General features: G+C 44.2%; 50 protein-coding genes and 3 pseudogenes (2 of these 53 running past the window's edge). 14 read left to right on the forward strand and 39 right to left on the reverse strand.

The window, feature by feature from the left end; genetic code table 11:
- Together LP667_RS13070 and LP667_RS13075 are read right to left on the reverse strand one after the other, a co-directional pair.
- Positions 1 to 940: pseudogene (locus tag LP667_RS13070) on the reverse strand (ABC transporter ATP-binding protein) (it extends 780 nt beyond the left edge of the window).
- Positions 933 to 2657, reverse strand: a complete 1725-nt coding sequence (locus LP667_RS13075) for an ABC transporter ATP-binding protein (RefSeq protein ID WP_021730024.1) — start codon at positions 2655 to 2657, stop codon at positions 933 to 935. Before LP667_RS13075 ends, LP667_RS13070 begins: the two are co-directional and overlap by 8 nt.
- 440 nt (positions 2658 to 3097) lie before the next feature.
- On the opposite strand from LP667_RS13075, the gene LP667_RS17115 reads away from it, so the two are divergent.
- Both LP667_RS17115 and LP667_RS13085 read left to right on the forward strand, forming a co-directional pair.
- Entirely contained in the window at positions 3098 to 3694 is a 597-nt protein-coding gene (locus LP667_RS17115) for a hypothetical protein (RefSeq protein ID WP_021730023.1), read from the forward strand.
- 254 nt (positions 3695 to 3948) lie between these two features.
- Positions 3949 to 5148, forward strand: a complete 1200-nt coding sequence (locus tag LP667_RS13085) for an amidohydrolase (RefSeq protein ID WP_021730022.1) — start codon at positions 3949 to 3951, stop codon at positions 5146 to 5148.
- A gap of 265 nt (positions 5149 to 5413) precedes the next feature.
- Here LP667_RS13085 and LP667_RS13090 read toward each other — a convergent pair whose 3' ends face one another.
- The 5 genes from LP667_RS13090 to yjeM form a co-directional block, all read right to left on the reverse strand.
- On the reverse strand, positions 5414 to 6304 hold the full coding sequence (locus LP667_RS13090) for an SDR family oxidoreductase (RefSeq protein WP_021730021.1): 891 nt from the start codon (positions 6302 to 6304) through the stop codon (positions 5414 to 5416).
- A 128-nt stretch (positions 6305 to 6432) separates the two neighbouring features.
- A complete protein-coding gene (locus tag LP667_RS16795) occupies positions 6433 to 6570 on the reverse strand; it encodes a hypothetical protein (protein ID WP_021730020.1) in 138 nt (45 codons plus the stop codon).
- Complete coding sequence (locus LP667_RS13095) at positions 6560 to 6985, reverse strand: SRPBCC family protein (RefSeq protein WP_021730019.1); 426 nt, start codon at positions 6983 to 6985, stop codon at positions 6560 to 6562. The genes LP667_RS16795 and LP667_RS13095 overlap by 11 nt, the downstream gene beginning before the upstream one ends.
- 156 nt (positions 6986 to 7141) lie before the next feature.
- Complete coding sequence (locus LP667_RS13100) at positions 7142 to 7963, reverse strand: helix-turn-helix domain-containing protein (protein WP_056988342.1); 822 nt, start codon at positions 7961 to 7963, stop codon at positions 7142 to 7144.
- 118 nt (positions 7964 to 8081) lie between these two features.
- The gene (gene yjeM, locus LP667_RS13105) at positions 8082 to 9566 is read right to left on the reverse strand and encodes a glutamate/gamma-aminobutyrate family transporter YjeM (RefSeq protein ID WP_021730017.1); all 1485 of its coding nucleotides are present in this window, start codon (positions 9564 to 9566) and stop codon (positions 8082 to 8084) included.
- A gap of 294 nt (positions 9567 to 9860) precedes the next feature.
- Here yjeM and LP667_RS13110 point away from each other — a divergent pair, with 294 nt between their 5' ends.
- Together LP667_RS13110 and LP667_RS13115 are read left to right on the forward strand one after the other, a co-directional pair.
- The gene (locus tag LP667_RS13110; RefSeq protein ID WP_021730016.1) at positions 9861 to 10256 is read left to right on the forward strand and encodes an aggregation-promoting factor C-terminal-like domain-containing protein; all 396 of its coding nucleotides are present in this window, start codon (positions 9861 to 9863) and stop codon (positions 10254 to 10256) included.
- Between the two features lie 298 nt (positions 10257 to 10554).
- Complete coding sequence (locus tag LP667_RS13115) at positions 10555 to 11727, forward strand: iron-containing alcohol dehydrogenase (RefSeq protein ID WP_056988343.1); 1173 nt, start codon at positions 10555 to 10557, stop codon at positions 11725 to 11727.
- 579 nt (positions 11728 to 12306) lie between these two features.
- Here the strand turns inward: LP667_RS13115 and LP667_RS13120 are convergent.
- The 18 genes and pseudogenes from LP667_RS13120 to LP667_RS13200 all read right to left on the reverse strand — a co-directional run bounded on the left by LP667_RS13120 (position 12307) and on the right by LP667_RS13200 (position 34498).
- A complete protein-coding gene (locus tag LP667_RS13120) occupies positions 12307 to 13428 on the reverse strand; it encodes an NAD(P)-dependent alcohol dehydrogenase (RefSeq protein ID WP_021730014.1) in 1122 nt (373 codons plus the stop codon).
- Between the two features lie 359 nt (positions 13429 to 13787).
- Entirely contained in the window at positions 13788 to 15713 is a 1926-nt protein-coding gene (locus LP667_RS13125) for a copper-translocating P-type ATPase (RefSeq protein ID WP_021730013.1), read from the reverse strand.
- The gene (locus tag LP667_RS13130; protein WP_021730012.1) at positions 15710 to 15982 is read right to left on the reverse strand and encodes a cupredoxin domain-containing protein; all 273 of its coding nucleotides are present in this window, start codon (positions 15980 to 15982) and stop codon (positions 15710 to 15712) included. The genes LP667_RS13125 and LP667_RS13130 overlap by 4 nt, the downstream gene beginning before the upstream one ends.
- Before the next feature lie 14 nt (positions 15983 to 15996).
- Positions 15997 to 16371, reverse strand: a complete 375-nt coding sequence (locus tag LP667_RS13135; RefSeq protein WP_021730011.1) for a cupredoxin domain-containing protein — start codon at positions 16369 to 16371, stop codon at positions 15997 to 15999.
- Between the two features lie 393 nt (positions 16372 to 16764).
- Positions 16765 to 20901, reverse strand: a complete 4137-nt coding sequence (locus tag LP667_RS13140) for a mucin-binding protein (protein WP_021730010.1) — start codon at positions 20899 to 20901, stop codon at positions 16765 to 16767.
- 131 nt (positions 20902 to 21032) lie between these two features.
- Positions 21033 to 21794, reverse strand: coding sequence for a helix-turn-helix domain-containing protein (locus LP667_RS13145; protein ID WP_021730009.1), 762 nt, complete (start codon positions 21792 to 21794; stop codon positions 21033 to 21035).
- Positions 21795 to 22139: 345 nt separating this feature from the next.
- Positions 22140 to 22394, reverse strand: coding sequence for a TfoX/Sxy family DNA transformation protein (locus LP667_RS13150; protein ID WP_021730008.1), 255 nt, complete (start codon positions 22392 to 22394; stop codon positions 22140 to 22142).
- A 47-nt stretch (positions 22395 to 22441) separates the two neighbouring features.
- Entirely contained in the window at positions 22442 to 23770 is a 1329-nt protein-coding gene (locus LP667_RS13155) for a sensor histidine kinase (protein ID WP_056988344.1), read from the reverse strand.
- A 447-nt stretch (positions 23771 to 24217) separates the two neighbouring features.
- On the reverse strand, positions 24218 to 25705 hold the full coding sequence (locus tag LP667_RS13160; protein WP_021730006.1) for a hypothetical protein: 1488 nt from the start codon (positions 25703 to 25705) through the stop codon (positions 24218 to 24220).
- Positions 25698 to 26120, reverse strand: a complete 423-nt coding sequence (locus LP667_RS13165) for a hypothetical protein (protein WP_021730005.1) — start codon at positions 26118 to 26120, stop codon at positions 25698 to 25700. The genes LP667_RS13160 and LP667_RS13165 overlap by 8 nt, the downstream gene beginning before the upstream one ends.
- Positions 26121 to 26148: 28 nt before the next feature.
- Positions 26149 to 27213, reverse strand: a complete 1065-nt coding sequence (locus tag LP667_RS13170) for a WxLIP family cell surface protein (RefSeq protein WP_021730004.1) — start codon at positions 27211 to 27213, stop codon at positions 26149 to 26151.
- A gap of 56 nt (positions 27214 to 27269) precedes the next feature.
- Positions 27270 to 27974 carry a WxL domain-containing protein gene (locus LP667_RS13175; RefSeq protein WP_056988345.1) on the reverse strand — a complete coding sequence of 235 codons (705 nt, stop codon included), beginning with the start codon at positions 27972 to 27974 and terminating at the stop codon, positions 27270 to 27272.
- A 703-nt stretch (positions 27975 to 28677) separates the two neighbouring features.
- Positions 28678 to 29304, reverse strand: coding sequence for a GyrI-like domain-containing protein (locus LP667_RS13180; RefSeq protein WP_021730002.1), 627 nt, complete (start codon positions 29302 to 29304; stop codon positions 28678 to 28680).
- Between the two features lie 206 nt (positions 29305 to 29510).
- Positions 29511 to 30551, reverse strand: a complete 1041-nt coding sequence (locus tag LP667_RS13185) for a WxLIP family cell surface protein (RefSeq protein WP_021730001.1) — start codon at positions 30549 to 30551, stop codon at positions 29511 to 29513.
- Between the two features lie 73 nt (positions 30552 to 30624).
- Positions 30625 to 30933 (reverse strand): annotated as a pseudogene (locus tag LP667_RS17120) (WxL domain-containing protein); the annotation flags it as partial.
- Between the two features lie 12 nt (positions 30934 to 30945).
- Positions 30946 to 31233 (reverse strand): hypothetical protein, encoded by a 288-nt coding sequence (locus tag LP667_RS17125; RefSeq protein WP_225366482.1) that lies wholly within the window; start codon positions 31231 to 31233, stop codon positions 30946 to 30948.
- Entirely contained in the window at positions 31230 to 31601 is a 372-nt protein-coding gene (locus tag LP667_RS13195; RefSeq protein WP_021729999.1) for a hypothetical protein, read from the reverse strand. The genes LP667_RS17125 and LP667_RS13195 overlap by 4 nt, the downstream gene beginning before the upstream one ends.
- Before the next feature lie 178 nt (positions 31602 to 31779).
- Positions 31780 to 34498: pseudogene (locus LP667_RS13200) on the reverse strand (BspA family leucine-rich repeat surface protein).
- 216 nt (positions 34499 to 34714) lie between these two features.
- Between LP667_RS13200 and LP667_RS13205 the strand changes: the two are divergent.
- Entirely contained in the window at positions 34715 to 35104 is a 390-nt protein-coding gene (locus LP667_RS13205) for an iron-sulfur cluster biosynthesis family protein (protein WP_021729996.1), read from the forward strand.
- A gap of 322 nt (positions 35105 to 35426) precedes the next feature.
- On the opposite strand, the gene LP667_RS13210 is transcribed toward LP667_RS13205, so the two are convergent.
- Together LP667_RS13210 and LP667_RS13215 are read right to left on the reverse strand one after the other, a co-directional pair.
- The gene (locus LP667_RS13210) at positions 35427 to 36080 is read right to left on the reverse strand and encodes an HAD family hydrolase (RefSeq protein ID WP_021729995.1); all 654 of its coding nucleotides are present in this window, start codon (positions 36078 to 36080) and stop codon (positions 35427 to 35429) included.
- Between the two features lie 397 nt (positions 36081 to 36477).
- Entirely contained in the window at positions 36478 to 36840 is a 363-nt protein-coding gene (locus LP667_RS13215) for a winged helix-turn-helix transcriptional regulator (RefSeq protein ID WP_021729994.1), read from the reverse strand.
- A 126-nt stretch (positions 36841 to 36966) separates the two neighbouring features.
- On the opposite strand from LP667_RS13215, the gene LP667_RS13220 reads away from it, so the two are divergent.
- Entirely contained in the window at positions 36967 to 38172 is a 1206-nt protein-coding gene (locus LP667_RS13220) for an MFS transporter (RefSeq protein ID WP_021729993.1), read from the forward strand.
- Positions 38173 to 38702: 530 nt separating this feature from the next.
- Positions 38703 to 39326: a L,D-transpeptidase gene (locus LP667_RS13225; protein WP_021729992.1), complete on the forward strand. Its 624-nt coding sequence runs from the start codon at positions 38703 to 38705 to the stop codon at positions 39324 to 39326.
- A gap of 251 nt (positions 39327 to 39577) precedes the next feature.
- On the opposite strand, the gene LP667_RS13230 is transcribed toward LP667_RS13225, so the two are convergent.
- The 4 genes from LP667_RS13230 to LP667_RS13240 form a co-directional block, all read right to left on the reverse strand.
- The gene (locus LP667_RS13230) at positions 39578 to 40315 is read right to left on the reverse strand and encodes a LytR/AlgR family response regulator transcription factor (protein ID WP_021729991.1); all 738 of its coding nucleotides are present in this window, start codon (positions 40313 to 40315) and stop codon (positions 39578 to 39580) included.
- A 4-nt stretch (positions 40316 to 40319) separates the two neighbouring features.
- Positions 40320 to 41570 (reverse strand): GHKL domain-containing protein, encoded by a 1251-nt coding sequence (locus tag LP667_RS13235; RefSeq protein ID WP_021729990.1) that lies wholly within the window; start codon positions 41568 to 41570, stop codon positions 40320 to 40322.
- Positions 41564 to 41689, reverse strand: a complete 126-nt coding sequence (locus LP667_RS17300) for a hypothetical protein (protein ID WP_021729989.1) — start codon at positions 41687 to 41689, stop codon at positions 41564 to 41566. The genes LP667_RS13235 and LP667_RS17300 overlap by 7 nt, the downstream gene beginning before the upstream one ends.
- Positions 41690 to 42011: 322 nt before the next feature.
- Positions 42012 to 42593 (reverse strand): TetR/AcrR family transcriptional regulator, encoded by a 582-nt coding sequence (locus LP667_RS13240; protein WP_021729988.1) that lies wholly within the window; start codon positions 42591 to 42593, stop codon positions 42012 to 42014.
- A 133-nt stretch (positions 42594 to 42726) separates the two neighbouring features.
- Here LP667_RS13240 and LP667_RS13245 point away from each other — a divergent pair, with 133 nt between their 5' ends.
- Positions 42727 to 43641, forward strand: a complete 915-nt coding sequence (locus tag LP667_RS13245; RefSeq protein ID WP_021729987.1) for an NAD(P)H-binding protein — start codon at positions 42727 to 42729, stop codon at positions 43639 to 43641.
- Between the two features lie 39 nt (positions 43642 to 43680).
- The gene (locus tag LP667_RS13250) at positions 43681 to 45093 is read left to right on the forward strand and encodes an NAD-dependent succinate-semialdehyde dehydrogenase (protein WP_021729986.1); all 1413 of its coding nucleotides are present in this window, start codon (positions 43681 to 43683) and stop codon (positions 45091 to 45093) included.
- Positions 45094 to 45194: 101 nt separating this feature from the next.
- Here the strand turns inward: LP667_RS13250 and LP667_RS13255 are convergent, their stop codons facing one another.
- Both LP667_RS13255 and LP667_RS13260 read right to left on the reverse strand, forming a co-directional pair.
- Positions 45195 to 47102: an SH3 domain-containing protein gene (locus tag LP667_RS13255; protein WP_056988353.1), complete on the reverse strand. Its 1908-nt coding sequence runs from the start codon at positions 47100 to 47102 to the stop codon at positions 45195 to 45197.
- Positions 47103 to 47338: 236 nt separating this feature from the next.
- A complete protein-coding gene (locus tag LP667_RS13260; protein WP_056988346.1) occupies positions 47339 to 47836 on the reverse strand; it encodes a KxYKxGKxW signal peptide domain-containing protein in 498 nt (165 codons plus the stop codon).
- A gap of 487 nt (positions 47837 to 48323) precedes the next feature.
- Here LP667_RS13260 and LP667_RS13265 point away from each other — a divergent pair, with 487 nt between their 5' ends.
- Positions 48324 to 48608: a DUF1905 domain-containing protein gene (locus tag LP667_RS13265; RefSeq protein WP_021729984.1), complete on the forward strand. Its 285-nt coding sequence runs from the start codon at positions 48324 to 48326 to the stop codon at positions 48606 to 48608.
- Positions 48609 to 48909: 301 nt separating this feature from the next.
- On the opposite strand, the gene LP667_RS13270 is transcribed toward LP667_RS13265, so the two are convergent.
- On the reverse strand, positions 48910 to 49275 hold the full coding sequence (locus tag LP667_RS13270) for a winged helix-turn-helix transcriptional regulator (protein ID WP_021729983.1): 366 nt from the start codon (positions 49273 to 49275) through the stop codon (positions 48910 to 48912).
- A 133-nt stretch (positions 49276 to 49408) separates the two neighbouring features.
- Between LP667_RS13270 and LP667_RS13275 the strand changes: the two genes are divergently transcribed.
- A complete protein-coding gene (locus LP667_RS13275; RefSeq protein WP_021729982.1) occupies positions 49409 to 50137 on the forward strand; it encodes an SDR family oxidoreductase in 729 nt (242 codons plus the stop codon).
- A 375-nt stretch (positions 50138 to 50512) separates the two neighbouring features.
- On the opposite strand, the gene LP667_RS13280 is transcribed toward LP667_RS13275, so the two are convergent.
- The gene (locus LP667_RS13280; protein WP_021729981.1) at positions 50513 to 51079 is read right to left on the reverse strand and encodes a TetR/AcrR family transcriptional regulator; all 567 of its coding nucleotides are present in this window, start codon (positions 51077 to 51079) and stop codon (positions 50513 to 50515) included.
- 126 nt (positions 51080 to 51205) lie between these two features.
- On the opposite strand from LP667_RS13280, the gene LP667_RS13285 reads away from it, so the two are divergent.
- The gene (locus tag LP667_RS13285) at positions 51206 to 52246 is read left to right on the forward strand and encodes an SDR family oxidoreductase (protein WP_021729980.1); all 1041 of its coding nucleotides are present in this window, start codon (positions 51206 to 51208) and stop codon (positions 52244 to 52246) included.
- Positions 52247 to 52420: 174 nt separating this feature from the next.
- On the opposite strand, the gene LP667_RS13290 is transcribed toward LP667_RS13285, so the two are convergent.
- Positions 52421 to 53374 carry an aldo/keto reductase gene (locus tag LP667_RS13290; RefSeq protein ID WP_021729979.1) on the reverse strand — a complete coding sequence of 318 codons (954 nt, stop codon included), beginning with the start codon at positions 53372 to 53374 and terminating at the stop codon, positions 52421 to 52423.
- A 382-nt stretch (positions 53375 to 53756) separates the two neighbouring features.
- Between LP667_RS13290 and LP667_RS17130 the strand changes: the two genes are divergently transcribed.
- Positions 53757 to 54077 (forward strand): hypothetical protein, encoded by a 321-nt coding sequence (locus LP667_RS17130; RefSeq protein WP_021729978.1) that lies wholly within the window; start codon positions 53757 to 53759, stop codon positions 54075 to 54077.
- A gap of 252 nt (positions 54078 to 54329) precedes the next feature.
- Here the strand turns inward: LP667_RS17130 and LP667_RS13300 are convergent, their stop codons facing one another.
- Complete coding sequence (locus LP667_RS13300; RefSeq protein WP_021729977.1) at positions 54330 to 54569, reverse strand: hypothetical protein; 240 nt, start codon at positions 54567 to 54569, stop codon at positions 54330 to 54332.
- Positions 54570 to 54900: 331 nt separating this feature from the next.
- A complete protein-coding gene (locus tag LP667_RS13305; protein WP_021729975.1) occupies positions 54901 to 56379 on the reverse strand; it encodes a DHA2 family efflux MFS transporter permease subunit in 1479 nt (492 codons plus the stop codon).
- Positions 56380 to 56497: 118 nt separating this feature from the next.
- Between LP667_RS13305 and LP667_RS13310 the strand changes: the two genes are divergently transcribed.
- The gene (locus LP667_RS13310) at positions 56498 to 57097 is read left to right on the forward strand and encodes a TetR/AcrR family transcriptional regulator (RefSeq protein ID WP_021729974.1); all 600 of its coding nucleotides are present in this window, start codon (positions 56498 to 56500) and stop codon (positions 57095 to 57097) included.
- 132 nt (positions 57098 to 57229) lie between these two features.
- Here the strand turns inward: LP667_RS13310 and LP667_RS13315 are convergent, their stop codons facing one another.
- A protein-coding gene (locus tag LP667_RS13315; RefSeq protein ID WP_033609158.1) for an ABC transporter substrate-binding protein crosses the window boundary here: on the reverse strand, positions 57230 to 57671 show its 3' portion. 470 nt of this gene lie beyond the right edge of the window; only the last 442 of its 912 coding nucleotides appear in the window; its start codon lies beyond the right edge, outside the window — the gene reads right to left on this strand; the stop codon is at positions 57230 to 57232.

Below are 57671 nucleotides of genomic sequence, written 5' to 3' on the forward strand. Positions count from 1 at the left end.
TCGTCAATGACATAATTGGTTGGTAGTACTGTTGGGCGTAGTTAACGAACACCACGACCAGCGCCAAGGCTGCCCCGGTCGACATACTCCCATTCAGCGCTAACCATGAGCCAAAGAAGATGACAATGGCCGTGTTAAGCAGCGACATTCCTTGCATCAGCGGATTCAAAATGCCAGACCAGATTTGACCCGTCAATGCTGACTGCCGGACCTTACCGTTATACTGGTGAAAGCCGTTCAAGGAGTCCTGCTGTAAACCGTTGGTAATCAAGACTTTCTGGCCGGTAATCTGCTCATTAATATAACCATTCAATTGACCAATATCATCTTGTTGCTGGTTCACCGCCACGCCGGCCTTATGCATGACAAACGCCGCGATAATTAATGCGACGGGCGTAGAGGCCATCGTCACCCACGCCATTGTGGTGTTTTGATTAAACATCACAATTAGCAAGCCAACAAACTGCGCCGCAGCCAATAAAATTTCGAGTAAGGCCTGGTTCATGGCATTAAAAATATTATCTAGGTCAGAGGTAAACCGAGCTAGAATATCCCCGTCACTGTGCGTATCAAAGTACTGAACCTTCATCCGTTGCATCTTCCGAAATAGGCCCACCCGCATCGTCCCGGTCGAAAAGGCCGTCACGCGTGCCAAAATCAAGCTGGCAATAAAGATCGTACTAGCATCACCGACATACAGCAAAACGTAGATAATCAGCGTCCGGTTGAACGGTTGCAAACTCGCTTGTGTCCGAGTCGCTTGATTGGTCCACTGCTGCAAGTACTGCGTCAGTTCTTCCACCGCTCGGCCCAAATAAGTCGGTGCGATGACAATACACCAAGTTGAAAAGGCGATCAGAATCACACTTAGCAAGAAGCCTAACCAGTAGCGCTTTAAATAGTGCCAGTAATATTTACCAGCATTGCGTAAATCACTCATGTAAGCCCTCCTCCCGTGCTTTTTGCGTTTGGTAAATAGCGCGATAAATCGCACTGTCTTGTAATAATTCTTGGTGGGTCCCACTCCCTGAGATCCGACCGCTATCTAAGACTAAGATTTGATCCGCACGAATAATGGAGGCGATCTTTTCAGCAATCACCACAGTCGTTGTTGATTTCAATTCGCGGTCCAGAGCTTCCTGAACGAGTTTTTCAGAACGGGCATCCAATGCTGAAGTGGCATCATCTAAGATTAAAATTTCTGGATTCGCAATCACACCGCGCGTAATCGCTAGCCGTTGCTTTTGACCACCCGAAAAGTTTTGTGAGCGTTCTTCCACGGGGGCATCGTACGTCTGCGGCAACCGTTCAATGAATTCCGCGGACTGCGCGATATTAGCCGCCCATTGCATGTGACTAGGCTGGGCGTCCGGCTTAACTTGCCGTAAGTTACCCGCAATCGTGCCAGAAAACAAGGTGGACCGTTGTAAGACATAGGCCACCGTGGATCGAAGTGCTTTTTCTGGTAAGGTCCGCACATCAATCCCACCGATGGAGACAGTCCCGCTATCCGGATCATACAAGCGCGCAATCAGCTGCGCCAAGGTCGTTTTACCAGATCCAGTAGCGCCAACGATACCCAGCATGGACCCCGCTTTTACCGTAAAGGTCACATCTTTTAGCGTTGGCTGCGCATCTCCCGGATAAGTGAAGGTCACATGGTCAAAATGAATGTCACCAGCTACGGGCGCTGCGTCGCCATCAACGTAAGTCATACTTGGCTCGGTAGCCATCACTTCGTCAATCCGACCAAGTGAGATGACGGCCCGCGACGCAAATGTCATGAGAAAGCCACCATTGATCACGGCAAATAAAATCTGCATTAAATAAGAAATAAAACTCGTAATAGCTGCTAAATAAGACGGGTGCGTGGTAATCGTTTGACCAACCAAGTATACCGCGACCCCGACTGCCACATTGGCCGTCAAAAAGAATGCCGGCATTAAAATGGCGAACCAGTACCCAATCTTAGCGGTCACGGCAGTCAGTTCGTCGGACGCAGCCGAAAACTTTTTGATCTCGTTTGGCTCTTGAACAAACGATTTAACAACCCGAATCCCCATTAAGTTTTCACGGGCAACCGTATTGACGTTTTCAATATCTTGTTGCGTTTGTGCAAAGTATTTAGTCATCCGCCGCACCGCAATCAGTGCGACCCCTAAGATTACTGCCATCATGACAACAATGACCCACCACTGCTCAGGCATCGTCTTCACAGCGAGAATCAGTGCCCCGATGAATAGTAATGGAATCCGAGTAATCTGCTGAAAGCCAGCCATTACAATCTGTTGGACTTGATTAATATCGTTCGTCATTCGTACCACTAAGTTGGACGGTGAAAATTTTTCCACGTCAGCGTAGGCTAATGACTGGACCTTAGCGTACAGGTCAGCTCGCAAGTCGGTCGCCACACCAAGGGCCACCCGGGCTGCGTATATCGTATTCACAATCCCACCGATAATTCCCAGTACAGCCAAACCAAGCAACATCAGCCCTTCACGGAATACCGTGGCCTGATCATTCTTGATAATGGCTTCCATAATGACTTGCAATAATCGCGGTTGCCATAACGTCGCAAACACTAAGACGATGACCGACAACATCGCAATCCAGACGTCTAGTCGATACCGCTTAAAATATGGCATCAAAATCTTCATCAATCGTTCCTCCTCATAATTGTGGTCTCCTGTTTAGGGTACCTGAAATTAGCAGTCAGGACAATCAATATATCATATCTTTTGCAAAAACAGATTACGATGATAATAATTCAGTATGTGTGGGAGCAATAATAAATGCGATGTGCAGATATAACAGGCCCTTTAAGGCCATTCAACACTCACATACAGTTACAACGACTGTTACCATAGAATAAGGACCACATTTACATCATGTGATATTTTTCCACATCACCAAATTAATTATTTGGATAACCAACTAATTATCGACAATCTTTTACTGGCAAACTGCTTCCCTGCTATAATCCAACTAAGCTATGGGGGGCTAACCGTATCCATGTCATTGTATTTAACCACCACATCGACAGCACTAATCCAATCAGCCAAGACACCGAACGCCTTGTTAGAAAGGAGTACTCGCCATGCGTGTTAACAAAGGTTTGCTTTCAGTTATTGCAGTTGCCACAGTCGCTAGCTTAGGAGGACTCACGACAACAGCCACGGCCGCGACTAAGAAGGTCACGACTACTTACAGTTCCCAATCCCATGCTTTGATCATTCGGGGCCAAACAAGTCGTCACGCCAAACTCGTCTTAAACTATCAGGGTAAACCGGTCGCAACTTCGACCGTTAAAGCCGGTAAATTCACGATTACTCAGCCGTTTCAAGGTTACGGAACCTTTAAGCTCGTCGACGGCTCACAAGTACTAGCAACCATTCCAGCCAAGCGCTACGCGGCGCCGCGAGTAATCGTCATCAGTGCTGAACAAACGGCTAAGGGCATCCATTATACGGTTGCCAATGCCAGTCACACGACACTCACGATTACGCAAAATGGTCGTTACCTCAAGACCATTAAAGCCACCCGCCCAAGAACTAACCTTTTCCTTTCGAACGCCCAACTAAAGCACGGCAGTCATGGGTTACGTATTACTCAACGCGTCCCGAATAAGAAAACTAGCCCGGCTGTTAAATTACCCGTATTAAAAGCAAACATTAAACAAGTCACTAATTTTTAATCCAGATTACGACTAAATTCAAAAGTGGACCGGTAGCGATACAATCAACTACCGGTCTATTTTGACATCCACATCATCGTCAGTCGGCACACTTACCATCTCGTGCTGGCACTATCATCTCGCACATGTTCACGCTTCCCACTATGCCACAGTATGCCTGATGACTGTCTGCCATAGCACGATCAACACCAATCTTCTCGTTTGATGCTACACTAATGATAGCACCTGACTAACGATCAGAAAGGAAGATTCTAATGACCCTTCAAGCACAACTCATGCAACAACTTACGGCGGCGGAACCGGAAATGATCAAGATTCGTCGCCACTTACACGCCCATCCCGAGATTTCATTTCATGAAGAACAAACCGCAGCCTACATCAAAGCGTTCTATCGTGAACTGGGCGTCTCAACCACCGCTTATGGTGATGGGTACGGCTTCGTCGTCGACATCGATAGCGGTCACCCTGGACCTCAGTTAGCATTACGCGCTGATTTTGACGCCCTCGCGATTCAAGAAGACAACCACTTATCATTTAAATCGCAAAACGCCAATGTCATGCACGCCTGTGGTCACGATGGTCATACTGCTTATCTCATGGTACTGGCGAAGACCTTACTCGGGCTGAAAAATCAGCTACGTGGTCGCGTCCGCATTATTCACCAACCCGCTGAAGAAGTGTCACCGGGTGGTGCTAAGGGTATGTTGGCTGCTGGCGTCCTAGACGGCATCGATAACGTCATTGGGCTGCATGTGATGAGTACCATGCCGACGGGCTCGATTGCCTATCACTTAAATGCGACGCAGACCGGGCGGGCTAACTTTACGGTCACCTTCACGGGTAAGGGTGGGCACGCCTCGATGCCCCACCTCTCAAACGATGCAATCGTTGCTGGAAGTTACTTTGTGACCGCCTTACAAACTGTTGTTTCCCGTCGGATTGACCCATTTGATACCGGCAGTGTCACCATCGGCTCATTCGACGGCGTTGGTTCCTTCAATGCCATCAAAGCACAAGTCACCCTCAAGGGCGATGTGCGGATTATGGACGAAACCACGCGCCAGACGATCCGTGACCAGATTACTAAAATTGCGAACGGTGTCGGGGCGACTTTCGGTGTCCAAGTTGCGCTTGATTACGATGATAATTATCCGGTACTCATGAATGATGGCGACCTGACACAGCGCGTCATCACCAGTATTCAAGCCGCTCAGATTCCAGAGATTACTAAAATTTTCGACTGCGGTCCCCAAGACCCTTCAGAAGACTTCGCCTATTTTGCACAAGCCAAGCCCAGCACCTTTATCTATGCTGGCTGTCAAACAGCTCCGGGTGAGACCCACCCGCACCACAGCCCTGATTTTATGATGAATGAAGACTGTTTACTAATTGCCGCCAAAGCGGTGGGAACGGCAACGCTGGACTACTTAATGAACACCTCATCAGATCATTAAACACACTAAAGAGATTAGGACAAAGCTAAAAGTGTTCAGTCTCTTAAGCAAAGACTACTTCTCAAGAAACTGAACACAATTTTTCTGTCAATATTGTCGAAACGTGCGCCAAAAGGTTGCTTGTTCCGCTTAACCCAAATTCGGTGACTATTCCAAGCCCAGGAATAATCACCGAATTTACATTAATGCTCGCAAGCAGACCACCTTTTGATCCACGCTCTTATGATTTATTCAAGCCAATCAGGAATTAGCTTACAGTGAGCACCTAATTAATCACGCCACCACCAGTTACGCCATAAATCTGGGCGGTCACATAACTCGCGTCGTTCGAAGCTAAAAAAACGTACACTGGCGCTAGTTCTGCGGGTTGTCCCGCTCGTTTAAGCAAGGTGTCCTGGCCAAACTTCGGCAACGCCTCGATTGGCTGGCCTTGATCTAGTTGTAGTGGTGTCCAGATTGGCCCGGGAGCAACACCATTGACCCGGATGCCCTTTTCGGCCGCTTCAGCTGCTAAATTGATCGTAAAGTTCTTGATGGCCGCCTTAGTCGCAGCATAATCTAATAGATAACCACTCGGCGCATAGGCCTGAATCGAAGTCGTGGTAACAATGCTACCGCCAGCGGGCATCTTTGGCAAGGCCGCCTGAGCTAACGCAAACATCGCGACGATATTCACTTCGAAGGTCGCACGCACCTGTTCGATCGGTAGCTTAGCCAGTGAAGGTTGTGAAATCTGTTGCCCCGCATTTAAGACAAGGGTGTCGATACCACCAAATTCAGCAATTGTCCGGTCCACGAGATCGGTCACAACGTCAACATCCTTGAAATCACAAGGTAATAATAACGCTTGACGGCCCGCAGCGCGCACTAGTTCGGCAACCGCCTCAGCATCCGTCTCCTCTCCCGGCAAGTACTGAATAGCAACGTCAGCGCCTTCTCGTGCAAAGGCAATCGCGGTAGCCCGGCCAATTCCCGAATCACCACCCGTGATCAATACGCGTCGATTCAACAACTTAGCATGTCCTTGGTAACTCTTCTCACCACAATCGGGTTCGGGACGCATCTTAGCTTGTAGTGCGGGCGTCTCCTGATCCTGCTTATCAAAGCCATCTGTCTTATATAAATAACGTGGGTCACGTAATTCTGGTTGATTCATGAGATTTCCTCCTTCAAAAGAATACCCATAGAATACCGGAATTAGTTTTCGGATGACAGCCAAATGCACACTCAGTAGTAATAGTTACGATTAGATATTGGATATAAAGGTGCCGTGGTCGCCCAACCTCACTTTAAATGACGCTTCTTATACAAACGATAGACAATCATCCCGACAATCCCAATCAAGGCGGCCCGCAACAACCAACTGACAGACCACCACGTCACTAACACTTTAATTAACGCCATGCCATCATTAATCGTCATTAGAATGTGCCTCCGCTAACGTTGCCAATTGGCCTAATTTTCGTTGAAAGTCCCGTTGCATGACGGGCTTTACTAGTGGCAACGGCAACCAGCTTGGCGGTGTGGTCGTAAGGGAGACTTCTTCCTGGACCGCAGTTTGCTCGGCCAATGGCGTCATGGTGAACACAATTTCATACCCCAATTGGCCCCCCTCACTGTGATAAACGACCTGGTCTGCGCTGACGGTAACCTGCAACTGTTCCGGCTGATCAAAGACCGAACCGGACCGCTGTAACACGTATCCCGTCGCGGTTGGTTTGACCATGGTAATGGCAGTCGCCCATGCTGGTAAGTTCAGCGGATCTGCTAGCAATGCTCGCACCGTTGCTGGAGTTGCCTGTGTTAATACTTGATTGGTAAATAATGCTGTTGTCATTTTATAACCCCCAATGTTCACCCTGACCCGGTCATCGTTATTACGGCCAACCACTCCAAATCAATAACGGGCCGTTAGATCAAGTGCACATGTATTTAGTTGGTGATTATAAAATACGCGGTGTAACTGCCAATATAAAATCAGTATACTGATAATCTAAAATTGATCATTAAGTTGTTCTTTAAATAGGTCTTTAAAAATTTGTGACCGTTGGGTAGCCATTTGTGCCGTAGTGGACTCACCAGCTTCCATAGCTAGTTGCGCCATCAGTTGATAAATATTTGCCAGCATATAGTGCGAATCGTGCGCCGTCGCAAAGGCCAAGCCCTGCGTCAAACGGGCCACCGCCAACTGGGAGTCGTGTTGTTCATAGGCCACCAACCCTGCAAGGTAAAAGACGATGTTGGTATTTTCTTCATATGCACCCGCATCAATGTTAGCCAGTGCCCGGGTGACTAAGGCCGCGACTTTAGCTTGCGGATGGTGATCAGCTTTGACGACCGCTAACGAAATTAAGGCTAAGCGTGTCAACGTCGTCGGTGGCGTATTGGGAGCAGCCATGCCGATCGCCAAGCGCAGCTTTTGTTGTGCAGCATCCGATACGCGGTCGACCTGCCAGCAAGCAACACCAAGATAATAATAGTAAGCCTGGATCTGCTCATCCGTTTGAACATGTTCCAAAGTGGTTGGCTGTAATAGCCAATCCTTCAATTGCTGATACTGATGGGCATTGCAAGTCTGCTGAACACGGTCATTAAACGCCTGATCGGCACTGATCTCAAAATCGTCGGCTAAACTCAACGTACTAACCGCGATCCCTAATCGCTGACACAGCGCCAGTAACAGCCGGGCGTTCGGTACGTAGCGGTCATTTTCAATTGCTGATAGCATTGATTGCGCACAAATCCCCCGCGCGACCTGCTGTTGATTGAATTGTTGCGCTTTACGTGCCTGCTTTAATGTAGTCCCCAATGTCATAACAAAGCCCCCCTGATGTAACTTTTACTAATGAGTGTACTAGATTCTAAGCATTTCGACACAAAAAAAATACCATTCGTTTGCAAAATCAATCGAATGGTATTTTGAAATTAGTTATTTAATTGACATGCCGTTCGCGCACTTGATACCAAATAATTCCGGCAACACCGAAGACAATTGGCCCAACTAGCATCCAAACTGTGTTTTGAATCTGCCCCGTCTCTAAGATTGGTTGGATCAACGTGAAGACATTGGCACCCAACACAACTACGAAGACGACCCAACTAATAATTTTAGTCCAAGTTAATGATTTATAAACTTCAAATGGTTTCACAATACTCTGGTTTTCCTTGAACTTTGGAAAAGCATACAGTAAGAACAAGTATGGTAACGTCATCGAAACGTTCGCCATTAACGTTAAGACATTGTAGAAGGCTGACGCATCTGCTGTTGCAAAGGACGCCACCAAGATGATCACAATTACGATGGCACATTGAACCATCATGGCGTAACTTGGCATGCCGGCTTTATTGAGCTTCGTAAATTTCTTCGGCCACAGTTCCTTAGGTGTTCCCAAGATCAGCGTCTTCAATGGTGAATACGTTAAGGTGAAGAACGCCCCACTGTAAGCGAGGAACATCCCTAAGCCGGTGTAACGCGCAAACCACAGGCCCATTGTCTTAGCAGCCGCCGTGCTCAAACCAAGCGCTTGCCCTAAGACATAACCCAAGTTTTGCATCATGACATAACTAATATTACCGAGGTTGGTCGTTGGATTCGACAAAACAGCTTGCCAATTCGTACTAATGCCCCAACAGAAGATTCCCAAGCCATAGCCTAAGGTAATGACGATGGCAGAAATAATAATCCCACGGGGAAACGTTTTTTCAGGATTCTTGGTCTTATCAACCATCCCACCGAGGACTTCGAGCCCACCGTAAGCAAAGATAGCAAAGACGGCAAATCCAAGTAATCCGACTGGATGTTGATAACTTGGATTTGGTGACGTCATCACATGTTGTAACGGTTGTGCGAATTGCCCGTGATTCAAGGCTAAAACAACTCCCGAAACAACTAACAGGATTGCGGTCAAACTGGTCACCGCCAGGCCACCCAAACTCGTGACCCGCACAATGCCTTTCATCCCTTTGATGGAAACAAACGTGACCAGCACCATCCATAGGCAAGATAGAATACCGATGACTTGCGTTGCATTTAGTCCGAACATCGCAAAACGTTGGGTTTGATCACTTCCAAAGAACATGGTCGTAAATGGAATCCAGACTTTAGCCGACGTTGAAACTAACCAAATGATGTACGACGCGAACCACATGAACGTGCCCACAAACGCAAACTTCGCATTCACACTTACTTCCAGCCACTTGTACATCCCACTACTATCGGACTTAACTGCCGCCCCGAACTCCGCCATCATTAATGCGAATGGGATGAAGAATAGTACCGCTGCTACCAAGTAAAATAAAATAGAGCTATAACCCATTAAGTAATAGGCAACCGTACTATTGGCAAATCCAAAAACCGTGGTAAAGATCATCATGACTAAGGCAATCAGTGTAATCTTCTCATTATCTTTTTCTGCCATTATTGCACTCCCTTACTCCTTTAATACTTTTGTAAAGTTGTTCCAATTTTAAGATTACCCTAAGAATGCAATAAAGCGCTTTAGTTTCCCTAACAATATTATGATTTTTCTATGTGACAATCAGCGCCATTATTAATCTAACTAGCGATCAAATAGTTCTCATCAGCAACTATTCCTTTAAGGAAACATTCATTTAATAACTTAGTAATTTTCCTTTAACATCACTGAAATATAACTGGCGTATTCTACTGGTATCAGCTTATGGAGAAAATAAAAAACGGGGTTATACATATTATGAAAAGTTTTAAGATCAAAACCATGTTGCTATTAGTTTTGGATAGTTGTGTCTTCGGGGTCGTCATTAACGTGACGACTAGTTTTGGACCACAAACCACAATCACCGCCCAGGCCGCTAAGAAGCTTAGTCAGTCTCAGCAAATTGCTAAGATCAATGCTAAGCTCTCGAAGGCGAATCGCGCTGCTAAAAATTGGATTGCGTATCGCGAATCTGGTTACAGTTATACGGCTCGTAATGGCCGCTGTTACGGTCGCTACCAATTATTACGGTCGTACTTACACGGTAACTTGTCACCCGTCAATCAGGAAAAACGCGCTAATACCTACGTAGCCTCGCGCTACGGTTCCTGGGTCAAAGCCAAACGGTTCTGGCAACATCATCACTGGTACTAACCAAATGCTTTCCATTGGGGCATCTTAAAAGAGGCGACTAATTACGAAGATTGTGAATCTTTGTAATTAGTCGCTTTTTTTGTAGACAGCAATATCAAATGTTATTAAACCAAATAGCCAAGCGCTATTTAGCACTTTGGCACAACCTTTGCGCCATGCTAGTAGCACCCTTTCCAAACGAAATTGTGAAAAATATAATTAATTAGTTTAAAGCATTGCAAATTGTAATTATTACGACTATAATTTGATTCGTAAATTAGTAATGATGGCGATTACAATATAAAAAGAGGTTATTAATATGACTGAACGTAATTTTGATTTCTTAATGCCTAGCGTTAACTTTTTTGGTCCTGGTGTCATTAGTAAAATTGGTGAGCGTGCCAAAACCCTTGGCATGCAAAAACCAGTTATCGTCACTGACAAGTTTCTTGAAAGTCTACCGAATGGCGCCGTTGCCCAAGTTCGACGTTCACTAGATGCTGCCGGGATTGACTACGTGATTTACAATCAAGTTGAACCTAACCCTAAAATTCATAATATTCAAGCTGTTAAAGCATTATATCAAGCTAATCAGGCTGACTCATTGATTACCATTGGCGGTGGTTCTGCCCACGATACTGGTAAGGGAGCCGGTATCATTATGACCAATGGCGATGATATCACCAAGTTAGCTGGGATCGAAACCCTCAAAAACGCCCTACCACCATTGATTGCTGTTAATACCACTGCCGGTACTGGTTCTGAGTTGACCCGCCACTGTGTCATTACAAACGAAGAAACCCATTATAAATTCGTCGTTGCTTCATGGCGCAATATGCCACTTGTTTCATTTAACGATCCCACCCTCATGCTAGATGTACCTAAGGGGCTCACGGCTGCCACTGGGATGGATGCCTTTGTGCAAGCAATTGAGCCCTTTGTCTCAGTCGATCACAACCCGATCACCGATTCACAGTGTATCCAAGCTATCAAATTAATCGAAACCTCATTGCGTGAAGCTGTTGCCAATGGTCATAACTTGGAAGCTCGCACGCATATGGTTGAAGCTGAAATGCTTGCCGGCATGGCTTTCAACAATGCAAACTTAGGTTACGTCCACGCAATGGCGCACCAACTTGGTGGTCAATATGACGCGCCCCATGGTGTTTGTTGCGCCCTACTTCTACCATATGTTGAAGAATACAATTTGATTGCGTGTCCAGAACGCTTTGCCGAACTTGCTAAAATCATGGGTGAGAATACCGATGGCTTATCGACTCGTAATGCTGCCGAATTGGCTATTAAAGCGATGAAACAGCTCAGCGAAGATGTGGGAATCCCACATTCAATCAAGGAAATTGGCGCCAAGATCGAAGACTTCGAGCACATGGCAACTAACGCGCTTAAAGACGGCAACGCCTTCTCTAACCCACGCAAAGGCACTAAGGAAGATATCATCAAGATTTTCCAAGCCGCATATGATGCCAAGTAATCACCCATTCAAAGTGAAATATCAGAGTATTTTCTCTACTTTTTCGAAATATTCAATTATTACTACGGTAATTCAGAAACAGTAAGTTATCACAATATCTTTTTCGACTTGACAGTTGATTGACAAATTACTGTTTATGAAAAGTAACGATAAATCCAACAAAATTTCGGTACGCACATGTCCGCCATTCGAACACTATCCCGACTGGAAGGCGTTTCGGCCAATGCCCAGTGGTGAAATTTCACTTAGCAAGCGTCCTTGGCTTGGTTAGTGAAAGGCCAGTATTTGAGACGTGGGCTTCGGCTTAAATCTGTGCCCACCACGTTCCGGCAATTGGCAGAAATGCCTGGAGGTCGGTGTAGGACGAACTAACTAAACAAGTTTACGCTGAGTCGAACTTTTTCCCAGCGGTCCATAGCTGGCTGTTTTTGAACTTAAAAACCGGCACGTTTTAATCACAAATTATGCAAGCCGTCCAAGCGGCTTGTGTTTAACACAAAAAGCGGCGATGTCAAAATCAACTTTTGACATCGCCGTTTTAGAAGTTATTCATCACAACTGGTGGCATCAAGCCAGCAGCTATTTACCAGGTTGATAGTCTTCATCAATGATCAAGACTGGTTTGATGGTCTTACCACTACCAGAATCAGCATTGGCTTGATTAATATCTTCAAACTTATAGAACTTTTCAGTCTTTTCAAATGGGAACATGCCATGTTGATAAAAATCAATCAACCGCGGAATATCAACGCCAGGAATGGCATCACCCATGTTAACACCGATGACTTTCTTATCATCAACACACAAATCGTTCCATGAGCTAATGGTAATATTCTTGGCCGTAACAGCAATCAAGGCCGCAGTCCCACCTTGAGCAAGCGCGTGGATTGCGGATACCATGACTGGTTCGACCCCAGTTGTATCAACTGCAAAGTCGACCCCGTAACCGTGTGTCAACTTCTTGATTGCTTCAACGGGATCTTCTTCCTTACTGTTGATAGCATGGGTGGCACCTAATTCCTTGGCGAGTGCTAACCGTGAATCAACAATGTCAACCGCAATCACTTCGGTACAACCCGAAATTTTACCAGCCATCATTGCGGCTAAACCAACCGCACCAGTCCCAAAGACCGCAATCGTTTGGCCTGGGCGAGGTTGCAAGCTATTCAAGACCGTCCCACTCCCGGTCACGTAGCCACAGCCCAACGGTCCTAAGCGCCGTAAATCCAATTCTTTTGGTACTTTAACAGCATTCCGTTGGTCAACTACCGTGTGCGTCGTGAAGGAAGATTGGTCGAACATGTCACTGATATGATGGCCGTTTTCTTGGAAATGATCTGAACCATCGGGACGGGTACCACTAAGATTATAGTCAGCGTAATTCCGACACTTGGTCGGCATCCCCTTCAAACAGTTATCACAAGTCCCATCAGCGTAAAACGATAAGATAACGTGATCGCCCACTTCAAAATTAGTTACTTCTGAACCGACCTTTTCAACGATTCCAGAACCTTCATGTCCTAAAATCACGGGATAACCTAACGAAGCATCTCCCCGCCGAATGGCTTCATCAGAATGACAAATCCCAGTCGCAACCATTTTGATTTGTAAATCAGTTGCTTTCATTTCAGCTAATTCAATATCATCTTTAATGACAAATGGATCGTTAACTTTATCAACTACTGCTGCTTTAATTTTCATGTTCAGACCCTCATTTCAAATAGTATGTAAAACGCTTACAATTAATATTGTTACACAATACACAATTCAATTCAAACGCTTTCAAAAGCATTTAAACCAGTTATTATCCCCGTCAAATGGGCAATCTGATAATTTTCGACTAACGATATGATACTTAATTAGTGTAAATATAATACGCTTTTTTCGGTAACTGTGAGATCAGTTCATAACATTAGGGATAATTAAGCGGTCATATAATTTCAACCTAAAAAGCGCGAACATCCAAGTAAGTCCCACCAAAAGTGGACTATCCTTAGACATACGCGCTCAATTTTAATCATTAAAATGACTCATTATCATATTCTGCCAACAATCTTGACCTACGCAGGCTGAACACTGGTACTGATCTTTGCCTTGTTCAATAATACCGAACTTGTAACCACGGATAGTGAACTAAAGGCCATCGCCAGCCCCGCCAATTCAGGACTAAGTGTCAATCCAATGGCAAAGAAGACGCCGGCTGCCACGGGGATTCCTAGCACATTGTACACAAACGCCCAAAACAAATTAAGTTTAATTCGATTGAACGTCTTCTTGCTCAATACCAGTGCCCGGTCAACATCCCGTAAATCATTCTTAACAAGCACGATGCCACCAGCATCAATCGCAATATCCGTCCCAGAACCCATGGCAATACCAACATCCGCCGTTGTCAACGCTGGGGCGTCATTAATACCATCGCCAACAAAGGCTACTTTGCCCTCTTTTTGGAAGGCTTGGACATGATCAGCTTTGTCCCCAGGCAAAACATCGGCAATGACTTCATCGATTCCGACCTGGTCCGCCACAGCTTGTGCTACCCGTTCATTGTCGCCCGTCAGCATGACTGTCTTTAAGCCCCGCGCTTTCAAACTCGCAATGGCGGCCTTAGATGTCGACTTAGCCACGTCTTGAATCGCGATCAGGCCAACGATTTGATGGTTTAAGCCAACATACACAACCGTTTTAGCCGCATCCTGGAGCCGAATCGCTTGTCGTTGTAGTTCAGCACTAATTGGTTCATCGGTCAATAATTTATGATTACCGACCACGGCTGCTTGCCCGTCAACTTGGGCCGTCACTCCTTTACCTTCAATGGCTTGGAAATCCGTTGCGGTCGGCGCTGCAACACCAAGCGCCTGGCCACGTTTTAAAATTGCCGCAGCTAACGGATGTTCTGACGCAGCTTCCAAACTAGTTGCCACCCGCAATACTTGGGTTTCATCACCAATCACATCCGTTACTTGTGGTTGACCAACCGTAATTGTACCAGTCTTATCAAAAACCACCGTTTTAACATCATTGACCGCTTCCAAAACCTCACCGTTTTTAATCAAGATCCCCATTTTAGCGCCTCGTCCAGTACCGACCATTAATGCAGTGGGGGTTGCTAATCCTAACGCACACGGGCACGCAATAACTACGACGGCCACGGCAAAAATCAAGGCATTAGCGAGACTGACACCTAAGAAGACGTACCAAGTCAAAAATGTCATAATCGCAATAATTAACACAATCGGGACAAAAACATCAGAAACTTTATCCGTTAACTTTTGAATCGGTGCATGACTATTTTGGGCTTTTTTAACGAGTTCAACGATTTGTGCTAGCATTGTTTGATCGCCAACCTTGCTAGCCTTGAACAGAAAGGTCCCATTGCTATTGATTGTTGAACCAATCACTGCATCAGCTACCGTTTTTTGAACCGGCATACTTTCCCCAGTAACCATTGATTCATCAACCGTCGACCGCCCTTCCGTAATGACACCATCAACTGGAATCTTTTGCCCTGGTTTCACTCGAATAATATCATCAACCACGACCTGGTCCAATGGCACCTTAACAAATTCTTCGTTGCGCAACACTTCTGCTTCCTTAGCTTGCAAACCAACTAGTTTAGCCACCGCGCTAGAAGCATTGTGTCGCATTCGTTCTTCAAAGACTTGTCCTAGTAAGACAAACGTTGTGACCAAGGCAGCACTCTCGAAAAAGACCGCCTGACCAGTAGCCATCGCATATAAACTGTAAAAATAAGCCGTTGCAGTTCCAATTGCCACTAACGTATCCATATTGGCGTGATGCTTCGTAAATGACGCCCACGCACTCTGCAAAAACGGTCGCGCTGAAACAACCATAATGACGGTCGTCAAAACTAACTGTGTCCAATCGCCACCAGGAAGCATCCAACCAAACGGCATTAAAATCATATTAGCTAATAATGGTAAAGAAAAGATTAATGAAATCCAAAACCGCTTTGTTGTATTCATCCCTCAATCACCACCTTGCCATGAACCATGTCCATGCCACACCTAAACTGAAATTCACCGGTCTGATCAGTTGGAATCGTCACCGTTTGCGGTTGATCAAGCGGTAAGTCCATTGCAAAGTCCAACGATTTTGAATGCACGTGTTCCAAACACCCCTGTGTACTTGTTCGGGTAAACGTTAATTGTGCCGGAATAGCCTTTTTTAAGGTGATTACCGCTGGTTCATAATGACCATTCACGGTAATATTAATATTTTGTTGTGCTGTCATTACCTTAGCCTCCATTATTTAATAATCAATTTGCCATGGAACATATCCATACCACACGCCCATTGGTATTCGCCTGGCTTACTAGTGTCAATAGCAATGGCTTCAGCCTGATTTTGCGGTAATTCTTGATTAATACCAAAATCGCTAAAAACCACGTGATCCAGACATCCGGACGCGTCTTTGCGTGTAAAGTTCAATATCGCCGGCACGCCCTTTTTCAACACGATCTGTTCCGGCGAGTAACCACCCTTGACTTCAACATCAACTTGTTGTAAATCAGCAGACGCATCCGCGGTTACCGTTGCCGTAGCGTGCTTACCGAAAAACCACCATAAGATGAACCCGATTGCTAACAAACCAATTAACAAGACTAACCCTTTAATAACCATTAAATTCATTCCTTCCACTTTTTTCCATCGTTTACACATGTAATCTATACAAGTATCTTAGCGCCATCGTTTACAATTGTCAACGATAAATATTATTTTTAGGCATAACCCTTAGTTTTTTTAACTACTCATACCAGTTTCTACTATAATATGTCTGCTCGTAGGACACTATTTGATGAGCCATCCATTTTGTGCAACTTCCCCCTGCTTGCTAAACTGAGCACGGGCCCCCAACCCAAAAGAAGCCGCTCATTACGTCCAACAATGAACGTAATGAGCGGCTTCTGAAATATTGAGCATACCACTTTCACATAAAGGAGCAGATTAATTTACACGTGAAACGTACTTGTAGCCTTGCACAATCGATACTAATCTTGATAACTTTAAGGCATACTAATCCCGTTGCTTAAGTTTGACCCAACTGAGAACCGAACTTAACGCTAATATGATTACCCCCCAAAGGGATAACTGATTGTCTTGTTCATCAGTCTGAGGTAGAACCTTCGTACGGCCTTGCTTTGGTCCCCGGGGCGTCGCTGGTTGCGCACTGACCCAACCAATCCCTGAAGTCGATTTAGTTGTCCCTTGCTGCGACGTATCCACAGCCGAGCTGGTCCGCACCCGCTTTGATTCTTGGTGCGGCACATTTGACGTCCCTGGCTGGTCACTTGCTGGATTGAGCGCATCGCCCAATCCGTTCGCTTGATCCGGCCGATTTGGTTGCTCCGGCTGCTCTGGTTGACTCGTCTGCTCTGGCTGATCCGGCTGCTCTGGCTGATCCGGTTGGTCTGGTTGACTCGGTTGGTCTGGCTGACTCGGTTGGTCCGGCTGATCCGGCTGATCTGGCTGACTCGGTTGGTCCGGCTGATCCGGCTGACTCGGTTGGTCCGGCTGATCTGGCTGATCCGGTTGGTCTGGCTGACTCGGTTGGTCTGGCTGACTCGGTTGGTCCGGCTGGTCCGGTTGGTCCGGCTGGTCTGGCTGACTCGGTTGGTCCGGCTGATCTGATAACTGATTGTAAATGACTGTTACCACCTGATCCGCAGTCGTTGCATTAACTTGTTGTGCCGCAACCGTGGCTAACGTTGCCGTAGCGTCTGCCACGATTGGGGAAATGACGCTGGCCATGGTCGCCGTTGTTACTGGTACCCAGTCTTGATAGGTCATTTGGCCTGTCACCAAGTCAATCGTCACACTTCGCTGAAACCGAACAGTTTGACGAACCGGTGCCGCAACCTGCGTACCATCACCGTAGACGTAGTGAATTGTCCGCGTAACCGTGTGCGTTAAATCAGCTTCACCACTTTCATCCGGGAAGACAATATTAGGATTACCAGGAGCAATCGGATTCGGATCACTGGGGGTTACCGTGATAGTTCGATGGCCATAAGTCACCATCACTGTTGTTAGATCGGTATCATCGACCGCTACAACCCACGAAGCGACAGTTTTAAGATCCGGATCAGTATAACCTTTAGCACCTAAATCTGGTGACGCCACAGCATCAAATTGATTGCGCCCAACTACCGTCCATGCCCGATCGGCTTGGTTCGTATCAATCAAGCCATCGCCGTTCAAATCATACCCTAAATATTTTCCAGTCTTCTTTTCAATAATCGCCGTTCGCTGGTAAACGACTAATTGTTGCACGTTTGCCGCAACCGATTGGTGGGTTTGACGATCAATATATGTGATAACCCGCCGTTTATTTTGGTATTCCGTAACAGCTTGCGTTGCTAGGCGATAATAGACATTGATCGTCACATCCTTATCATTTACACCAGCAACCATCTGTTCCGGTACTACTTTTAAATCAGGAACCGCGTACCCGTCGCTGCTCAGATCAGGTGATTTGACCGTCTCGAACCACGGCGCTGATCCAACTAACAGCCAAGCCTCATCCGCTGTCTGGGTATCGACCTGCCCATCCCCATCTGTGTCATATCCAAGAATGGTGCCATCGTGGGCGATTATCGTTAACAATTCATACTTAATCGTTTGAACCACAGGTTGAACCGCGTCAATCGCTTGCAACGTCCCCGCATCAAGATAGTTAATCGTTCGTGTAATTGTCCGTTGAGTCGTTTCGACATGCGTTTGTTGCTGATACTTAACGACCACATCAGCATTCATCGTTATACCACCACCATTAATGACAACTTCTTGTGCTACGACAACTGGAATATCTGGCGCTTGATAACCCTGCATGGACAAATCTGGGGAAATCACTTGTGCCCATCGCTGATAATCAGTTGGATTCACTAACCGCCATGCCAGTGAACCATCACTAGTATCAAAGGCACCGTCGCCATCCGTATCATATCCTAACAACTCGTGAGTTTCGGCATTAAGAATCGCTAAGCGCACGACCGGCACCGTTTGAACCACTGATTTAGCAATGGATTTTCCAGTCCGCCCATCTTGATACTGAATCGTCCGTGTAATATTTGAATATTCAGGAACCTGCTGCACAGGTGTTACGGGTTCTTGAGATGCTAACACATTTATCCAAGTGGTCGCCGTCTGGTCATTAAATTGATAAGTGATCAGATAACGATGTTGACCTGCAACATGCGTATTAACCGCATTCAATCCCGGCAAACGGTTGCCGGCCGCATCTGTAATTGTGATAGTCAATTCGCCAGTTGTTATCAAATCTTGAAAGCCAGCCAGAGTATCAATAACGGTACCATTCGACTTAATCACTGCAATTAGATAAGCTAACGGATCATCACCAACCATTTGACCAAAGCTATAATTATGCTCATTTTGACTCGTAATCATTTCCCAGACCGCACTATCACCATCGCCATAACCATATTGCAAAACTGCCGCCGAATCGACATTTTGGTTAGTTGTAAAGACTGCATGTGGTGCAACCATTTTGCCTGCGATGGCCGTCGTATTCTTGATTCGCGTTGCCTGATTAAAATTCCAGACCAAATTGGACGTGCTACTGGAAAAGCCGCCACCAATTGTTAATTCAGAGGCCCCTGTGACCACGTTATAGATGACCACATCATCGTCAGTAAAACCGGTTGTCCGAATACCACTGTGCCAGTCATTTAAATCAATATTTACGGCATAATAATGATGCCCTTGATAACTCCCTAGATCAGTCGTTCCAGACTCGCCAATGAGTGCTTTTGACAATGTACCACCATTGGTTGCTGGTAAAATCGTGCCTGCACTAACTAACTGATTATAGAAATCACTAATATTGACCTGGGCTTGATTAAACTCACGGGGATCAGCTAGCGAAGAATTGATTGTGACCGTTGGTACGCCTTTAATGGCACCGTTACCCGTTGGCCGTGGCCTAGAATAATCCATATCCTGATTGGCAACGGATCGATCTACTAATCCGTTACTAGTCGTAAACGTGATTGTATTATTAGTCACTGATAAGCCACCATTCACAATCATATCCCACTCGGAATCTTTCCCTGGCCGAATCGTTGCGCCCGCATTGATTACGTGCAGCCCACCGCTGATGGTCGCCACACTGCCGTCAAACGAACTATTCACAATTGTAATCCCCGTTAAAGCAATAATGCGATAGGTGGATAACCAATCTTGGATTAATGCAATTAAAGCCGGCCGACCATACTGTTTGACATACTGCTCGAGATAACTTTTATCAGCCAAATTCTTCGCCGTTGCTAGAAATGCCGACGCGGTGGCCGTTCGCCCATCACCCGCTTGTTTCACTGTAGCTGCAGTCGCCGTAATCGCTGGCTTAATTTCTGATACCTTATTCGCTACTGTAGATTGGGCCCCAACGCTTACTTTATCTGACTGCATCTGAGTACTCTTACTCGCTGAAAAAGCCTTTGAAGATTGTTGATTGGTTGTCGAATTCGGGACGTCTTTCGCAACCGGTAATAATTCACCACTTGCCGTTGTAACGGATGGTTGCGCTGTAGCAGAATTTGTGAGTTGGGCACTCTTAGCATTACTTGTCGCAGTTGACTGCTGACTTGACATTGAATGCTTTCCGGATGGCATTATGGTGCTCGTCGAATTCGACGAACGCTTCGAATTATCAGAACTAGCCACTTGACTTGAACTCGTTGAAGCAGACGTCTGACTAGTGCTTGCAGCCGATTCGACCGCTACTGACTCACTCACCCGTTGACCAGAAGTGGTGGCACTTGTCCTCGCTTCTGATTCTGACTGGCTAGATGTCTGTCGCTGTGATGCACTGTCAGCGACTGGTTGCTTAACAACACCCGCTTGACTTTCTGTCTCGGTAGCAGCAGTTGTAGATAGTGCTACCGTACTAGTCGAATGTGCAGCCGTCGCGCGCTCACTGTCAGCTGCAGAAGTTACTGAAGTCTTATTTTTTCCTGCGGATGGGCGCTCATTAGCCACCTTGGGCAAAGCTGCATGCAGCTTTGCCACAACGGCACCTGTTTGACTGGCTTGAACGGCCATTGGTACTACACCCCAACCTAAAATTAAGACACTCGAAAATAACCAAACTTTTGGATGATTAAAACGTTGCTTTTCACGCGAATATCGCATCATTACTTGCCCCTGTCAATCTTAGTCAAATATCGACATGTTTTGAATTTTAAGGCATAGTATACCCACATTATTAATAGCAAAACGGGGATTTGTATTTACGTGAGAAAAGTTATCTTCAAAAATACAAATGATTAGTCAGTTCGCGTATTGAGTTGTCGAAATTCTAAAGGTGTCTGACCCGTCTCCTTCTTAAACCGCCTTGAAAAGTCAGCAGCATCGTAAAAGCAGAGCTCGCCAGCAATCGCACGAATCGTTAAGTCGGAAGCCAATAGCATATGTTCAGCTTCCTGAATTTTTTTAGCATTGATATAATCGCGAATCGACATATGCATCTCTTGACTAAATGATCGTCGAACCGCTTCGGGATTACATCGATGATTAATGTGCATCAAGACTTTTTTTACGGATAATTGGTCGTGCAAGTGAGCATTTGTGTAATACATGACATCTAGTGTAGATTCTAAGTGCGCATTGTAGGCCAACGCATTCGGCTTAGCGATCGCAGCAAAATCACGGACAATTTGTACCACTAGCGGTTGGTAGCGCTCCGTTGTAACGGGTAACCGGTCCAGCCAGCGATGGTAATCATTACGCAACTTAACGAACTCATAAATCTCAGCATGGTTTTGAATACCTTCAAATGCCAACACATCCACCAGTGCGTTTAATTGCAGACGCTTTTCCTCGCTCGATAATTTATTCAACAAATCCCGTGAACGCGTCAAATTTTCTTTTGCAAATTGAATTCCTTCTTCGACCTTACCGGCTCGATAAAATCGAATAAAATCTCGTTCTAAGTAACCTAATAGAATCAGTCCCTTAGTTGTTGGGTGCTGATCATTATAATCTCGCATTTGATGCAAATATTGTACAAATTGTAATTCCGTCCCCATAACCTACAACTCCTTTATGTCATTAGTCAAAATTTATTAACACAAAAATAATGCTCATTTTAACAGATGTCGCCAGGTAATACCATTTACATTTGCCGTCTAACAATTTACAATACTAACTAATCCCGCTGTACACTAATGATTCTAGCAAATAATTTTTATTTGACAATCAATCCGCAAAAAAAAGGTATCCAATAAAAATCGGATGCCTTCAACAAACGACGCTATTTGGTCGTATTAACCACTTATTAGTGGCCAATTAAAGCGTTCACATTTAACGCGTTGATTAACGCACGACCCTAAGTCTAATCACGGGTCACTGAACGCAATCACCAGCACGACCATTTAGGCCAAAGCTCTAAAGTACTGCTTCAAATCTTCACGGGTCGCCGCCGGCAATTGCGGATAAGCACAATCCTCAATCGCGCCTTCTAGCGAATAAAGCAACTGAATGCACGCATGTGGATTGACTTTTTTGATTGCTGCAAACGCGGCTTTACTGCCCGCCGCTTCTAGTTCTGTCGGTGTCGTAATAGCCACTTGCTGCAACTGCTTTGCCAGTGTCGGGCCAATATTTTGTAATCCCGTTAATTCAGCCAATTCTATCATATCCTTTCAACTTATAACCTCAGTTTATCACAAATCAATTAAGGCGTAATAACAAGTTCTGCTACAAAATCATTGCTTTCAATACAATAATTAACTAATAATTGATTAGTCGTTAACTGCTCAATACTACTCAATCCATATCCTAAATGACCTGGCTTAGTTGTAAACCGACTTTTTTTAATTGCTGATAAATCCAGAATTTCATTATTCGGAATTTGGTTACGCACGTTAAAGACCACAGTATGGGCATCTTGATTCGTAACGCTGAGCACAACTTGGTGATTACTTCTGATTGCGGCATCAGTCGCATTATCTAGTAAGTTGCCCAAGATCCGTACTACCTTGATCTGTGGAATGGGCGGTAATTGGATATCTTCCAAAATGACTACGGCTAACTTAACGCCTTGGTTCATGGCAGCTTCGTATTTAGCATAAATCAAGCCGCTGGCGGTCGGCAATGCCAGCCGGCTTAGACCGGCTAACTCTGATTGTTGATTGAGATGATCACTACCGGGTAATACTTCCGTCTCAAAATAATTTTTCAAACCCACCATGTCATTATTTTGAATGAACGATGATAAGCTCAATAAGATATTTTGATAATCATGCTTAAATAGATGCAGGTCACGATTATGATGGCTGAGCAATTCATTATAGCTCGAAACTTCCAATAATAATTGTGCGTCATTCAAATGGCTATTTTTATTATTAATTAAATAAAAACCAATGATGCCAAACGTAACACTAGCAGCAATCGCCATGTACGTCTGCGAGTTAACCGTCCACTCCATCGCAAACGCATACGCAATCACGTAGATAATAAAGAAAAGTAATACTAACAAATAATCGCTTACTTCCACTCGAGCACGTTGCAAAAAATCTGCTGCTGAGGTGCGCACCAACCAGCCATGTGCCAGAAATGCCAAAATTAGCACTACTGGGATTTCCAGAATGGCCGCCAAAAAAACGTTAAAATCAGCCGTCGCGTTAAAACCGACTGCCTGCCGCAATAACATCGGGGCCGTTGGTGCAATAATTGCCTTAGCCGCCACACCCATAATCGCACTGATCAAACGTTTAACTGCGTTCAAAAAAATCGTGACCGGTAACATTAGCAACCACTGTGTATACAATAACCTTGAACTCATAAAGGTATTAACCGCCACTAACGGAATAATCAAGAAAAAAACTAGTGGAATTTGCGGAAATAATAACGTCCCAACCTCGCCAAAGGCCTGTGCTCCCATAATCATCAATATCCATGCAATACTAATTCGCCAGGTAACGTATTCACGAAAACCAATGAGTAAAAACAGCATTTCACAATAACCCGAAATAAGTGACAATACGAAGAAAACCGTTGACATGCAACCACCTCTCATAACATTAATAAGTATTTGTTAAGCTACCTTCCGAACGTATTAAAGCAAAAAAAATCGCTATTATATCTTGTTTACATTGTAGTCGTTAATTACGATTTCGGTCAGTATAGGCGCTTACAATTTTATTTAACGACCAGCAAACTATCGTATCGACATTCCTGAATATACCTCCATTAGAAATTTCAAGGCAAAATCTAATCTTAACTAGGGCAACACGTATTCACTTTAGTTCCTGATCAAATGACAAAAAATGCGCGCCAAGAACCGATCTAATCCTTGGCGCGCATCGTTACTCATTATTCTTAATTAGTACCAACAACGCATTTACTCATTAAATATCGGTCACCTATAAATGAACGTTGCTGTCAAACGCTTTAAACATGACTAATTTTAGCTTAACGACCTAGTCTAGCCGCAGTTCTTCGTCAGCTTTCACGGAGTATCTTGCAATGTCCAATTAACCGTGCCGCTATAACTATCCACTTGAACACTTGGCTGAACATCTAATAATATCCCTTTATTGGCCGACCAGGCATTCGTCACGTTAGTACTTGACGTCCCTGCAACTTTAGTACCGGTGCCAACGGTTACGGAAGCATTAGTTAAGACTTGCTTGCTACCACCATTAAGATAAATCAGATTGCCGCTGAGTGCTCGCGTACTAGACTTCATCGCAGTCGCGGTAGCCCGCAAATACCAACGTGACCCCGTTTTGCGTGTATCATTAACGATAACATTCCAGCTATTGGTCGGCTGATATAGGGTTTCCTTAAATGGCACCGTTAGCGTCCCAAAGGTCATGCTACTAGGTAGAGACTCAAGTTTGAGCGTGCCGTCCCGCATAGTTACAGTGATGGCCTTAGCATCCGATTGTAATCCCAAACTGCCCTTAGCATAAATATTGACCGTCATACTTCCACCAACCGCTAAACTACTTAACTGACTAGCTAGGCCAGTCTCTTTAGCCGCATAAGTCATCGTGTCCGTCGCGCTATCCGGATTCGTCGCAACGATCCCCGCCTGCTTCACGATCCAAGCGACCACCGCACTGTCACTATTGAGATTGTCCAAATCCCCCGGATAAATATCAATTGCTGTCTTAGTACTGGTGATATTCAGCTTCTTCAGTGTGACCGCTGCCGTAGCAGTTCCCTTATCACCAGTAACTTCATCGACTTCGGTAACCGTAACACTACTTAAACTGCCTAAAGCCGTCCCCAAATTAAGCGTATAATTGCCGTCACTTCCGACCGTCGTGGTTACACCATTAACATTGCTACTAATCGTATTGCCTGGCGTTCCGGTTCCTTTAATAACCGTATCCGTTGAATAGAGTGTCCCTGTAATTTGAGGTGCAAGTGCTTGAACATTAAACTTACCCACATAATGAGTGGAATCCTGACCATCTACAAAGACCCGAAAACCAATATAAATCGGCAGAGAATTTTTGATATCTTTTAGGTTAACCGATAATGTTTGCGCTCGATTAGCTGAACTAATAGTCACTGAATTACCACTACCAATACTTGCCGGTGTTTTTGTTAGTAACGTGATTCCAGTATAAGTGTTCACTGGATTTTTCATAATGTCGTAATAGACACTCGACATTTCGTACTTAGCCAACCTGAGCGAAATTGTTCCAGTCATAGTTACCGAAATTTGAGTCGTTTGGTTCGTTATCCGGCCATTATCTGCATAATTAGCCGTCACCGCACCCAACTTAGGATAACTACTTAAACCGCCATCGCTAATACTTCCAAGTACAGCACCAGTGCTTTTATCTTCAAAAGCAGCATTTGACTTCACGTCTGTCATCTTGTCCGTCAGAGTAGCTGCCATGCCACTAATACTGGCAAATGTCAGTAGCCACACAACGCTGAGTCCAATTGTTAGCAACCATCCTATTCGTCCATTACGCACCTCGTTCCCCCCTAACTTGTTGCTTGATCATTTGGTATAAACCACCTGCTAAAACACAAGCTAGTAACCCCATACCAATGAGTAAGCCTTCCAAAAACACGTGCTCACTAGTCTGCGGTAGTCGCCCACTATAACCAACTTGGCGATATTGGTGACCACCAATTACTGACTGGTCACCATCACCAGCCCGGCGATCATCCACATTATACTGTGGCTTAGTATGGGCCGACTTTACGAGATACGGTTTATCACCACTTGGTATCACCCGCTCAGGAACAATCTGATCGGCATGATAATCAGTTTCATAAAAACCAACACTTATTTCGGTTTGTCCATGCGTCGCTGCTTGCACTGGTGACGCCCAGTTCAACATGAATAGGACCCCTAGCATTAACCACCATTGTTTACTCGGCATGGTGCTTCCCCCATTTCATCGTCCTAACCTAGGCACGCCGACGTTTTCTAATCCAGAAAAAGAGTAAGAATCCAATCAGTCCAACGATCAGCATGGCTAACGCCCCGAATAAAATGAACCAGCCAACGTTAATCCCCGAATTATCAACAGAGGCCTTATTATATTTTTCAGCAGTGGCCGTACTAATGACAAAATCTTTATCAAAACTCCACCGATGATCCTTATTTTTAGCAACCAAATGAACATGGTACGTTCCGGCCTGTAAGCGGCTATTTCCGGTTAAGATGGGAACTTTATAAACTGAATTAGGCGCTAACTGCACATTTTTCTGACTGAAAGTCTTAATAACCTTATTGCTATTTTTACTCGTTAGTTTGGCAGTAACAGTTAGTTTAGGTACAATCACCGCGGTAACATTACGTAACTGTGGAAAAACACCCCGGCGGTAATTTTGCATGCCAGCGGTAATCGTATCTAATTTCAGCTGTGGCGCTGGAACCGATCCAGTCGTATACTTCATCCCAATGACATATGAATACTGATTTGCAATATTCATGGATCCTTTGACGCTCCCCGTCACTTTATTCGTCACTCGCTTGAAGTACCAACCACCTAAAAGGACCCCATTAAAAGTCGCCTGTGGCATTTTAACGGTTGCGGTGACTACTTTTGAGCCGTTTGCTGGAATCGTCACCGTTGTCGGCCCCTGAACTTTGGTAATTTGGTCCATCCGATACTTCAAAGAAGGGTCATAGTGCTTCGTCGGAGTCACGTATTCAATGATCCCATTCCCATTAGTATAAGCCGTATGAATCGCAGTCTGAACTTTGATCTCAGCGTTAGTCACATTGTAAATCGTCGTTTGTATTTGTTGTTGTCGTCCCGGCGTCATTTTTAAATCAAAATAAGAATTATGCTGATCAATTTGGTTCGCTGGAATTTTGGCTGCAACGCTGAAACCGATATCATTACTCTGCGTTGCTTTAGCACTCGTACTGCTCGTGTTACCAGCTGTCAATCCAGTAATACCACTAATTTGTAAGCCCAATACGATGCTACCAATCATTATCAATAGCCGTTTCATTAATTGCATCTTCTCGCCCCCACTAACTTATGTATTCGGGGCGCCACCACCGCCCCTGATGTCGCTTATTCAGTTGGTAAATCGCTCAATGTCCAATTGAGATTAGCGCTATATGCTTGGGCTTTGACCGTGTTGGCTTTAATATTTAGTGTCAACGCCTTCGGATCTAAGCGGCTAACCGTTACCCCGGAACCACCGCCCTTATCGGCATTCAAAACCGCGCTTGACCCGACAGTACCATTCAATGCCACTTCTGAAGCTGTCGATACGGCGCCATTGGTTTCCGAACCACTGTTAACCACTTCACCCTGTGGTAAGCTCAGCGTTGCACCCTTAGCGGCCGTGCCATCGGTTCCTGTTAAGTTGGAGCCGGTAACCGTTAATTTCCAACCGGCATTGGTCCCCCGAACATCTGAAACTTCCACGACCATCCGATCCTGCCATAACAAGGTGTATGAACTAGTTGGATCCACCTTATACTGTTGATCGTTTAAAACGTCTAATTCGTGAGTTCCATATCCTAACGATTTAGAAACAAAAATTAGTGACAAATCACCACCAGCTGCCGCACCGTTGTCACCATCGCCATCAGTACTTGGTGTATTAGGATCACTTGGATCAACCGGTGTCACTGACGATGTACTCTTAGTGAACTCCGCTTTAATATCCGTATTCCCACTACGATTTTCTGCTGCATTAGCCACAATTGGTGCGCTACCTGCTAATAATAAAGTTCCTGCCATTAATAAGTGTCCTAACATTGGTTTCATGATATAAATCCCCCTTTTTCATTTACCAGCTCTTATTAAGCCTTCATCAACTAAGAATGGTGGTCATTATCAATAGTGCTTACTCCCATGACAATTTATAATTGCTGGCACTAAATCACTTGCGACCTCCCTCAATAACAATGAAATATTGATTAATTAATTTAAATGCCGACTCCTTTGACCACATTTTCATTATATAAGCCAGTCCATAACAGCGCTAACAATGTATAACGTTAACTATATTTACAAACCCGGGCTCTTCGTGTAACCGTTATCAACATTGACTTATTTGAGATTATTAAGCGAACTTCCTTTGCATTATTAATTTCAAAACAACTGTTATTTTTAATAAATAAATTCATATAGCAGATCAGTCATAGCTAACAAATTAATTGTCAGTAGTTAGATTCCCTAAGCCACTGTGTCCTGAAGCTGCCAATAGCACAAAAAACAGCCTAAAAGGTAACGTTTCAAGCGTTACTTTTTAGACTATTGGATATTCCATTAAAAAATTAATCCGCAATCGCCCTCTTCGCTGACCACATTTTCCCACCGGATAGTCGTTGTCCCGATATCACCGTATGTGCTTGACCGCCTTTAACATTTGGCCGGCTTTGACCATAAGTTATCCTAAGAACTAGTATTCATATTAAATCATGTTCCAATTTATCAAGGATGCCAGTTATCAGTCACCTGCGCTCAATTAATTAGGCGCGATTCGGTATCTTAGAATTGTTTTCAACTTATCAGGCGCGCCCCGCCGAGCATCCGACAGATAGATTTCACGATGGATTTTGCTAAGACGGTGCCTATCTTGACTAGCTACAAGTTGATCTAACTTGGCAAAACTAGCCGGTTCATCATCATAAGCACCAATGTGCAGAATTTGCGCAACCTGCATGGCCTCGAACTGTTGAATTTCTATCTGTTCTGTCGGTAACTTTTTCTTAGCTTTAACGGCCGCTAAAGCCGGTGCAATCAACTTAGTGGGAACAAAATCGGGAATTCGAATCATAATATCATAACTGAATTCATCTTTATCCAGATAATCAAGCTGTTGTCCCTTAGTCGTCAATGACCAGACCCCTTCAAGTGGGAAAACTACATAGTCATCAAATGCACACGCCTGCGCTTGCGCATATTGTTTATACGCATTCTTTAGACCATAGGCTGCCGGATACAAAGTTTGCAATTGCACTTGAAACGCCGGACCATTAGGATTGCCGGTCCCATGTAAGACCATGAAAGTTTGGGCCGGTATCGTCAACAATTGTGGCCGCTGTTTAGTGGTATAAGTGGTTCTTTCTTGTTTACGCCATTCATACTTCATTTTTCGCTCACATCCTTTAAATTAGCTACATTTTTATTATACTTAGTAATCATACTGGCCGCACGTTACTAACCTAGTTACTCTAGAAAGTTGCATCCTAATTCAGATACTCACTGTTGCGGCCCCAATTGACCATGCATCGTTTGATAAGTCGCAAAAAAGACGCGGCCAACCTGACCGCGTCCTAATATTCCAATATGAGGTTCCTATTTATCTTTGAGCTGTGCTTCCAACTGCTTAATCTTTTGCTGTTTACGATGGATATACCATGCAATCAACAATAGTAAGATGACCAGCAAGCCGAGACTGAACCACAGCCACCAATTAGTATGGTGTTCAATCACTGCCGTTTTGTTTAACTGGTTGGCACGATTACGTGTTATTTCAAAATCTTTCGTAAACGTCCAATGTTGTTTTTTAGATGTTACTGCCAATTTAGCCGTATAGTAGCCCGGCTTTAACGCATCCCGACCAACCCGTAATGGTAAATCATAAACGGAATTAGGTGCCATCTGACCATGTTCATTGACTTGTTTATAGCGAACTTTTTGGCTCCCCCGGCGATAAATCTGGACATCAGTTTTAACTTGATTTAAGAAGGCTGCCGTCCGGTTTTGTAAAGCTAAACTAATTTGGTTATAGCCGTTATTTTGAGTTGCATCAATCTTACCCAAAGTCAGCTTGTTCTTGGTAAGCGCACGATCACCGTGTAATACGACAGCCACTGAGTACGCATATTGATTCTTAATGGCCATCGCACTCTTACGCTGTTGTTTCGCTGCTTTTTTTAAGAAACTTAGCCCACCAACGACGACACCATTGTACTTGCGCGCAGGCATCTTTACTTTGAAGGTCACAATTTTACTCGTCCCTTTAGCTAGCGTTATTTTATCCTCGGCGGTCGTAATTAATTGACTAGTATCGGCCGGTAAATCAATATTCTTGCCCGCAGTGGTTGCCTGATACTCAACCACTCCATTGGGATTCGTCGTTGCCGGTGCAATACTAGTATGCACGACAATTGCTTGAGTACTCGTATTCGTGACTTTAACCGCCAAGGTGATCATTTGATTAGGCGCTAACTTCAAATCATAGTAGGCAACGGCCTTATCCACTTGATATTTTGAAGCAACTGGCGCGACCTCAAAACCGACCGTATTCGCCGAAACCCTTTGGCACCAACTAAAACTAGCTAAACCGATTAGCAAACCAACGCCGAACTGCCACCATCTTCTCGTTAACATCATTTCTCCCCCTAATTATGATTCGGAAAAATGACATTAACACCTGCTCGTCCACTATTTTTCCGATCAGTAATTGTTAGCTATTCGCCGGCGTTGTGCTTAAACTCCAAGTTAAAGTCGTACTATAACTTCCCTCAGCCCGTGCCGTTGTCTTGGGCACCATTAATTGTGACTTGGTAATATCAGCCACATTCTTACCATTACCTTTCCCCGTAGCGGCCGTCATCAAGACCTTATCACTATTGAGGGTATCTAAAGAAACGCCCGTATTAGCCGTAGCATCCGCACCGGTCGTTGATGTGTTCATATCTAAGACACCATTTAACGTCAGGATTGCGCCCGTCAATTCTTTATTTGAAACGGCTTTTTCGTTCTTAAAGACATCATTTTGTTTAACTCATAAATCCCAACCAGCCGCAGTTCCCCGTAAATCCACTACGGATACTGCAGCTGATTTGTTCGTATTATTGTAATTATCGTCCTTATCAGCAGCCTGAATCTGATTGGTCCCAAAGTCTAGACTGGCACCCGTCAAGTCAGTATCCCCATTATCAATGGTAATGTTGCCCCCTTGAAAACCAACCGTTCCATTAGACGTCTGGGGTGTATCTGCTGCACTGGCTGTTAAGCCAAATGTTGCGATCAATGCCGTTGAGAATAAAAGTCCTAATAATGTTTTTTTCATGATAATAAGCTCCTTTTTTTTAAATAATTAAATAATTGCCAACTAATTAAAATAACCAGTAACCCAATACCACCAATAAAGGCCCTCAGCCACCACTGTTCACTCGTTTGTGGTAACCACCCTAGGCTCTGCTGAGGCCCGGACTGCCGCACGTTCGGTTGCCGGACAACTGAACTACTAGTTTTTGACGCTTCAGTTACATGCAACTGCTTTTCACCATCACCTTGACTTACCGATTCAGTCTTGCCATCAAACCGAATCGTTGCTGGGCTGTCGGCTGTACTAGCCACACCAATAACCGGTGTTGACAACCACCCCCACCAAAGCAGGGTACTGATGACAATTGTGATAAATCCCCATTGCTTCACCAACACCACTCCTCACAGATTGTTATTTATCATACAAAAATCTAGCAACAGCTTTGACCACTATTAATTATTAATCAGAAACAATTATCGTTGTACATTGTAAATATACATAACTAACTTACTGGCCACAACCAAGCCGTCTTACAAATATTGCGTTAGCTAATCATTATTTTTTTTATTATCGATTGGGTACTGTTCGTGCGAGCGTCCAGGTTAACGTCGTCTGATACGTATCAGTCAACGCCTGATCAGTCGGTACTTGTAAAGATAACATGCCAAGAGTCGACCGCGGTCCAAGGACATTGATTCCCTGATGTGAGCTAGTTTGATAATTGTTGACAATTAAGCTAGCAACGCCCGGCGTTAGCGTCGATTCCTTGCCCGTCTGTTGATCTTTATATCTGAGCACCGCGGTCAACGGGTGTACCGACTTTTCCCCAGTGAAGCCAGCAGCTGCCAGGGTCGCATTCAATGACCACGTTGCCCCCAATGACCGACCATCTTGAATAACTAAGCCAGTATCATAAGTGGCCCCATAATTTTCTGATTTGCCAGTAATTAAATTCTGCCCAAAATCAATCGACTTAGGAGCTGAAACAAACATCAGTTTTCCAGGGCTATACGTTAACGTGATTGTCTCATCCTTATCCGTAAATTCCCCTTGAATCCCCTCTGGCTGATCCGGCATATACCCCTCAATTTCAATGGGCTTAATATGATAAGCGTCACCAGTTATACCGCTAATTTTAGTGTTCGCTACCAGCTCCTTACCAGTAGCGTCCACGTATTTCACGGTAATCGTATTTCCAGTGGCCCATTCGAATTCACCAACCAGATTTTTGCCATCATACTTAGTCATCAAATCAGTGGATGTATAAACTTTTTTATTGTTCAAGCTGCGCCATTTACCAATATAGGGGGCTTCATTACTAGGAGTTGGTAAGTTCCAACGTTCACTATTAAAGAAATTAAAACTGGGGCCTAATAATAGTCGCTTAGGCGGCAATTGAGCGTTAAAAGTGTCAGCATAACTGCGCGCACTATTTGTATTCCACCTCGTTAAATCCAATTGTTCTAGCTTAGTATTTTGAAAAGTAGCGTCAAAGTTAGTCACTTTGGCTGTGTTCCACGCACCAAGATTTAACGTCTGCAATCCTGAACACTCGGCAAACATCTGTGACATATCCGTTGCTGAACTCGTCTGCCAATTCTCGATGGGTAAGCTAGTTAACTGTGGATTACCGTAAAATACTTGCCCCATATCAACAACCTTACTCGTGTCCCACTTGCCGACTGGCAAATTATTTACTTGCCTGACTTCGGTAAAAATGCCTCTCATTGTCGTCACATTACCAGTCTGCCAATCGTCAACTGGCAGTGCCATTACGCGACTCATTTCGGAGAAAGTACCGGCCATGTTTTGAACATTCTGAGTACGCCACTTGCTAATCGGGAGCTGCTTTACCTCATCAACATTGGCAAACGTGCCCGCCATATTCGTCACCTTGCTAGTTTGCCAATTATCAACCGGCAAGGCCGTAACACTACTCATGCCCGCAAAAGTAAACCCAAGATTTTGAACATTCTGGGTATTCCACTTTGCAATTGGCAAGGTTGTTAAACTCGCACACCCACTGAAAGTCGAATTTAAATCGATAACCTTGCTAACATTCCAATTATCAAGTGGCAGCTGGGCCAATTTGGCATCATTGTAAAAAGTATTGCGTAGCGTCTCAACATTACTCGTATTCCAGTTATCAAGTGGCAAGGACGTGATATTCGGTAACTTGGCAAAAGTGCCATCTAATGAATTAACGCGACTGGTGTCCCAATTAGCAACATTGAGGCTTTCCAAGCTCGTATCACCGGAGAAGACCAACTGCATATTGATAACTCGTCCGGTTTGCCACTTATCAACTGGCAACGTTTTAACCTTAGTCATTCCTCTAAACATCGCTGACATATTCGTCACTAAGCGCGTATCCCAATTAGCAACATCCAATGAAGTCAGTGAAGTACAATCGGTGAATGTTCGCATTAACGTGGCCACTTTACTCGTATTCCACTTACCGACTGGCAGTGACGTTAACGAACTAGCACCATTGAATGTATCAATCAAGTATTGCACTGAATGCGTGTCCCAGTTAGCGACATTCAACGTGGCTAACTTGGCACAATTCTGAAACGTGGCTTGCATCTTCGTTACCTGACTAACATCCCAACTGTTGACATCCAACGCTACTAATTGTGAACATCCACGAAATATCCGTCACGCCGGTGAGATTAAGATTAGCTAGGCCATCAACATTCGTAACGTTAGGCAAATTAGCAAATAAATATGAATAATCATGAATAGTAGTCGCTGTAATCTGACCTTCAATAACAATTTTTAAAACTTGCGTCGCTTGATAACCATTGGCATTCAACGTTTTGACAAGCCAGCTCCCCGCACTCGACCCAACCGAAGTTCCAAATGAGCCACCACTTAAGTGTAATGTTCCGTTGGTATCCAGGGTCATCTTAACAGTGCCATTGACCATTGCTGCCGCCTTAGTGGCTCGTGTAATGGCCGTTTCCGAGCGTTGATTTTCATCAACGCTTTCCTGGATTGTACTATCACGATAACGATTACTAACTGACTCTGAACCTGACTGACTTACTAGCACTTTATTTTCTTGAGAATTTGGTCCGGTTGGTGACGTCGAAGTACTTGCTTCACCTTGTGACATCGCTTCTGTATCGGAAAAAACACTGCTAGTCGATGATATTGTCTGATCACCACTCAACTGTGATCGGGGTATTGCTTGAATGATTGTTCGTGATTCTCGATAGCCAATCACGCTCATTGCTAGTGCCAGCCCCAGACCACCCCGATACCATAATCGCCGGTGCTGCATCCCATCGCCCCCTTCAATAAATTGTATTTTAACATCTCTGAACATTAATTATCTTACATTATTTCAAGTACCTAACTATGAAAAAAAGGCTTACAATTTTGTGGATACTTTAATATTAAATTTTTATTGGTTCAATATTATTAGTATCGTTACTGGCAATTAGCTAATAAGTGTCTTATAATGCTTATTAAAAGTAAGCAAGGAGTCTGATATTCTATGTCTAATCGTCAGTTAACATTTGATTCAGCCGTCGTTAATAAGTTATCATCGAAACTTGATGATCAAAAGCGGCTATTATTAACTTTTGAAGACGGCGTCGGTGCTTTTTCACAACACGCCATGCTGCACATGCAAACTCAATTCACACTTAATATTGTCTCAGCAACGACTCCCACCGAGGGCTATCATACAATTCTTGATTCCAACCTCGGACCCGTTGCTGTCAAAGATTATTCAGTAGCAGATCTCCAGCAAACTATGACTATCCGCTTAAATACCCATCAAAACACCCTGCAACTCACTGGTGAGGGTGGCATGATCGATGATAACGTTGGCTTGATTGACTTTACCGATCCAGATGGCATTAAGAAGAACCCCTCGCGTTAACTACTTGTATTAAAAATCAACCATTGACTGAAAAACAACTTCTCCAGAATTTTGGAGAAGTTGTTTTCATATTGCTTATGGCGAACAATAAACCACTAGTTTTACTTATGAGAACGAGCAAGACTTGCATTAAAACTCTCTTTTCGGTAATCGGCTTAATCGGCCACCACCCGATTAAACAGCGTGAACGCTTATATCTGCAATTCTCTAAAAACACCTGCTGGTCGCGCGTACTAAATGTTTTTTTGCCAAACTGTCCTGTTCAGAGTCCAAGATGACTGCTCATAACTTTACGGAGTAGTCGTTTTAATTGCAACTAGCTCTATTGGACCGACTTTAAGTACGTTATGACATCCATTAACGTCGGAACAATTGCAGTTGCTTGATCAGCATACGGCTGGTTAGGTCGCTTCATATCAGGGACACAAATCACTGGAATATTCGCTGCTGTCGCCGCCTGAATACCAGCCTCGCTATCTTCTAGGACTAAACAATCGGCTGGTTGTTGCTTGAGCTTGGCACATGCCATTAGAAAAATATCTGGGTAAGGCTTACCGTGATCAACGTCTGGTCCAAAAGTGAATTGATCAAAATACTGTGCCACATCATGAGCCGTTAATATACTCAAAGCCCGCTCCTGAATACTGGAGGAAGCCAACGCCACTGAATAATGGGCGGCATGTAAAAACTGCAACAATTCCCGTGCACCTGGCTTAAGATCGACCCCATCCTGCATGAACGTCTTCTCCAGCGCCAATGACTGCTTTAGTCCGCTATCAACATCAAATGGCAAATCAAAACGCTCAATCAAGTGTTGCATATTTGTGACTGCTGACTTACCACTATATTCCTGCGCATAAGTTGCCATTGATAGTGTCTTTCCATGCGCTTGCACCATTTGTTGATACATCTTTAACGAAATAACCTCACTATCAATCAGTAATCCATCTAAATCAAAAATAACCGCCTTCGTCATCGCTGCCAACTCCCATTCTATTTATCGTCAATAGTCTAAGCTTATCATAATCGCCCATAAATGTAAGCGGACTCATCAAGACTAATGTTAAGTTTTCTAACTAATTTTTACTCTGGACAAACTGTTAACGAGCAGGCACGCTAATAATAGCCAGTGAGAGGAAACAGCTCTTTGAATCAGGTACAATCAAAGTCCTTTTCAAAGATTATATTTTTGCCAAATCCGTGGGGCCTCGGTATTCAAATCACCCAGCTAGTTATCACACTCAGTTGGCTAGGGGCCAATTGGTTCCTTGCTCGTCGTCAAAATTCAAAACATTAATTTATTCCAGTCAAAAAGGTGCGCCAGAATGGTTCCATTCTTAGCGCATCTTTTTAACTTAGGTTAAACTCGTCTGTTATAAATCATCTCGGTGCAGCAGTGCAATCTCCTCACCCGCAGCGCGACGCCGATCAATATTATCTTCCCCCCACACACATAATTCATGTAAGACCACGGACAAACTTCGACCATAATCACTTAATCCATATTCTACGCGTGGTGGCACTTGTTGGTATACTTTGCGAGTCACAATATTAGCCGCTTCTAACTCCCGTAATTGTTGCACTAACATTTTCTGCGAGATTTGAGGAATCGCACGTTCCAATTCACTCGTCCGCATCGTCTGAGTACGTAGGTGGCATAAAATAATTGATTTCCATTTACCACCAATAATCTCCATTGTGGCTTCAACCCCAATATGATACGTCTTATTTTCCATAATTATCGTCTCCATTCTATACTTACTTTTTAGTGGGTATAGTACTTTAAAGTCGGTACTTGTCTAAAAGTCACTTGCTAGTATAATCATTATTTATCAACTAAGCAATAGCAGGAGGCTTTTCTTATGACAAAACAGTTCAATCCTAGCTGGACACTTTTTGCGCTCGCAATTAGTGCCTTTGCAATCGGGGCAACAGAATTTATTAGCGTTGGCTTAATGCCACTACTCGTTAGCAGTTTTCATATCAACTTAGCACAGGCTGGGTTGACCGTCTCAATCTACGCCATTGGTATTATGATTGGCGCTCCCGTCATGACATTGCTCACTGGTCGGCTCAACCGCCACCGACTGATGATGTTAATCATGATTTTATTTATTATCGGTAACTTGCTGGCCGCCAGTGCCCCTACGTTTGGTATTCTACTCGCTGGTCGGGTCGTGGCCGCTTTAGCTCATGGTATTTTTATGACCGTGGCATCAGTGATCGCCGCTGACGTGGTCGCACCTGCCAAACGAGCCTCAGCAATCGCCATCATGTTTACCGGACTAACCGTCGCCACCGTTACTGGTGTGCCACTGGGAACGATGATTGGCCAATTAGGTGGTTGGCGCTGGTCCTTTATCTTCATTAGTTTAATTGGTGTCATTGGCTTACTAGCAGATTACTGGTTAATTCCTCGTAACCTACCATTACCAAGCAAGGCGACGGTCCGGGGGATTATCCGGGTTCTTACTAATCCGCAGTTGTTATTTGCCTTACTCGTTACAGCATTAGGTTATGGTGGCACGTTCGTAGTTTATACCTATCTATCCCCACTATTGGAACAACAAATGCACTGGTCGGCTAGCGCCGTAGTCTTAATTCTAGTCGTCTATGGCTTAATGGTTGCCCTTGGTAATACGCTGGGTGGACGTTGGGCCAATGCCCGCCCACTGATTGCACTATTCAAAATGTTCAGCGGGTTGCTCGTCACTTTACTAATTTTAAGCATCACTGGCCACAGTCACTGGTTAGGTCTACTGACCGTCCTATTAATGGGTATCTTTGCCTTCATGAACGTACCAGGACTGCAGCTGTATATCGTTCAGTTAGCTGAACAAAATACACCTCACGACATTACGATGGCTTCCGCATTAAATATTTCCGCTTTTAACGTCGGCATCGCACTTGGCTCTGGTATTGGTGGGCAAGTGACAACCAACCTTGGTTTAGGCTGGACGCCGATTTTCGGTGCCGGCATGGTGGCTGTTAGTCTGGTCCTATTGTTAGGCCTGATTTGGTTGGCTCGGCCAGCCAAAGATGCAGATCAGAACTGTGTCCAAAACTAACTACTAAATAAAATCACTAGGCTTAACGATCGAATGATACCTGACTATCAGGTTGCCTTATCGCTGAGCTTAGTGGTTTTTATTTACGCTAAATTTAAAGCAAGTTAAGTATGCTTAGCTTACTTTATAACCAGTTACTACGCTTTTTCACTAATGGAGCCGCGCGAATCATCGTGAAAACGCACGGTAGCCCTAACTAGCCGCCAACTTCCATTTACTTCATACATCACGAACCATTATTTAAGCCGCCTTAACCCCCTTTTAGGATACTGCAGTCAGCTTAAAGACTCCATTTGGAACTTTTATGCCCAATCTGCGCAATATTTTAGTGATTAGCTTCTTTAGTCAAAATCAATGAGGTTGCATTTTTGCTTTCAGAAAGCTATAACGGTAAATGTACAATTGATACGCATTGTGCTAGTTAATTCTTATTTAACCGTTCGTATTAACTAACCAGTATTAATGACTAAGTCAGCACTACTAAGTAGACAATTGACAATATCGGGGATAACAAAGTATGGGGGCGTAACATGCAACGCAGATCAATATTAATTTTATTAGCCAGTATCACTTTAATTATCGGAACATTAACGGTCGGAACTGTCACAATTGTAGGGGCAACTCATCCGACCAGTCAAACAACGATGACGACTAAAAAGACACCGACGAAGGTTAAGTCGAAAGCCCAAGTAACGGTTATGCGCACGCCAATCAACTGGCGTCAATCATCCGAAAAAGTCGCGTACCCCACGGTGAATCACTATCCGAACTTATGGATCCACGTTTCACTAGCCAAACAACGGTTATATCTGATGAATCACCAACACGTTCTTTATACGATGTACGCTTCTAGCGGTGTGCCAACCGCCGATCGTAAAACACCCCGCGGTACCTATCATGTGCAGGCTGAACGGGGTAAATATTTTTATAGCGCTAGTGTTAATGAAGGCGCCTATTATTGGGTTTCATGGCTCAACCATGGTGAATATTTATTCCATTCCACCCCAGTTGATGCCCAGGGACACTTTATCAAGTCCGATGCCGCCAAGCTCGGTAAACAACCATCCTCGCATGGTTGTATTCACCTTAGCGTCGCAGATTCTAAGTGGGTCTACGATAACATTAAGTACGGTACTAAGGTCGTTATTGATTAACAGTCACAAGGCGTTAAAACCTATCATCCTTATCAAACCCACTTAATATTATTGAACAACTTGGCACCAATATTTTGAAGATAACCAAGCAATTAAGTACCGAATAAGCTCATCTTGATAATAAATAACCGGTTCGAGAAGGTAGACTTCTTGAACCGGTTATTTAGTCTTACGTGCTTTGAACAACCTTGCCTCTGACATCCATATGGTCACCATTGATATTGGGATTATTTCCCTAAAGTCGAGCACCACTAGTTGCTAACTTGGCGTGTTAAGTGGCGGCTAGCCTGCGCAGAGCACAGTACCGATTCCCCATCGGCCATCGTTAATTGGTGATAATGCTTATCTAACGACCGAATTCGGGTTAAATTAACAACGTACGACTTATGACACCGATAAAAGTTACGATTTAAATCGGGAACATCTTTCAACAGCCCATAATACTCCAGCTCGCCATCATCTAGGTGAATTACGATTTTATGAGGGCTCATCGAACTCTCAAAAAATAAAATGTGTTGAACATCTAATGACCGAATCGTCTCGCCAATCTTAATCTGAATATAACTATTTTGATCATTTTCTTCAGCCTTAAACCGATCCTGTGCCACCTTTAAAACCTCATTCAATCGTTTATATAGCCGATCAGGAAAATCCTTCAGTATGAAATCTAAGGCTTCGACCTGATACTGAAAAACGGTTAGTGAGAGCTCCGTATGCGTTGTAATAAAGACAATCTTACTACGCCCGCCCAAATCACGAATTTGGCTTGCCAATTGGATACCATTGATATCGGAATTCAAAGCAATATCTAGGAGAAAAATGGCCTTTTCAGGTTGTTCACTTTCAACCTGCGTTAAGATTGCATGTGGATCTGGACTGGTTAGTCCAAAACTCATATCTAATTGCTGATCAATAATCACTTTGCTAACCAGTTGTTCCAAGTTCTGTAACTGTTTAGCATCGTCTTCACAAATATACACTTTAATCATTTTATTATTCCCACTTTACCGTTAAACGCTGTACAAAGACTGACTCCAGTAACCGCGTCTCCAAGATCATATTTTCGTTGCGATTCACAATAGTGCTAAGTTGACTTAACCCCAAGCCCCGATCCTGTCCCTTGGTTGAATACCCCGCTACTTTTAACTGCCATAAAGGTGGCAATTGGTCAAACACGGTATTTTGGACTAAGAATACCGTACTTTGCGCCGTCATGAAGACGGCTCCTGTTAATTCACCACTATAATGACCGGCAGTTGCTTCAATTGCATTATCCAAAATAATGCCCAACGCAATATCTAAATCCAATTCATTGGTGGTCACACTTTCAAGGACTTGTTTCAAGTCGAAGTGCACGTTGATTCCTTGCGATTGCGCATAACTGAGTTTACTGAACAAAATACTCTTAATCGATTTAACCTTAACCCGACTTAAATCTTCGAGCCTATATTGTTCATCACTGACCCGCTTAGTCACTGGGGCAATATTTTGCTGGTAATATTCCCGTAATCCACTTAAATCATCTGTTTTTAAATATTCACTAATGGAGAGCATCATATTCTGATAATCATGGCGAAAGCGACGCAGTTCGTTGTAATGCGCTTCGATCTCATTCATATACCGCGTATCATTTTTGATTTGCAGGTTTTGTTGCTGAACCTTATATTTAGCTCGAATCGTAATCCGATATTCATCGTATATGGCGATTGCAAAGCCGATGACCACCATTAACACAACTAAATTACTAATAACAATTCGTAGTTCATTATCGAGCCCCTCACTGACAATGATATATAAATAAATCACGAGCAACAACACCGCTGTGATGCGGTTCAAAGTTGGTCGGTCAAACGTCGTCTTGATATGCGTGTTCATTAAAATCGCGTTCAAAATAATTAGACCGAGCAGTTGTAAACCCGTGAAAATAATGAGGTACGTATTATTTAGCTTAATCGAATACGCCAATAATGAACTGATATGATCAATGACAATCGACCAAATTCCCACTTGCAAGCCAATAAAAAATGCTTCACTAAAACTCCGCGTATGCCACCAGGTAAACAGCATGACCATCACTAACAACGGCAACCATATATAAGTCCCCATCGTGGTAAAAGCAACGCTGCTAACGAGGCTACAGGCCAAAGCATAGCTGATATCCAAAATAGTGATGGTTCGCCAATCACGTAGCAGAACCTTAACAAATAAAAACAAGAATAACGTTTGCACAAAAATCATCACCATGCGTATCCCCGCAAATTCACACGACTCATCACTGATAACTGAATAAAGTCGTTGTCATTATTGTGCATCGATCTGACTGGCCCGGTTGCTTCAAATAATTGTTTACCCCATTGCGCCATCCAAGCGCCCCCTTGCATACTCATTTCATTGATATTCCACGTCAAACTTGTGGTTAAAGTTTAAAACAATCCTCTGCACTTGAAAAGAATACATAGTTACACCAATTATTCAACTAGCCTTTAAGACCCCAAACCATTACTTCAAGACTACTGGTCGTCAGCGACTGACCACGTAACATCCCTAAAAGAGCCTGAGAAAAAACTAATTGTGCCCAGTTTCTTAAAAGACTTCTCAAGAAACTGGGCACAATTTTTCAATTAATATTCTCGAAACGTGCGCCAAAAGATTGCTTGTTCTACTTTCCTTGGCGTGTTAAACATTCTAATCGCGCTTCATCGCATCCCAAATCATCGCGAAAATGTCATCAAACGTGTACTGGTTCTGATCATACCGGCCCTTACTAATATTCGTCGTATGCGTATGAATCGTAGAAAACACCACCCCCATATGCAGACTAACCGGTAAATTCTTGATTACTTTAGCGTCGATTGCCATTGTCAATAATTTAACAACAATATTATTCGGATCGGCCTCCTCTGGTGAAATGGTCATGTTTTGACCGTTTAATGCTTTGATTTGCTGCATAATTGTTAAACTATCGGGATTGGCTAAGGAGTACTCGTACACCTGCTGCACGTACAGTCGAATACGGGCAGTCAAATCAATCGCTGGATCACTTAGCCGGGCCAAATCAGTTGTACTGAGAATCCGCGTCGTCTCACGTGCATAGACACTGTCAATCAACGCCTGCTTATTTTTAAAGTAGAGATAAACATTGGATTGTGCAATGCCAACGCGCTTCGCCACCTTAGTTGTTGAAACGCCCGCTGGCCCTTCAGCGAGAATAATTGCGGCAACTGCATCTTGAATCTTAACTTGTTTGTTCATATCTTTTTTCTTCATGTCATCAGTATAAAAGATAAAAATATCTTTTTCAAGCTTGACAAAGATAGATTTATCTTTTATGATAATAATCGTTGAAAGATAGGTTTATCTTTTAAAAAACAAAATCAAACTTTGAAGAGGTTTTATAATTATGAAAATTGCAATGTTAGGTTCATTAGGTAATATCAATCGGATCGTTGTTCCCAAGCTCGTCCAAGCTGGTCATGACGTCACCGTTATCTCAACTAGTCCGAAGCGTCAAGCTTCAATTGAAGCCGTCGGGGCGCATGCCGCCATTGGTACAATGACTGATGTTGATTTCTTATCCACTACTTTTACTGGCAAAGATGTGGTTTACTTGATGCTTTCCGGTGGGATTGGCGATGATCCATTCGCCGGCGCAATTGCTCAGGCTAAAATTTGGAAACAGGCAATTGAAAATGCCGGCGTCCTCAACGTTGTCAACCTAAGTAGCATCGGCGCAGATGCCGATGAAGTGGCTGGTTCGCTACATGCTTACAACTTAATTGAACATGAATTACGACAACTTGACGGGGTTAATCTGGCTTTTGTCCGTCCAACCGGATTTTACGCTAACTTGTTCGGTAACTTAGCGACAATCAAAGCCGAACATAAAATTTACTCCAGCACACCTGCTGATTCAGCACAAAAATACGTTGCTCCCGAAGACATTGCCCGTGTCGTTTATCCCCTAATTGATCACACGCCAACTGGTATCACCGTTAAATACGCCTTCAGTGATACGTTTACTGGTGACCAATTCGTCGCTGATCTCCGCGATGCCCTCAAGATGCCTGACTTACAATGGGTACAAATCTCAGATGATCAATACCAAGCTAACTTGACGAACCACGGTGTTCCCGTTAAAATTGCCGCTTCATTAGTCCAAACTAGCCGCTACCAGCGCGACCCTGAAGGGCTTTATACCGATTTGAACGCTTCGGATACTGACGCTGGTCAAGTCAAATTAGCTGACTTTGTCCGTACTTTTGTGGTAGCGTACAAGGGTGAAGGCGGTTACCATTCCAGTACTATCGCAGATTAATCGCTTACAACACTAGAGAATTTTAGGAGGAATTTTACTATGGCTTATCAAACAATCAATCCTTATACCAATGAAGTTGTTAAAACTTACGACAACGCAACTGCCGACCAAATCGAACAGGCCTTAACGACCGGCGACGCCCTCTATCACCAATGGCGTCATGAACCCGTTAGTTCCCGTGCAGCCAGCCTCCATAAAATTGCTGCATTGTTACGTGAACACAAAGATGAATTAGCGAAAATCGCAACGATCGATATGGGGAAGCTACTGACCGAGTCTCAGGGAGAAGTTGAACTCTGTGCTATGATTGCTGACTATTACGCTGATCATGGCGCTGAATTGTTGGCACCAACTCCAATCAGCACCCAAGCAACGGGCGATGCCGAAATTGAAAAACAAGCAACCGGTGTCCTGATGTTGGTTGAACCTTGGAACTTCCCGTATTACCAAATCATGCGGGTCTTTGCACCGAACTTCATGGTCGGTAATCCGATGATTCTAAAGCACGCCTCTAACACCCCTGGTTCGGCCGCAGCGTTCGCCAAGATCGTTGAAGAAGCTGGCGCTCCAGCCGGTAGTTTAGCAAATCTCTTCTTAAATTACGATCAAGTTGGCGATATCATCGCTGACTCGCGCATCCAAGGCGTGGCGCTGACTGGTTCTAAGCGTGGCGGGCAAGCGGTTGCTAAGGCGGCCGGTGCTAACTTGAAGAAGAGTTCCATGGAATTAGGTGGTTCCGATGCTTTCATCGTCCTAGCTGATGCTGATATTGACGAAGCAGTCAACTTAGCATGGCGTGTCCGGTTATACAACGCTGGGCAAGTCTGCACTTCATCCAAACGTTTTATTGTCGCTGCGGATGTGTACGATGAGTTCTTAGCAAAACTGAAAGAACGTTTTGCCAAATTAGTCCCTGGCGATCCTATGGACCCACAAACGACTTTGGCACCAATGAATTCTAAGCGTGCCAAAGAAAAACTCCAGGACCAAGTTGACCGCGCCGTTGCTGGTGGTGCCACCGTTGCTTACGGCAACCAGCCGATCGACTTACCTGGTCAGTTCTTCCAACCAACGATTTTGACGGACATCGATCAAGACAACCCACTCTTTTATGAAGAAATGTTTGGCCCAGTTGCCCAAGTCTTCAAAGTCGATTCCGAACAAGCAGCCATCGATTTAGCCAACAATTCTGAATTAGGCTTAGGTGGGATTGTCTTTGCGGGGACTGCAGCTCATGGCAAAGCGGTTGCGCAACAAGTCGAAACTGGGATGGTTTTTGTTAACACCTTCCTCAGTTCCTTACCTGAACTACCATTTGGTGGCGTTAAGGGTTCCGGTTACGGTCGCGAGTTAAGCAGCCTGGGCTTAATGGCCTTTGTTAACGAAAAATTAGTCGTTACTGCTCAGAAACCTGACTACGATAACGGTGCTGGTGGCCTAGTTATTTTATAAACATTAACTCATCACTACAACAAAACAGGCTTTGAAACCGCGTCGCTTGACGTGATCTCAAAGCCTGTTTCTTTATTGCATTAGTAATTGGTCACTAATTGTTAGCCGATCTTAGCAACGTAATGGTAAGCACCAGAGTTAGATAGGTACTTCAGCCATTGATAGCCATTAGCGGAAACCGTACCAACATAATAAACGGATTCGCCCGCATAGTATTGGCCAACAACCGAGGCATTCAAACTAGCTGCGGTCCGAATGTTCGTTGTGGTCTTAAACGTGTACGTGCCAGTTGCCGCCGTAGTCTTGTTTGCGGAAGATGACGTGGTCGTTGCTGCGCCACCACTAACTTTAACGTAGTGTTGGGCACCACTGTAACTTGTATAACGTAACCAAGTTTGACCGTTAGTAGTTACCTTGGCATTGTAATTGACCGTATTGCCTTTGTAGTAAGTCCCAACCGTTGAAGCAGCATCGCTTGCTGAAGACTTGATTGCCGTGGCCTTAGCAAACTTGTAAGTACCAGTTTGCGCAACCGTCTTGGCACTCGCCGTCGACGTTGACTTGCTGGTGGTCGTTGACGTTGCAGCACCACTAACCTTAACGTAGTGTTGCGCACCACTATAACTCAAGTAACGTAGCCAAGTTTGACCATTCTTAGTTACCTTAGCATTATAGTAAACTGTGTCGCCTTTATAGTAAGTGCCTAACGTCTTCGCAGAATCACTAACGGAACCTTTGATGGCTGTGGTCTTCGTAAACTTGTAAGTACCAGTTTCAGCCTTAGTCACCGTCTTGCTCGTGCTTGTCGTTGGTTTAGTGGTTGTCGTAGCCTTAGCAGCGCTACTAATCTTAACGTAGTGTTGCGCACCACCATAGCTTAAGTAACGCAGCCAAGTGGCCCCATCCTTAGTAACTTTAGCATTATAGTAGACCGTATCGCCCTTGTAGTAAGTGCCTAACGTCTTCGCAGAATCACTAACAGAGCCCTTGATGGCTGTGGTCTTCGTAAACTTGTAAGTGCCAGTTTCAGCCTTAGTCACCGTCTTACTTGTGCTCGTCGTTGGCTTGGTAGTCGTCGTAGTCTTAGCGGCATCACTAATCTTAACGAAGTGTTCCGCACCACTGTAACTTAAGTAACGTAACCAAGTTTCACCCGCAGTCGTTACCTTGGCATTATAGTAAACTTTGTTGCCCTTACTATATGAACCAACCGTAGTGGCACTATCACTAGCAGCGCTCTTGATGGCCGTTGTCTTAGTAAAGGTGTACCAACCAGAAGCTTTTTTGGTCGTGGTACTACTGGTATTTGTACCGGTACTCGTATTGCTGGTACTAGTATTGCCAGTACTCGTATTACTGCTTGTGTTATCAGTTGTTGTGTCAGAATCCGTCGTATCGTCACTACTCGTCGTTGTCACAAACGTATTAGTTCCGGCACTATCTTCAATTAAACCATTGTAATCGATGCTGACATCAATGTAGCCGGTATAATCGGAACCGGTTGGCAAGAGTGCCGTATCGGAGAATTGCCAAGCACCATCCCCCGTATTCCAAAGGTTATCAGCAGAAGGCGTGTATGGATATTGGGCCCGCCAAACGCGTGATTGACCAACCGTCTTAACAACAGCATCCCGATATAAGTATGAGTTTGAGGTGTATACCCCGTGGTTCGTATAGCCATATGAATCTAACGTTGACCAGAAAGTATTTAAGTTTGCTGTGGCGTTAACTGAGTATGAAGCAGTGTCTTCCATATCCGCAAATAATAAGACTTTCGTTGAAACACTATTCTTCACTAAGAAGCTGGCCATGTTAGTGGCTTCAGACTTAGCCGCATCGGCTGTACTGAATGTTGCGTAGTGATAAAAGTCAACGTTCAAACCCGCCTTGTTCGCCATCTGAGCCTGCGTTAATGCGGCTGGGTTCGTGTAATCAGTGCCTTCAGTCGACTTAACGATGACCGTCTTAACACCAGCAGCCTTTAACTTATTGAAATCAGATTGCGTCATCGTACTTTGATATGACGCCACGTCCACAACGTCAACACGTGGCCGCGTCGTATCGCCAATCGTCCAAACATCGGTTGTTTCAGTTGCAGCCGCCGTATAGGCAACGGCAGCAACTTTAGCCGTGGCTTTCTTAGCAGTTGTTGCCGTGCTACTTACAGTACTGGAAGTTGCTGAAACAGCTTTGACTGTTGCTGAGCTAGAAGCAGCACTGGCAGCACTACTCGTAGCAGCACTACTTACTTGGCTGGTTGCAACCGTACTTGTGGCAGCACTAGTCGCTTGGCTCGTCGACGTACTTGCTTGACTAGCGGCACTAACTGAAGTGCTTGTTGCCGTGCTGGCCGCAGATTTAGTTGACTGACTAGTAACGGAGCTAGCGGCGGTGCTAGTAGCTTGGCTCGTCGTGGCACTCGATGAAGCTGTCGTAGCTTGACTGGTCGTCTAGTTGACGCACTTGTTACTTGGGTCGTGGCACTGGCAGCAACTGCCGTAGCTTTAGTGGTTGCATCGCTAGTGGCTGTACTCGTTGCAATCTGCGATGACGTACTGGCAGCTGAAGAAGTTGCAGTAGCGACCGTAGTTGTATCAGCATGCACATTGGTATTGCTAAGTACTGAACCGCCTAAAAATGAGAAGAAAGTTAAACCAGCAACTAGCCAGAGTTTTCCTGACTTGTAAAGTTTAAATCTTTCCGACTGACTAACATCAATTGGATTCTGTGATTTGAAATTCATATAAACACCCTTTTTTATTTACTCAAAACAACTTAATTATAAAGGGTAATTTCACATACCCGCAAGTACATTTAGCATAATAATTGTATTTTTTGACAATTATTTTTCAATATTAATCATATACAGGGTTAATATCACGTTAATACCACTCTTTAGCTTAATAATAATCAGCTGAGAATAATGACCTAGTCCATTAATAATTGATTATCTTTAATTGTTCATGGTAATTTTGATTATTAGAACTTATTACACTAGTTAATTTGTCATGCTTAATTCGTGTCAATTAGTTAAATCATTATTCAGCAGCAAGTAGTGCCCCTAATGCGACCACCAAAGCTGAATGCCAATCACTGGAACGTCGCTGGTTGTTTTTAGCCTTAAAAATTGGCATAGTTTAATCATGATTGATACTCAATAATCACTAGTACAATGTGTCATCATTTGTTTTACTAGTGAAACAACACTCTCAGATGGAGGCCTAATATACATGAAAACTTATCAATTTGACGCACCAATTCAAGCCGCAACAGCAGGTAAAGGTGGTGCCTACGTTGCTTGCCCCTTCGATATTCGTCAGCGTTTTGGTAAGGGCCGAGTCAAAGTGCACGCTACCTTCAATGGTATCCCTTACGACGGCTCAATCGTCAATATGGGGGTTAAAAATCCCGATGGTAGCATTTGTTATATTTTAGGTATTCGCAAAGCTATTCGCGCGCTGATCCACAAAGATATTGGCGATGTAGTGACCGTTACCATCACCGTAATTGGTTAGTGACCATCGCCAACTCCACGCTTTACTTGCTGTGATTCCGAATCACCTTGAACGGATGTAATACAACTATTTAAATCGCGGTCATGTTTAGCTGTAAGTCGGTCAAAAAAGCAATGACCACCACTAGCTTCAGAGACAAATAAGCGCGTTAAGAATTCACGGTCAAATTCTTAACGCGCTTATTTTTTCGGTAATCAAAAGCCGAGCACTGACGTTGCATTCGCAAGCAACCTTATTCTTCGAGTTATGTCGCCATGCGTATTGGCAGATATGCAGTAACGGTTAGTTTCGACCTACCATGCTATTCATCACACAGTGAGCGTTCAATCAAGGCTGGATCAATATGCTGATCGCCCCATGTACAAATAGCATCTAAAATTGGAATCAAACTCAATCCTTTAGCCGTCAACCGATACTCAACATGCGGCTGAGCTGTCTTAAAATCATGCCGTTCGACTAATTCATCTTGTTCCAATTCTTTCAATTGACTCGCTAGCGTTTTATGTGACACCACCTGAATATGATGTTGTAAGTCAGCAAAGCGACTGACTTTAACTTCAGCCAGTTCAAATAAGATCATAATCTTCCACTTACCACGAATCAGTTGCATGGTCGCATCAAACTCATTACGGTAGCGTGGTTGCGCATTTACCCGTTCTTTTAACATTATCAGATCCCCGTTCTCGATTGGTAGTTACCTAAAAGTGCGTACTTGTCGCGTTTAATTTAGCCAAGTATACTGTAAATCGTTGAAAATTCAAGTAACAACAATTATCCAAGAATTACGGAGGACTGAAAATATGAAACCACTAGTCGTCATTACCGGGGCCAGTTCTGGCTTTGGAGCTGAAATTGCCAAGTTATTCGCCGCTGACGGTTACCCACTGTTACTTTTAGGGCGTCGCCAAGAAAAGCTAGCTACCTTAGCTGCGAACTTCAAACACGCCATGATTGCCGCGGTCGACGTGACCAACTACGCCCAATTTGAAACTGCCATTCGTAAGGCCGAAGCCAAGTATGGCAAGACCGATTTATTGGTCAACAATGCCGGGTTAATGCTACTTGGTAACGTTCAAAATCAAGATCCAAAAGAATGGCAGACCATGCTCAACACGAATGTGATGGGCGTGCTAAACGGGACCCAAATCGTTTTAAATGACATGCGTGCGCGGGAACACGGAACCATTCTCAACATGTCATCTTTGGCTGGCAAAAAAACATTTGTTAATCACGCGGCTTACGTCGCCTCTAAGTTCGGCGTGCACGGCTTATCTGAAACGCTCCGTGAAGAAAATGCGCCGAAGAACGTTCGGGTCATGTTAGTGGCTCCCGGAGCAGCTGAAACGGAATTGTTGACCCATGTCACCAGCGAATCTGCCTTGTCTGATTACGAAGCGTGGAAAGCTTCCATGGGTGGTCTAACCTTAGACCCTAAGCATGTCGCCGAAACGGTTAAGTTCATGTACGATATGCCACAAAACGTCAATATCCGTGAAGTTGACATTGCCGCTACGGCTCAAGACGCTTAAATTCGACAATCTAATAACCCTCAATCACCCCCACCTAATCATGCCGACATTCCGCGCATTGTTAGGTGGGGGTTGTCGTTTTCAAAACTCAATCGCACATTTAAAATCTACTGAATACGCATTGTGCTAGTTAATTTGTCATGAATCATGATTAAAAATGGCTATCTTTAAGTTTAAAAGCTATCAGCCGAGTCCCACTGAAAAGCCTGCAATTGGCACCCAGCCCCGGAGGTCGTCCTAGGACGCACATATACTGACGAATAGTAATCCAACTAACTGGCATGTTTTAATCATGATTCATACTAAATAATAACTAGCGCAATGCATTACTGAATAATCTTAACCATTGTTGCTATTACTACCACAACACCGTCACTAATCGGCCCCCTGAGTCAACGCCTGCATCGTCGCCGTCTGCAAAGTGGCTAGTAACTCATGAATCGTTGTTAACGACTCCAACTGACCTCCAAGTAGCCATTCGCGCCAAATTGCGTATACCCCGGCACTCATAAACTTAGTCCAATACTTAAGTTGCACTGCAGTGAGGGGCCCATTTTCCATCGTTGTTTGGTAATAAGTCGTCATATTATCATTAAAAAGTCGTTGAATAATGCTTTCAAAACCACGTTGCTCAGCTAGTCGTAACGTCGGGGCAAGTTCACTGAAGAATTGGCCCATCGCGAGTAACTTTTGATTGGCCGGTACGTGCTGTAAGACGTCCTGAAACCGGGCCGCAATCGCGGGTGCAAAATACGCCGTCAACAGATCGTCCAGCGTCGCAAAATTTCGATAAAAGGCCATCCGACTGACCCCCGCTCTTTTGACGACTTGCGTCACCGTAATTGTATCTAAATCATGCGTTTTCAATAATTGTAGTAAGGCCGTCGTTAAATAGGTTTGTGAATCTTTCTTGATGGCTTGGGCGTGATTAGTCGCTGCCATAACAATTCCTCCGTTCTGTCACAGATGCTCGTGATTAACTTGTATTCGCTATGACTCCATTGTAAGATACTGGCACAGACGTTACAAGTGTAACAATCGATCACAATTCAATTTGGAGGATTTCTCATGCAAAAACAATTAGTCGTCGTCACTGGTGGCAGTGGCTTCATCGCCATTCACATCATTCGTCAATTATTACAACAAGGCTACGCCGTCCGTACAACGGTCCGCTCCCTTACTAAGGCCCCTGTGATTAAAGAAATGCTGACCAATGGCGGTATCACCGACCTTTCCGCGCTCGAAATCGTGGTGGCCGACTTGGCCCATGATGATCACTGGCAAACCGTTATGACCGGAGCAACTTATACGATCGACGTGGCATCACCAACGCCCAAGCTTGATTTCAAAAACAAAGCTGAGATGATTCGCCCAGCTGTCGACGGTGTTCGGCGGGTCCTAACGGCTAGTCGGGACGCCGGCGTCAAACGCGTCGTTTTAACATCCGCATACGGGGCCATCTTTGCCGGTCACAAAAATCGTACCACCCCCTACACTGAAGAAGACTGGTCCGATCTCAATTGGAAAGCGATTCATCCCTATCAGGAATCAAAGACGCGTGCTGAATTAGCCGCATGGGACTTCATCAACCATGAGGGGCGCGGGCTAGAATTAACAACGGTCAATCCAGTTGCCGTCATGGGTCCAGTGTTGTCTGCAAAATATTCACATTCCAACATTCAAATTCAACAATTCTTAGAAGGACAAGTAAAGGCCGTACCGAACGTGGATTCCGGCTATGTGGACGTACGCGATGTTGCTAGCTTGCACTTGCTTGCCATGACCGCACCGCAAGCTAATGGCGAACGTTTTCTAGCCACAACAGGTGAGACGTTATCCATGCTAGATGTCGCCAATATCTTACGCCAGGCCTTACCAGACTTTGCCAGTCAGCTACCAACCAAGACGATCCCCAATGCAGTCGTTAAGTTAGCCGCTAAGACTCGGCCAGAATTACGGATGGTGGCCTCGCTAGTTGGGACTTACGCGGGGACAAGTAATCACAAAGCCCAAACATTGCTGGACTGGCATCCCCGCCCCGCTGCAGAAGCTATTATTGCAACGGCGCAGTCAATGATCGACCTCGGCATCATCACTAAACCACAATAATATTCTGGCTGTTCGCACTGATCAGGCTTACTACGGAAGTCAATTGACCATAACCGATTAACATCCAGACGCACCCACTAGCCTAACTTAGTACACAAAAATCCCCTTGTGGATAACTGCTTAAAAGAGCAGTTATCCACAAGGGGATTTCATTATTGCTGTTATTAATTGCGATTAAGGCAGATCGTTCCCGGCTGCAAAGTAGACGTCGTACCATTCCTGGCGCGTCAACGTGACATCGGTCCCCGCAATACTCTCATCGAGGTGTTGCGGATTCATTGAGCCTAAAATAACTTGCATATTGGCCGGATGACGTAAGATCCAGGCCGTTGCAATCGCATTCTTAGTGACATGATACTGATCGGCTAATTCTTGTAATTTCGTATTCAATTCTGGGAACTTCGGATTATCAATAAAAGTCCCGGCAAACATGCCGTATTGATAGGGTGACCAAGCTTGAATCGTCATGTGGTGTAACCGCGAATATTCGATAATTTCACCATCATGATTAAGACTAGCGGCATCTTGCATGTTCGTGTGCAACCCAAACTGAATTGGGCCGGTGTGCATAACCCCAAATTGTAATTGGTTGATCATTAATTTCTGGTTGACCGCCGCTTGTAACATCTCGACCTGCATTGGGTTAAAGTTGGAAACCCCAAAGTGCCGCACCTTCCCAGCGGCCTGCAATTCGTCAAACGCCGCAGCGACTTCGGCGGGATCCATCAGTGGATCGGGCCGGTGTAATAGAAATGAATCCAGGTAGTCAAGCTGCATCCGTTGCAAGATCTTATCGACCGTTGCAATCAAATGTTGCTTAGAAAAGTCGTAGCGTTGCCCAAAGACTAGTTCACCAGAACTCTTTTCAGGATCGAGCACAATGCCACCCTTAGATTGAATGAAAAAGTCTTCGCGCTTTAAACTCGACTGTTTTAACGCTTGCCCAAAGATTCGTTCCGAATCACCGTTGCCATAAATATCCGCCGAATCAATAAAATTAACGCCACGGTCATGAACGGTCTCTAAGACGTTTGCCGCCGCTGGTGCGTCTAAGCGAACCATCCGCATAATGCCTAACGCAACCGCGGACGCTTTGAGCTGACTAGCGCCGATTTGAATTGTTTTCATGATTATTGTCCCCTTTTCGATGAATTATAGTTAAAAACATCTGCCAACGAGACTAATGATAGTTGTTAGAGCCGACTATAAGTCAAGCGGATTTAATTATTTTTTCGCTAACTGCTAGAATACACTGATAGCACCCATTTTTTGCTCGTTAGTTAAGCACACTGTCAGTAGCATACAGTTACTGCTCAAATTTATAATTACTAGCAGACCTTGACCGAACCGTCCTAAATAAATAAAATATAATGGTATCTGACATTGTAATGCGTATCGTTTTCAAAAATCATTCAATGGGCTGCTTAATGTGACTGAATCATGATAGTACTAGCAACGTCATCAGCGCTAAGCTCAACGCACCACTAATTTATAAAACTGGTAGGTAATCATGACAATCTTTTCTAGAGAAACACTTTTATTAAATGTTTTAAACGAATTAGCCGAAAAGACTAATCTCAAAAGCAGTGACTTAGTTTTTCTGAACTATGACTTTTCGAACCAAGAAATTACTGATTTGATGGCCGTACTTTCCGAAAAGCAACTCAAGAAAACCCCAATCACTGACCAAGAATTTGAAAAAATAGTGGCGGTAGCTAAACCAGATTTACAAGGTATTCACTCCGTTTGTCAACAATTAGTCACCACTTTTATTGCTGAAGAACGCTTCTTGGCTGTATTTGACGATGGCACATGCCATCCTTCAAACTAGCCGTTTAATTAAATAGAACCGATTTTAACTGTTCCTTGTACTGGTCCCTGACAAGTTATCAGATTTCCCATTGACAAGTCTTTAAACTGGCCGGATTTAACATAGTATCGTTCGAACAACTTTTATATTAAAGAGTCGGATTAGTAAAGATGAAAAGCATCGCTAACTGATAAAAATCAATCTCCAAAAATAAAGCGCGTAACACTGAATTGTCACGCGCTAGCTTATACTAGGTTTACACATACACAATCATTATTTGAACTTGTTCCAGACACATTCAATAACTAGAATAATCCCGAAAAAAGCAAAAGTTCCTAAAAAGTAATGTATCAACGTTGTTAAATAAGCAAACCAATCGTATGGTAGTTGGTTATAACGATCGATACTACCTTTCACTACAAACAGTAAAACAAACTCAAGCATCAACATAATCTTATTAATATTGATAAAATTATCAACTTGTTTTTGATATCGTAAATAGACTTTTTTCAATCTTATCCCCCCAAAAAAGTATTACCTCGCAAGATGTGTTTAATACCATCATATCAATGAACTGCTGCGCCTGTCACTGTTGTCTTGAAGTTATGATTATTAGTCTCAAAAGTTTATACAGTTTGGCCCATCAATTCAACAAGGAATATTAACGGCTTAAGCCAGTGCCACAAAAGCCCACGTAGATAATCGAGATGCCCCGTTGCAATCAATTGTTGCTTAACCATTCGTAGTACACAGCTCTGAACGGACCGTGAATTTTTTAGCCTAGTACTTAATACAAGCCCGAAAACAACTTAGCTGATTAACAATAAATGAAATTCGCCATGGGCTACTTCGCCGCCTTCAATTTGTTAGTTAATAATAAGGTTGGCAAAATAATGACTATTGCAGCAATTGCAATCACTAGAAAGCCTTGTTGAAACGCTGCTAAGCGAATTGCTTGCAAATGGCTTGTGGTAAAAGCTTGTAGGTGCGCCGCGGCGACGTGATACGTTCCTGCTTTCAGCTCCCGTTCAAACACATTCACTTGGTGTGTGGAATACGCCGTTACAATCGTCGTAATCAAAGCAGATCCAAACGCACTCCCAATATTTTGGATAATTCGGGTCCCAATTGTTGCGGCGGGCACTTGTTCAGGTTGCATTCCGGTATAGGCATCGGCCATCAACGGCATTAAAATACCACCAGCACCGATCCCCCGCACAAATAAAATAAGTGCCAAAATCCAGTACGACGTCTGTTGACCAAACCAATAAAACGGTAAGGTACCGACAAACGTGATGACGACACTTCCCAGAACCACGTACTTAGCGCCTATTTGATCTGTTAGCCTTCCCGTTAACGTCCGCGAAACTAGCATGCCTGCTCCCTGAGGTAATAATGCTAAAGCGGCGTTAATCACGCTCATTCCCCGAACGTTCTGAAAATAGAGCGGTAGTAATAACATTGCACCGTTCAATACCGTCCCAGCGATAAATAATCCTAAACCAGCACCATCAAATGATGCAAACTTAAATAAGTGCAATGGCACCACCGCTCGTTCTTTCTGCCAAGCGGCCCATACGACATAACTAATCAACGCCAGCGCCCCTAGAATTAACATCTCAATACTTGTGGCGTTATTAAATCGGTCAGTATGCGCGGCATTAACCAAACTATAGATGATGGCACTTGAGGACACAATTAGTAGCAAGATACCGATAAAGTCCATTTTCGCTGTTCGATTTTGTGCCGGATAATTCGGCATCTTCCACAAAATCAAAGCGATCGAAATTAGGACAACCGGGACATTAATCCAAAAAATCCAATGCCACGATGCAAATTTGATAATGATTCCGCCGATAACCGGTCCGATTAATGGTCCTAAAATCATTGGTAGCCCCACTGTTGCCATCATCTGGCCCATCACAGCTGCACCCGCAGTTTGCACAAGTAAGGTCGTCAAGAGTGGCATAATCAGGCCACCCGCGAAGCCTTGAACTAACCGAGCAATAATCAATAATTGAATATTTGGTGCTACGGCTGCAAATATCGAGCCAACGCCAAACAAAATCTCACCAGCCACAAAGACCGCTTTACCATCAAATCGATTGAGTAACCAACTGGAAAATGGCACCGCGACCCCCGTTGCCAGTAAATAACCTGTAACTGCCCACTGGACCGTCGTCACGCTACTATGAAAACTAGTCACTAAGTTGTTAATGGCAATGTTGATCATGGTTGAATCTAATAATGGTGCCATCGCACCAAACACGACGACCCAGGCAATCGTCATAGTTGCTTTTGAAATTTTTGCTTTTGCTTGCATATTATCCTCCTAATTAAGAAACCTAAAGTATCTTATTTGCATAACTGGTATAATACGCTATATAAAGAAAAAGTCAATAAGAAACTTCGAGTATCTTATTTTAAAAAAGAGGGATTACATGACTAAAACACGTCGTCGTGGTGCCGAGCTTGAAACCGCCATCTATCAAGCTGCCCGTGACATCTTAACTCAAGGCGGTCTTGAGCAATTGACGTTCGCTAACGTCGCGGAACAGGCCGGCACTAGTAAGCCCGTCATTTACCGACGCTGGCGCTCACCACTAGAGCTCGCAATTGCGGCTATCCAGGACCAAATTATTACGGAAAATCATGGTCAACTAGACGAAGTGAACTTGACCGGTCAGACACTTGCTGAAGATTTATTCCAAGTACTCAAGCGCTTCACTGTCAGTATTAATACATTCAATCAAGCACTAGTCATCACTTGGTTTCACCACCTAGATCAACAAGCTAATCCAGAAGTTAAGGATTTGCTCAATGCCGTGAAAAAGATTGACGCCCATGCGATTGAACGCGTATGTCAGCGCGCACAGCAACGTGGAGAATTGCGGGCTGGGACTTTATCACGCGACTTACAACTGATGCCATTCGACTGGCTACGCTACCGTGCCTTTGCCAATGAACCGATTACTGATGCCACCCTACATCTACTTGTCGATTATTTATTAGTCCCCGCTTATCAGCACGCGTTGGGATGATGATTACCGCTGGTTATACAAACGAGCGCAGACAACAAAACGCGCAAATTACTCAATTTACTGTGAGTAATTTGCGCGTTTTAAAATTTTGTCCCAGTCCGATTTGCTTTTCGTTAAATGATTAACTAACCATTACTTCAACAAATCCGTCTTCACCATATCAATCATTTGTGAATAAGCAATTGGTCCCGAATACTGCCAACTGCTACTGTCACCATACTGGTACAGATGGTTGTTTTTCACGGCCTTGATATTTTTCCACAGCGGGTCTTTAAATAACGACGCACTCTTTTGACTATTCACTAAGAAAATATCATCCGCATCCAACTTAGCGAGTTTTTCCAACGAGACCGCTGACCAATCCGCCGTGGCTGACTTAGAAACCTGTTTAACGAGGCTCGGTTCACCCAATTTTAAGTCTTGATACAACAAGGCTCCGCTAGCTGAATTGTCATTGACCATATAGGCCGTATTATTGGTGACCCACAACACTGCCACTTTATGCTGACCCGACTTTTTCAACGCTTGCCGCGTCGTTTGGACCTGCTTGTCATACTTAGCAAGGACTTTTTTG

This window comes from Lactiplantibacillus paraplantarum (assembly GCF_003641145.1).
Classification (GTDB): domain Bacteria; phylum Bacillota; class Bacilli; order Lactobacillales; family Lactobacillaceae; genus Lactiplantibacillus; species Lactiplantibacillus paraplantarum.

Bases quoted from the DNA above. Each gene is read 5' to 3' on its own strand.
- LP667_RS13075 (WP_021730024.1), bottom strand. From the start codon at position 2,657: ATGAAGATTTTGATGCCATATTTTAAGCGGTATCGACTAGACGTCTGG.
- LP667_RS17115 (WP_021730023.1), top strand. From the start codon at position 3,098: ATGCGTGTTAACAAAGGTTTGCTTTCAGTTATTGCAGTTGCCACAGTC.
- LP667_RS13085 (WP_021730022.1), top strand. From the start codon at position 3,949: ATGACCCTTCAAGCACAACTCATGCAACAACTTACGGCGGCGGAACCG.
- LP667_RS13090 (WP_021730021.1), bottom strand. From the start codon at position 6,304: ATGAATCAACCAGAATTACGTGACCCACGTTATTTATATAAGACAGAT.
- LP667_RS16795 (WP_021730020.1), bottom strand. From the start codon at position 6,570: ATGACGATTAATGATGGCATGGCGTTAATTAAAGTGTTAGTGACGTGG.
- LP667_RS13095 (WP_021730019.1), bottom strand. From the start codon at position 6,985: ATGACAACAGCATTATTTACCAATCAAGTATTAACACAGGCAACTCCA.
- LP667_RS13100 (WP_056988342.1), bottom strand. From the start codon at position 7,963: ATGACATTGGGGACTACATTAAAGCAGGCACGTAAAGCGCAACAATTC.
- yjeM (WP_021730017.1), bottom strand. From the start codon at position 9,566: ATGGCAGAAAAAGATAATGAGAAGATTACACTGATTGCCTTAGTCATG.
- LP667_RS13110 (WP_021730016.1), top strand. From the start codon at position 9,861: ATGAAAAGTTTTAAGATCAAAACCATGTTGCTATTAGTTTTGGATAGT.
- LP667_RS13115 (WP_056988343.1), top strand. From the start codon at position 10,555: ATGACTGAACGTAATTTTGATTTCTTAATGCCTAGCGTTAACTTTTTT.
- LP667_RS13120 (WP_021730014.1), bottom strand. From the start codon at position 13,428: ATGAAAATTAAAGCAGCAGTAGTTGATAAAGTTAACGATCCATTTGTC.
- LP667_RS13125 (WP_021730013.1), bottom strand. From the start codon at position 15,713: ATGAATACAACAAAGCGGTTTTGGATTTCATTAATCTTTTCTTTACCA.
- LP667_RS13130 (WP_021730012.1), bottom strand. From the start codon at position 15,982: ATGACAGCACAACAAAATATTAATATTACCGTGAATGGTCATTATGAA.
- LP667_RS13135 (WP_021730011.1), bottom strand. From the start codon at position 16,371: ATGGTTATTAAAGGGTTAGTCTTGTTAATTGGTTTGTTAGCAATCGGG.
- LP667_RS13140 (WP_021730010.1), bottom strand. From the start codon at position 20,901: ATGATGCGATATTCGCGTGAAAAGCAACGTTTTAATCATCCAAAAGTT.
- LP667_RS13145 (WP_021730009.1), bottom strand. From the start codon at position 21,794: ATGGGGACGGAATTACAATTTGTACAATATTTGCATCAAATGCGAGAT.
- LP667_RS13155 (WP_056988344.1), bottom strand. From the start codon at position 23,770: ATGTCAACGGTTTTCTTCGTATTGTCACTTATTTCGGGTTATTGTGAA.
- LP667_RS13165 (WP_021730005.1), bottom strand. From the start codon at position 26,120: ATGCCGAGTAAACAATGGTGGTTAATGCTAGGGGTCCTATTCATGTTG.
- LP667_RS13170 (WP_021730004.1), bottom strand. From the start codon at position 27,213: ATGCAATTAATGAAACGGCTATTGATAATGATTGGTAGCATCGTATTG.
- LP667_RS13175 (WP_056988345.1), bottom strand. From the start codon at position 27,974: ATGAAACCAATGTTAGGACACTTATTAATGGCAGGAACTTTATTATTA.
- LP667_RS13180 (WP_021730002.1), bottom strand. From the start codon at position 29,304: ATGAAGTATGAATGGCGTAAACAAGAAAGAACCACTTATACCACTAAA.
- LP667_RS13185 (WP_021730001.1), bottom strand. From the start codon at position 30,551: ATGATGTTAACGAGAAGATGGTGGCAGTTCGGCGTTGGTTTGCTAATC.
- LP667_RS17125 (WP_225366482.1), bottom strand. From the start codon at position 31,233: ATGAAAAAAACATTATTAGGACTTTTATTCTCAACGGCATTGATCGCA.
- LP667_RS13205 (WP_021729996.1), top strand. From the start codon at position 34,715: ATGTCTAATCGTCAGTTAACATTTGATTCAGCCGTCGTTAATAAGTTA.
- LP667_RS13210 (WP_021729995.1), bottom strand. From the start codon at position 36,080: ATGACGAAGGCGGTTATTTTTGATTTAGATGGATTACTGATTGATAGT.
- LP667_RS13215 (WP_021729994.1), bottom strand. From the start codon at position 36,840: ATGGAAAATAAGACGTATCATATTGGGGTTGAAGCCACAATGGAGATT.
- LP667_RS13220 (WP_021729993.1), top strand. From the start codon at position 36,967: ATGACAAAACAGTTCAATCCTAGCTGGACACTTTTTGCGCTCGCAATT.
- LP667_RS13225 (WP_021729992.1), top strand. From the start codon at position 38,703: ATGCAACGCAGATCAATATTAATTTTATTAGCCAGTATCACTTTAATT.
- LP667_RS13230 (WP_021729991.1), bottom strand. From the start codon at position 40,315: ATGATTAAAGTGTATATTTGTGAAGACGATGCTAAACAGTTACAGAAC.
- LP667_RS13235 (WP_021729990.1), bottom strand. From the start codon at position 41,570: ATGGTGATGATTTTTGTGCAAACGTTATTCTTGTTTTTATTTGTTAAG.
- LP667_RS17300 (WP_021729989.1), bottom strand. From the start codon at position 41,689: ATGGCGCAATGGGGTAAACAATTATTTGAAGCAACCGGGCCAGTCAGA.
- LP667_RS13240 (WP_021729988.1), bottom strand. From the start codon at position 42,593: ATGAAGAAAAAAGATATGAACAAACAAGTTAAGATTCAAGATGCAGTT.
- LP667_RS13245 (WP_021729987.1), top strand. From the start codon at position 42,727: ATGAAAATTGCAATGTTAGGTTCATTAGGTAATATCAATCGGATCGTT.
- LP667_RS13250 (WP_021729986.1), top strand. From the start codon at position 43,681: ATGGCTTATCAAACAATCAATCCTTATACCAATGAAGTTGTTAAAACT.
- LP667_RS13255 (WP_056988353.1), bottom strand. From the start codon at position 47,102: ATGACGCAATCTGATTTCAATAAGTTAAAGGCTGCTGGTGTTAAGACG.
- LP667_RS13260 (WP_056988346.1), bottom strand. From the start codon at position 47,836: ATGAATTTCAAATCACAGAATCCAATTGATGTTAGTCAGTCGGAAAGA.
- LP667_RS13265 (WP_021729984.1), top strand. From the start codon at position 48,324: ATGAAAACTTATCAATTTGACGCACCAATTCAAGCCGCAACAGCAGGT.
- LP667_RS13270 (WP_021729983.1), bottom strand. From the start codon at position 49,275: ATGTTAAAAGAACGGGTAAATGCGCAACCACGCTACCGTAATGAGTTT.
- LP667_RS13275 (WP_021729982.1), top strand. From the start codon at position 49,409: ATGAAACCACTAGTCGTCATTACCGGGGCCAGTTCTGGCTTTGGAGCT.
- LP667_RS13280 (WP_021729981.1), bottom strand. From the start codon at position 51,079: ATGGCAGCGACTAATCACGCCCAAGCCATCAAGAAAGATTCACAAACC.
- LP667_RS13285 (WP_021729980.1), top strand. From the start codon at position 51,206: ATGCAAAAACAATTAGTCGTCGTCACTGGTGGCAGTGGCTTCATCGCC.
- LP667_RS13290 (WP_021729979.1), bottom strand. From the start codon at position 53,374: ATGAAAACAATTCAAATCGGCGCTAGTCAGCTCAAAGCGTCCGCGGTT.
- LP667_RS17130 (WP_021729978.1), top strand. From the start codon at position 53,757: ATGACAATCTTTTCTAGAGAAACACTTTTATTAAATGTTTTAAACGAA.
- LP667_RS13305 (WP_021729975.1), bottom strand. From the start codon at position 56,379: ATGCAAGCAAAAGCAAAAATTTCAAAAGCAACTATGACGATTGCCTGG.
- LP667_RS13310 (WP_021729974.1), top strand. From the start codon at position 56,498: ATGACTAAAACACGTCGTCGTGGTGCCGAGCTTGAAACCGCCATCTAT.